The sequence below is a fragment of the Shewanella sp. SM95 genome (assembly GCF_025653595.1).
Lineage (GTDB): Bacteria > Pseudomonadota > Gammaproteobacteria > Enterobacterales > Shewanellaceae > Shewanella > Shewanella oncorhynchi.
Window position 1 is genome coordinate 1 of sequence record NZ_JAKKSE010000029.1, and the last position, 51,955, is coordinate 51,955.

Below are 51,955 nucleotides of genomic sequence, written 5' to 3' on the forward strand. Positions count from 1 at the left end.
TCGTGGATCTCAGACCAACCTTCGGCGCCAGCAATCACACCACACAGAGTGACGAACAATACATCATGTAACGGGTAAGTCACTTTGGCAGATTGTCGGCTGTCAGCAATCGAGTTGAAATGTGATGTGAAGGCTTCAAGGTACATGCTCTTATGCTCTCTATAAGAAAAAGAGAGCATAAGATCATAATCGATGCCGTCCGTCAAATTTAGCTCAAAACGGTTAAAATATATTCACGATCTTGCCCTGCCAAAAATATAGCCAACATCAAGAGGGCAATCGCCCTATGGCATTGCAATATCGCCTCGGTGCCAAGTCGATTTTGGATTTCCCAAATAAGTTTGTTGGTCCTGAAAAATGTGGTGAGTGCCACGGTCCACAATATGAAAAGTGGAAACGTTCACGCCATTCAAAAACCTTACGTTTCCCGGGTAGCCATCCTGAAGTCGATAACGATTTAAACAAAACTATGTATGGCACTAAGGATACTTCTATCCTGCCAGACGGCATTACCCCTGATGCAATTTATGCGACTGTGGGAACACCAAGAACCAAATACGGCTTTATCGATAGCTACTTAGTACGCGGTACTTTCCATGTAAAAGACGGTTTACTCAAAGATGGTACTGGCACTATGGTCGCCGGTGGTAACCAATTCTCCCGTGGTTGGGCTGAATGGTTAACCCCTGAAATGGCGAAGAAAATTCAGAAAGTTATTCCTGAATTTCCAACTAAAATGGAAGATTTTGGCGCGAGTGGTTCACACCAATGGGGTATGAGCTCCTATGGTGCTAAATACGAGAAGGAATTCTTATTCCAACCTGCGAGTTCCTATTGCGAAATGTGCCACACCTTTAAGTTTGATTTTAAAACTAAAGATGAGTTTTTTGCAGCCCTTGGTAATCCTAAAGAGCTCCAAAAACATACAGTGTCACTCGGTATTACCTGTGAAGAGTGTCATGGCGCAGGTGGTCATTTAGACGGCGGTATCGGTGGTGGTATGCCTTCTAACTGTGAGCGTTGTCACCAGCGTTTTAACTTCGTAGAAGAACTTGCGCAAACCCCACAGGGTAAAGAAAAACTGGAATATGCCTTTAACGTGAAGATGAAATCTTCGTGCCCATCTTGTGGTACAGAAGGTTCGCAAATGTTTGCCTCATCTCACTACGATAAGGGTATGCGTTGTTCTACCTGTCATGATCCACACGAAGTGACTGATGGTGATTGGAAATCCGGTATTACTAAACCAAAACTCATCAAAGAATGTACCGATTGCCATACGGCACAGGCTGAAATTGCGAGTAATACCAAGACCCACAGTAAACAAACTTGTCAAAGCTGTCACATGCCAAACATGGGTAGTTGTGAAAACTTCACCGCGATCCAGTTCCCTGATATGGCCGGTTTCGACAACGTTCGTAAGTCGCACATGTGGAAAATCGATGTCGATCCATTGCGTAAGACGCTTAACCCACCTGAAGGTAAGTCTCGCGACTCATCCACTAAGGGCTGGACTGTGGCGAAGGACGAAAATGGCCATAACTACCTCGATCTCATGTGGACCTGTGCTCGTACTTCCGCTTCTGATCACGATGTAGTGGATAACAAAGGTTGCCATAGCCAATTCCAATCTAAGTTGGGTGAGGGTCTGCACTTTAAAGATCAACAGCAAATCTACGGCAAAGTTCAGAAGTGGCAAAAACCAGTGAAAGAAACCTATGCCAAAGTAGAAAAAGCCCTTATTAGCATCGATAAGTCGCCCAATATGGCGAAGTTATCGGTAGAAGATAAGACGCAAGTGCTGTTGTTGACCGATAAAGCTCAAGATGTCCTCAAACTGATTAAAGCCGATGGTTCATGGGGTGTTCATGGTGCGCGTTACTCACAAAAACGCTTAGATGCCGCCTTGACCTATGTGACCCAAGCCCAAGCCATTATTGATGGTAATGCGCTGAGTGCGAAGAAAATATAATTTAACTTGAGTCCTAGTTATCCCCGACACCTTTGGGTGTCGGGGAATATGAGAGCCTAATTATGCATAACATGCTTCGTCAAAGTGTAAGCCGAATATTGATGGTGTTGGCCTTAGGCGTGACTGCTATGCCAGTCATCGCCGGTGGTGGCTCAGAAATGTCTGAAGTGCCCTATAACGAAATCCAATTAAATCCCATTTCGATGATGGAAGCGGAAACCTTAGTCGGCAAACAAGGCGTTTATTTTTTCGACGTAAATACACTGGAGATATGGGCAGAAGGTTTTATCCCCGGAGCAGTTTTTTTCAATGTTCAGAATTGGAGAGAGTTACTTCCAAAGAATAAAGATGCAGTCATGGTGTTTTACTGCGCTAACCGCCTTTGCACCAGCAGCAATATGGCGGCGAGAGAAACCATGAAGCTAGGTTACACAGGTGTGCGTCATATGGCCGATGGCATTTATGGCTGGCGTATGTCAGGTCGAGTAACAGAAAAACCTTAGTAACACACAGGACCGATGTTTTATCGGTTTGGTTTGCAGGGCCAAAAGGCGAAACCCACAGGGTTAACATTGTAGAGAACATAAAATGAAAACACGTATGCCAGCTTCTTTTATCCCCAAAAGCATCACAGTGGCGACTTGCGCCGCATTATTTGTTTCGGTAGCCAGTTTTGCTGGCACAAGTTTGAAAACCGATGCAGATAAAACCTCTTACAGCATTGGCGCTTCTATTGGTAATTACATTTCTGGTCAAGTCTACAACCAAGTTGAATTGGGTTCAGAGGTGAATGTCGACTTAGTCGTGCAAGGTTTTGTGGATGCGCTTAAAGATAAACAGCAATTAACCGACGAAGAAGTGCTGACCTACCTGAACCAAAGAGCAGAACAACTCAATGCCGCAAGAACTGTCGTTGCTGAAAAACAAATGGCAGAAACTAAAAAGGCAAGTGCGGCATATCTTGCTGAAAATCAAAAAAAGTCTGGCGTTAAAGTCACCGCCTCTGGTCTTCAATATGAAGTCTTAACCCAAGGTAAAGGTCATAAACCCAATCCAGAAGATGTGGTCACAGTGGAATATGTTGGCACTCTTATCGATGGGACTGAGTTTGAAAATACGGTTGGACGTAAAGAGCCCACTCGGTTTGCATTAATGTCGGTGATCCCCGCTTGGGAAGAGGGATTAAAGTTGATGCCTGTGGGGTCTAAATACCGTTTTGTGGTACCTGCAAGCCTTGCCTATGGCACTGAAGCCGTAGGTATTATCCCTCCAGAGTCAGCACTTATCTTTGAAATTGAACTGAAAAATATTGAGAAACCCAGCGAAATGAAAGAGATGAAAAATAAAAAGATGATGCCTGCACACGGTTAATCTGGCTCCTAAAACGAGTTGTTTGGAGAGTGAAATGGAGACTGGAATGGTGAGCTTAGGACTAGGCATTGGCATCAGTTTACTGTTGTTTGTTGCTTACATTTATTGGCAGCACATGCGTCTAAACCTAGTCATGGGAATCGCACAGTTGCCAAACATGTCGAGCAAAGTGCCCTTTGCGATGGGAATCGTTCTAGTGCTGCTGACCCTTGCTATCTACAGTCAAACAGGCCGTTTTAGGGATTGGGATCAAGGTCGGCTTGATGAAAATATTGATTATTTAGTGGCGGCCGAGATCACCAAAGCCAGTCGTTGGGCTCAGAGTGAGCCGCAAAACACCTTGGCACTTATGTCATTAGCTCAGGCTTACAATGCGGGAGGTTTGTACTCAGATGCGGTGCTGACCTTAGATAAATTACTCGAAATAGGGGGAGATGATGCCGAAGTGTTAGGGGCAAAAGCTAACGCGCTTTATTACCGCGAGCTTCGGCAAATGACACCTGAAACCCAAGGGGTGATTGCCAAAGCATTAGCACTTTCTCCCTTTGAGCCTCAAACCCATATGTTACTCGCGGCAGATGCTTACTTGCATGCTCGTAACCAAGAGGCCATTGACCATTGGCAGCTCCTGCTCAAACACCATGGGGACAGTATCAACCGTGAAGCAATCGATAATGCGATTGCAAAAGCACAAAGCAAAATGAATGAAAGATGAAACCCGTTTCTATCAACCCTCGCCGTAAAGATCTGTCCCTGCAAGGAATCTGGCGAGGCGTTGATATTTTAATAAAAGGATAAATAGGATGAAGAAATACTATGCATTGTTGCTGTTAGTGCCCTTGCTATTTGGCTGTAATAAAAGCGAGGCCACAGACCATGTTCATAAAGCCGAGATGATCCACGAGCATGACCGTTGCCATTTATGCGGCATGGTGATCACTAAATATCCCGGACCTAAAGGGCAAGTGCACCTCAAGGCTGAGAAAACGGTACCTAAGTTTTGTTCGGCTCGCGATATGTTTAACTTTGCATTACAGCCTGAAAATAAAAGACAAATTGATTACATGATGGTGCATGACGCGGGCACGACCGATTGGGATCAGCCAGACGATGGCGCCTTTATTGATGCTCAAAGTGCCTTCTATGTTTACGGTACGACCAAGAAAGCTGTGATGGGACCTGCCGTTGCCCCTTTTAGCACTAAAGCCGCCGCCGAAGCCTTTGCTAAGGAATACGGTGGCCGAGTGCTGAGATTTGATGACATCACCCTAGAACTGCTCGCGGGTGATAAATAAGGTTGTGATGATGAAGCTGCGTCTCGTCCTTATCTGGCTGCTGTGCTTTGCCTCTTTCGGTACTTGGGCTGCACTCATTCGGGTAACAGATACAGATTCACTCACCCTTGCCCTTAACAAAGCTCAAGCCCGTGACACCTTAGTGCTAGCCACTGGGGTGTATGAAGGCTCCTTTAAGGTGACGCAATCCATTTCGCTAAAGGGGGAAATAGGCGCGACATTAGATGCACTGCGCCAAGGCAGTGCGTTGGTCATTGAGGCACCTCAGGTGAGTATTGAGGGGCTAAATATCCGCCACTGGGGACGGGATCTGTATTACCGTGATGCCGCCATTTTACTCAAAAAAGGGGCGGATCATGTGCAGATTAAGGGAAACCGCTTGGTGGGTGATGGTTTTGGTATTTATGGCGAACAGCTAAACTCGCCCACCATCACGAACAATAGTATTAGTGGTAACGGCGCCATTCATGTGCTTGATCGGGGTGATGGCATTTATCTTAAGCATGTTAATTCGCCACAAATTGACCGAAATCAGCTGATTTTTGTCCGTGATGGTGTGTATTTAGAGTCCGTTACCCACAGCCGCATTTATGAAAATCAATTCACTGAGCTGCAATATGGCATTCACTACATGTATACCCAAGCCGACGAAGCGTGGCAAAACCAAGCGATTGCTGTCGATGGCGGTTATGCCCTAATGAATTCAACCAATATTTACCTGCACCACAACCGTGTGACTCAGGCGCGGGACTTTGGCATTTTACTCAACATTACTGAGGCATCCCATGTGCAAGCCAATGTTGCGAGTCAAATCCATAACCCTAAGGGCACTGTGGAGCTTGGCAATGAAGGGAAAGGTATTTTTATTTACGCCGCTCAACATAACCGTATTCAAGATAACGAGTTTAGCCACAGCGATACCGGGATCAGTATGGCCATGGGCGGAGAGGAAAATCGCCTTTGGCATAATCGTATTATGGCCAATCAAACCCAAGTTAAATATGTCGGAGAAACTCAACTTGAATGGAGTTATCAGGGGCAGGGGAATTACTGGTCGGAATATCAAGGTTGGGATCTGAATGGCGATGGATTCGGGGATATTGTCCATAGGCCGAATGACAGTTTAGATAAACTGTTTTGGCTTTATCCTGAAGCCAAACTGTTGATGGAAAGCCCCGTTGTGTTGTTACTGCGTTGGGTGGAACGCCAATTTAAGCCCCAAGTGACGAGCGGTATAAGTGATAGTTTTCCCCTAATGCAAAGTGGCGCGCATGTACTGATTGATGGAGGTTCGCGATGAATCATCAAACTTTGACCTGCTCAGCGAATAAGCCTGTAGTGAATGCTGATGTGGTTGTTAAAGCGACAAATATCAGTAAATGCTATGGCAAGTTTAAGGCACTGGATGATGTGAGTTTTGAGGTGTTAGCGGGTCAAGTGATCGCACTCCTTGGGCATAATGGTGCGGGTAAATCTACGTTACTCAAGCTTATTTTGGGATTACTTACCCCCACAAGTGGCCTGCTCCAAGTTCAAGGTCATAGTGTGAGCTCCCAACAAGTGCGGCAGAGTTTGTCTTTAGGCTATTTACCTGAAAATGTGAGTTTTTATGACAATATGACCGCCAATGAGCTGCTGCGATATTTCGCTAAGCTTAAGGGCGTTGCCTTGCCTAAAGTGCATGAATTACTTGCTGAATTTGGTTTAGAGGCCGCTAAAGATAAGCGTTTGAGTACTTTTTCTAAGGGGATGCGGCAACGTCTTGGGCTCGCGCAGGCGATATTGGCTGAGCCTAAGGTACTGTTACTCGATGAACCGACAGTTGGCTTAGATCCCTTGGCATCGGCTTTCCTGTATCAAAAAATCGCTCAGCTCAGGGCGCAGGGCTGCGCCATTATTATCAGTACCCATGAGTTGGGATTAGTACAAGATCAGATGGATCGTGCTTTGATCTTAGGTAGAGGACGAATGTTGGCTTCGGGAAGCTTAACCTCCCTGAGGGCGGCGACTCAGTTGCCAAATCATATCTTGTTGCATTTTCTATCTAATACTCAAAGGCAAGCATTGCTAGCGGATCCTATTTTAGCGGCATGTGTTAAGGCAAACGCGGGGCAGGGACTCACGCTCGCTGTGTCACAGGAGCAAAAGTCAGCCGTGTTAAATCACTTATTACAAAAAGTGCCCGTGGGGGATTTTTCTATTGAACCTCCTAGTTTGCAGAGTGTGTTTCATCATTACATGGAAAGTCTTTGCCCCCTTCAGTCGCCAATAATGCCCACAAAGACTATTAACATAACAGATATAAATCAGGCGATTAATTTGGAATCAGTCCTATGAACCGTTCCGAGGTTTTGCACCATCGTTTAAGTGCTCTGAGCATAGTGAGCACCATAGCCGCCAAAGAGTTTAAGGATAATTTACGTAATCGTTGGTTATGGATGATGGCGGGAATCTTGTTGCTGCTATCTCTGTGTGTGAGTTTTATGGGCAGCGCTGTGTCCGGCAACTTAGTGGTATTTGAGCCTGCCCAGATCCTTTCTGGGTTAGTCACTTTATCGGTATTTATGCTCCCTTTAGGTGCGATTTTATTGAGTTATGACAGCTTTGTTGGTGAAAAAGAATCCGGCACTCTGTTGTTACTGCTGACCTATCCATTAGCACGTTGGCATCTGGTGTGCGGCAAGTTTTTAGGCCATGCCTGCGTGATGACCATTGCCTGCATTTTGGGCTTTGGTTTAACAGGATTGATACTCATATCACTGGGCGATACTCAGGCCCAGTTATCCATAGTTATCGGGTTTATCCATTTGATTATGAGCAGTATTTTGCTGTCATTAGTGTTCGTGCTCTTGGGTTATTGGGTTAGCTTGTGTGTGCGAGAAAAAGCCAAGGCACTGGGGATATTACTCATTTTATGGTTTGTGTTTGTGCTGGTTTATGATCTTATTTTACTCAGTGCTGTGGTTGGAATGAGTGAGATGTTTAATCGTACAGTATTCAATCTACTGATTTTGTTGAATCCTACTGATCTGTTCCGTGCTTTAAATTTACTCGTGACTCCCTCGGATACACTCGCGGCTAAAAGTAGTCTCACTCTGCTTGCTCAAACTGGGCTTGGCTTACCCTTAATGTATGGTTTGCTGGGTGGCTGGATTGGTGCATTACTTTTGTGTTGTTCTTGGATCTTTAAATACCAAGAAATCTAGTTTAGCGACCTCTGTATTAGTCTAACTTTGTACTTATTAAACAATGACTAAACTGAGTATAGAGTCACACTCTTATATGTTGTTAAAAGGTAAAATAAACCATCTTGACTTGGTGATTGCATATCATCGTTTTCTTGGAAAGAAACAATGTCACATGATGATTGCATGTTGTTAGTGTAATCAAACTTTATCAGTATTGGCTGATCTTTCAGGCGTTTAACATGCATAAAATCACATCTTATTTAATGTTAGATGAACAGGCTAAGGAATTAGTCGATCATGTGAATGGGGCAACCATCAGCCTGACTTTTTCCGAAACGGCCTTATTAGTGCTGCTGTTATCATCCACGAATGCCATTTTTACTAAGGAAGAATTGCTGCAGGTCGGCTGGCCTGAAAGGGTGGTTGCTCCTACCTCTTTAACGCAATGCATCAGTACCTTACGTAAAAAGCTCGAACCCTATACCGAAGTGCAGCTTAAAACCGTGGCACGCCGCGGGTATCAATTGCATATCTCTGAACAATCCCATGTAAAGATGCTGGCGATCAATGATGCGAATGCAATTCGTGATGCCTTAGTGGGGGTGTCGGTTTGGACTAAAGTTGCTGGTATTGCCCTTTTGTGCGCTATCTTGGCAATCGTTTGGTATGTGAGCGACCACCATGCGGTGGTTAAACAGGTGGCTAAGTGGCATGCCGATAAATATATCAGCCTCAATATTGGTGGCACGCTGGGGACGGCGCGAACCTTCTATATTGGTGATGAGGATCGTTTACATCCTTCATGGTGGCAAAAACATTTAGCGCCAGAGGGAAATCACATCAATAACCTTAATTACTTCAGTGCATTTACCTCAACAGATGGCAAAAATTATTCGATGGCGATTTGCCCTGAGCTGGACGCCGATGCCTGCAGTGGTCACGGCATCATCAATATCACGGCGATAGATGCAAAACCCGCAGGATTAAATATGGCGGAGTTTATTCCGCTGAGCCAAATAATGGAGCAGCGCATTCGCTATAACCGTATTGTCCTCCCTGCGGATGATAAAGGAATGGGTGAGTTACTTGAGCATAATTACCATGCGGATATTTATTTTCCCGTCGCGGGCGAACTCTTAGTTCGTAACGATCTCAGTATGTCTCTGGTCTATGAAGGGCAAAATAAGGGTAAGTTTTATTCGACCTCCTGTATTACAGATCAAGATTGTTTAACGACGCCGATTAAATACACTATCCGCGGTGAGTTTGAGCAGTACCAGACCACAATTGATGACCTTAAAGTCGATGTTTTTCACGTTAAAGTGTTACAAAAAGAACTGACAAAACCGGATGAAGTCAGCCATTCTGCTATGCAGTTCTACCGTGAAATTCGTAAGCATGATATCCGTGATGAAGATTTATTTTATTATCGTGTTTATCAAAATGAGCACACGGCAGTATGGATCATTCCTCAGATGGGACAAGTACTTGCGTGGACTCAGTACACTCAGATCAAATTATAAAGTAGTCGTTAGCCAAACTTGATTAAGCCGACATAGCGTCGGCTTTTTTGTGCCTGCAGTTGAGCGCGGTCGTGATGATGCTAAGCTGCGTGTTTAAGCGTCTGGCTCAAATTGTTTGCATTAACTTTCTATCATAAAAATTGGCTTTGTTTTACTTCTTCATTCAGTGCCAGTTACACTGCCAAACTTAGCAATCACACTATAAATACAATAATAAAAAAGAGAGGAGTCATTCATGTCGGACCGTCTTATTCCCGTGCTGTTACTGTCAACTTCAGTACTGGCTGGGCTCACTGCTTGCAGTGATAACACCACAGAAAACACCGTAAAAACCAGCGAAAACGCACCAAAAAGTCAAGACATTGCGGCTCAAATGCCGATTGGCATTAATGTCGCGGCTATGACGCCAACGGTAAAACCAGGGGATGATTTTTATACCTACGCCAATGGCGAATGGATGAAAACGACGATGATCCCCGCCGATCGCTCCAGCACTGGCGCTTTCCTCGTTGCCTTTGAAGCAACCGAAAAGCATAAAACCAGTTTGATTGCCGATCTGGTGAAAGCGCAACATGCGGCGGGAAGCGACGAAGCGCGTATCGCCGATTTCTACAAGGCTTACACAGATACCGCTGCTATTGATGCCGCAGGAATGAAGCCTGCCGAGGCGGATATTGCCCGTTATGAGGCCATTGCGAGCAAGCAGGATTTATCTGCGGCGTTAGGCGGAAATCTGCGCGCCGATGTCGACCCTCTCAACGCGACTGACTTTTATAGCGAAAACCTATTTGGGATCTTCGTCACCCAAGGTTTAGCCACGCCGGGCGAAGTCTTACCTTACTTTTTACAGGGTGGTTTAGGCTTACCAGAGCGCGAATATTACCTGTCTGCCGATCCTAAAATGGTCGACATTCGCACCGCTTACCGCGCTTACATTGAAACCTTGCTTAAAGATGCGGGTGTGAGCGAGGCCGCTGTCCGTGCCGATCGTATTTTTGCCCTTGAAAACAAGATTGCCGTAGCCCACGCCAGCCGTGAAGCAAGCGAAGATTTTACTCAGTCTTCGGGTGTATGGAGCCGTGCTGACTTTGATGCCAAAGCTCCGGGCATCGATTGGACTGCCTTTCTAGCGGCGGCGCAACTGGGCAATCAGCCTAAATTTGCGGCCTACCATGCAACGGCGATTACGGGACTTTCTGCGCTTGTGGCCTCTGAGCCTTTAGAAGCATGGAAAGATTGGCTCGTGTTCCACCATATCAACAGCCATGCTGATGTGTTGCCATCGGCTATCGACAACGCTTCGTTTGCCTTTAATGGCACTAAGCTTTCTGGCACGCCAGAGCAGCGCAGCCGCGATAAACGTGCCTTAGCAGCACTCGACCAATATTTAGGTGATGCCGTAGGCCATGCCTATGCCGAGCAATATTTCCCCGCTTCGGCCAAAGCAGAAGTCAGCACTATGGTGGATAACATAGTGGCCGCCTTCGGTCAGCGAGTGGAAAAACTCGATTGGATGGACCCTTCAACCAAGAAAGAAGCCCTAGCAAAAGTGGCCACTATGGCAGTGGGCGTGGGTTATCCCGACAAATGGCGCAATTACGACAGCTATGCAGTGACTGCGACCAATGCCTACGCCAATGCCATCAATGGCGAAAAAGTGGAGTACAGCCACCAGTTAGCCAAGATTGGCAAACCAATGGATAAAGGCGAGTGGTGGATGACGCCGCAAGTGGTGAATGCGGTGAATTTGCCCGTGCAGAATGCGCTTAACTTCCCTGCGGGTATTTTGCAACCGCCATTCTTCGATGCTAAGGCCGATGCCGCTTACAACTATGGCGCGATTGGCGCTGTGATTGGTCATGAAATCAGCCATAGTTTTGATAACAATGGCGCGGCATTCGACTCGACTGGCGCTATGCGTAACTGGTGGACGCCCGCTGACTTTGCTCAATTTGATAAGCAAGGAGATGCGTTAGCGCAGCAGTTTGATGTTTATGCGCCTTTCCCTGATTTACACGTCAATGGCAAGTTGACCTTAGGTGAAAACATTGCCGACGTAGCAGGTTTAGCCGCCGCTTATGATGCTTACCATGCCTCGCTTAAAGACAAAGATGCCCCAGTGATTGGAGGCTTTACGGGTGATCAACGCTTCTTTATCGGCTTTGCGCAAACCTGGGCCACTAAGATGCGTGACGAAGCCCTGCGTGCTCGGGTGGTAACCGATGGACATGCCCCCGGCATGTACCGCGCGCTGACCGTGCGTAACTTAGATGCTTGGTATACTGCATTCGATGTTAAGCCTGGCGATAAGCTGTATTTAGCCCCTGAAGATCGCGTTAAGATCTGGTAAGTTTACTGCGTTGATTTGAAAGGAAGGGGAACACTAACGTTCCCCTTTTTATTAACGATTTTGCAGTCGGTTGTAATCCAGCCACCCACTTTCTATCGGGTGATTGTCGAAAAAGATCTGATTGAGTTTGTCACTAAAGGCCCAAAACTTCGGATCGGTACGGCGTACACCCACCATATCTAACAGTGCTTCATAGTCTTTTTCAGTTTGCATTTTCTCTACTGTCGCCACGACGTTAGGCAAGTCCTGTTCTTTCACTTGCCAAAATGCCTCAGGATAACTGCCCAATAAGCCATGCACTAAAGTGACGTCATCTTTAGCGGGTTCGCGGTTACTCGCCTCATTAAACAGGCTCGAAATATTCCGATGAGCGCTATTGCGAACTAAGGTAAATATCTCAGCTTTACCCGCTTTTTCAGGTTCCACCATGATCATGGTTAGTTCAGGTAACAGGGTCGCTTGTGTGCCTTTTAATCGATCTAATGTGTGTAAAAGTGCTTTGCTATGTATTTGCAAGCTACTGTTTTCTATGTGATATCGATTGGGTTGAACTTTAGCAACCTTCTGTCCGAGTTTTTGATACAGTTCGCCCTTTAGATCGTCACTAAAGTAGAGTACGCCCGTAGGCTGATGAAAGGTGTTGATATCCCCTGCGATAAAGGCCGTGAGCTGAGTACCTGCCCCTTGATACCAATCACTCAACTGCTTGCGTCTTTCCTCCTGCGGCAACAGGGTCAGGAAATTCGATTCCCCCTCCATACGTAAAAAATCCATGTATAAGCGAGTTAATAGCTGGTGGCCGTAGTTACCATAAACATCGAAACCCGCGACCAATAAATAGTGGATACGCTCCAGCAAGGCATAATCGATAATCCAAGCCGTTTTTGGGGGCTCGCCGACTAAGCCTTTGACCACTGTGGCATTGTCGAAGTGGCGTAGCACTGTCAGGCTGGCATTATCATTGGTGTCGTCGCCATCCCAGAGTCCGTCTATGGTAAGGTGCTGGCCGTTTTTGAATTTCTCGTTCAAGAATTGATTACGCGCCCGCATATATTTGCCTTGTTTGGCGGCATATTTCACCCAAGTTACTGCTAATGCAGTGCTTTCTTCCTCTGCAGGCATACGTAGGTTTTCAAGTTGGGAATGGTAAAAGGCGCTAAAGTCAGTGTCGTCCATATAATCTGGAGTCACAAAGTACACCCAGAATCTATCGTTAATGACATTGAGCGCCACCTGACCACGGCACACTGGGCCTTTGATAAAGCCCATAATGGTATCTTGGGCGCGGGTCAGCATAAATCGATAGCGCGCACTGGCAGGAATTTGAATAAAGGCTTCAAAGGGATTGGCCGCAACGCTCGGCTTGTAGCTCGGCAGTTGAGTGACTGAGTAATCCGCATCGATAAACCATTGTTGCCAGTTATCCAGCAAGCCAGTATTCAAAGCGTAGGGGATATGGGTTTTATCGACTATGGTTGCCCGATAAGGCCGAAAGCGGTAATAGACTCGCTCCACCTTAGGATCATCGAAGGGACGACGGGAGGCGATAATATCCAGCGCTTGCCCCGGCGGCGTCCGAGAACGCACTAACTCGAAGAATAAAGGCTGGGTGTTCGGCTGATTCAAAGACTCAAAATATAAATGGAAGGCAAACAAATGCTCGTAGATGTAGCGTGCACTTAATTGGCTTTTTAAACTGTCGCCGTTTAAAAACTTCTCCCAGAGGGTTATTTCTGCAATAAATTCAGGTGTAAGCGCTTGTGCAAACGGCAGTGGCGCACCTTGCTCGAGCCAGTGCATCAACACTTGATGTTCATTCGCATTCAGTGCTGGCAAGCCATAAGGCATACCTGCAAGGGGCTGGCTTTGCTCGTATTTGTCCATTTCCTCTAGGCTGGCGCATTGCTGTACCCTATCTAGGCTGAAATCAAAACGCTTATCTAAAATCTTGTCTTCGGGCAGGGGATGCATTTGCTTAAGCGTGAGCATTCTGGCTAATACCGAGGCTTGGGTATTGGCTTCTGGGGTTTGATCGCGCTCGTTTAGCATGGGGTAAAACCCGCGTTGACGCCAAGCTTCAGGGGTAAAGGCATCGACAAATAAGCGATTAGGTGTGGCAGCGACTAAGCGTGTGCCTTGGTAGACCTTTTCCTTACTCGCCCCGCGTTCTATACCTTCGCTCGAGGTCATTTTTAACTGACAGGGGGCATCGTAACAGGCATGACATACCACGCAGCGGCTATTAAGAATAGGCTCGACTTCTTTGTGCACAAACTCGGCCTGTTGAATAAATTGGTCGTTCAGCTGTGCATTTTCGACGCGTTTTTGCGGTGAGCTAGTGCCAAACAGGCTATTGAAATCGATTTGCGCTACGCTGGCACAACCCGTCGCCAACAGCACTGCGACCAACAACAACCTCTTCCATCCCCCTTTTATCGCGCCCATTCACCGCTCCTTCATTTGCCGCATGCTATTTAGCAGAGTTAGGCTTTTTAGCCTACTGATAAGTATCACTTTAGCAGAAGAGTGTGTTGGATTTGAAATTTGCAGCCAGATGTTGTTCAAGGAGTTTACTTAAGTTGCCCTACAGACTTTTGGTCGCTGCTCGAAACTTGGGTAAGATAGCGGCTATGAAAGCGTACCTGTGATGGCTGTATTAATTGCTCCAGTATTGTTGTGGCAATAACAAAAGGATGAAGTATGACTGCTGATAACCGCTATTTTTACGAACCGAGCAAAGGCCATGGCCTTGCACACGATCCTTTAAATGCGATTGTGGGGCCTCGACCGATCGGCTGGATTTCATCACGGAATGTCGAGGGGCAGCGCAATCTCGCCCCTTACAGCTTTTTCAATTGTTTCAACTACAAACCGCCCATCATCGGCTTTGCCAGCACAGGTTGGAAAGACAGTGTCGCCAATATTGTCGAAACAGGCGAATTTGTGTGGAACCTCACCACGCGCGGCTTAGCCGAGCAGATGAATCAAACCTCCGCCATGCTGCCACGCGGTCAAGATGAGTTTAGTTTTGCCGGACTCACGGCTAAAGCTGGCATCATTGTTAAGGCCGATTTAGTGGCTGAAAGCCCAGTAAACTTCGAATGCAAATTGTCCCAATGCATCCAGTTAACAGCCGCTAATGGCGACAAGATCGATACTTGGTTAGTGTTAGGTGAAGTGGTGGCCGTGCATATTGCTAAGCATTTACTCAATGCCGAGGGGATTTATCAAACTGCCCTCGCCGAACCCGTATTACGTGCCGGCGGCCCATCGGCTTATTATGGGATCTCAGAAGATCTGCGTTTCGATCTACATAGACCACAAGTGTAGGGGGCTGCTCATTCGCCGCAGGGCTGTGGGTTTTTAAACTTCGTTTGAGTTTTTGACTTATGAGTTTTGGTATCTCATGGCAGAGCAATCTAAAGCTTTTTTTAAAATCAAAGTCAAAGTCGTGGGGCTTCACCCCACACCCGACCAAGGAGGACTGCTCGTCCTATCCTCCTTGGATTCTCCATGACGCCCCTAGCGAAGTTACATGCATTGATTAGTGGCTTCGTGCTTATTCGAAAATCGCTAACGCTTCCGATGGGGCGTCCCTTCCCCCCGAAAGCTACGCAGACGTCCTGTCTGCGTCACGCGATTTTCTTCAACGCCCTTCAGCAACTTCGCAGGGGAAGGTGTATCACTGTTGTTTTAGTGTTGTCTGCTGGCCGTTGATAGCTGAAAGAGTTGTTCGTTCCGTATTTTTAGATTAAGTATTGATTATAATAATTTTATTAACTATGATTCATGCGCTTTACGTAGAGTCGTAAAGGTTTCTAATAGTATGTAAATACATTCAGCTTCGTTCATGAACAAAGCTAAATGTATCAACGTAACGGGTAGAGTATTCATATATTCTTCACCTCTTATCATATTATATAGTAAGTCTAATATAAGCGGTGCGAACCTTTGAATAGGTCAGATAATTGGTTAGGCCAGTTGGTTAAGCCGAAGAGGATGATACAGAAAGGCCGCTTTTCTATTTCTCTTCGGTTTTACTAGAGGTTTGTAATAATGTTTATCCCTACGGATTCAGACCTTCCTTCTTGGTTTAAAAAAAGAAGTTATTTACATTTCGACTCAAAAGTATCATTGGATAAAACAAAAGAAATAGTATTAAATCCAAAGGCTGTAAGCAGTCATGCGTTTTATCCTTTCATAAAATATTCTGTAATTTCAGAAAAAGTATCGAAAGATCAAAAGACAAATAAAATAAGTATAAAGAAAAAAATTAGAGATGTGGCATATTCTTCTCATATGGATAGTCATATATATTCATATTATTCAGAAATGTTAACTGATATTTATGAAAAAAGACTTCAAGAAAAAAACTTACATAAAGCAGTGTTGGCATTTAGAAAACTAGATGGGAAAAGTAATATCCACTTTGCGCACGATGCATTCATGTATATAAAAAGCAAAAGAGAGTGTTCTGCTATAGCATTAGATTTTTCTAAATTTTTTAACACGTTGGATCATAAAATATTACAGAGAGAGTGGTCAAACATATTAAAGTTGGAAAAATTACCTGATGACCATTATAAAGTTTTTCGCTCTCTGACAAAATACTCAGAAGTAAATCGGGATAAGTTGTTTGAAATATTTGATATTCGCCATATAATCCCAAATTAGATGGTAAAGGTAATTCTAAAATTAAACAAAGACATCGTATTTGTAGTTGTATTGATTTTAGAGAAAAAGTTAGAAAAGCAGGGTTAATTGAATCAAATAAAAGTAATAATGGTATACCACAAGGTTCACCAATCAGTGCGTTATTGTCAAATATATATATGCTTACTTTTGACGAAAAAATGAATGAATATGCTAATTCTATTAATGGTAGATATTTTCGCTATTGTGATGATATGCTTTTTATTGTGCCAGTAATAGAAAGGGATAAGGTTCAAGAATATGTTAAAAATGAGATTGGTTTATTAAAAGTTGAAATTAATGAAAGCAAAACTGAAATTAGAGATTTTAAGGTTATTTTAGATAAGGTTGTTAGTTTTGAAAATGATAAGTTAAAACCTTTACAGTATCTTGGTTTTTTATTTGATGGTACATCTGCTTACCTGCGTTCAGCATCTCTTTCAAGATATTCTGAAAAAATGAAAGGTGGAATTAAACTGGCAAAAATGACAATGGAAAAAGAAAATAAAATCAGATTGTCAAAAGGTGAACCTGCACAAACTAAGTTGTATAAAAGGAAGCTTCATTGTTTATATTCTCACCGTGGCCAACGAAATTTTTTATCTTATGGTTATCGAGCCGCTAATATAATATTATGAACTCTAAATCAATAAAAAGACAATTAAAACCTTTATGGAAAAGATTTCAAATGGTTATTGAAAAGTAGCTAAGATCTTTATGTTAATTCTAAATTGATAAATATAACTATTTTTTATGTTCAAGAAAGAGTTCAGAGGTTAAAGGTTACACCCTTCTCCTGCGAAGTTGCCGCGGGGCGTTGGAATAAATTGCGTGAGTCCGGTCATGGACGACCGGCTAGCTTTCGGGGTACAGGATGTACCATCGGAAGCTATAGCCATTTATCCATAAGACCAAGGCTAGTATCTAATGCATGTAACTTCGCTAGGGGCGGCAAGGACTCTTGTTAACGAAGAGGCAAGAGGGGATTGCTGTTGATCCCCTCTTGGTCGGGTGTGGGTTGAAGACCCACGACTTTAATCTTTTGCTTAAGCAACAAATAACCTTTGGATAAGCAAATTTACTTAGTGGATGTATCCACAAAAAGTGAAATACGGCGTAACGTAATAAACCTCAGTAAAAAACTGGGGTTTATTATTCGCCGCTCAACTGGCAAAGGTTAGCCAGCCAAGCTAACAAATTATCGCGTTATTTGATCAATGCGATCGCATCATTGTAGTGTGCCGTCCATTACACCAATCACTCTCGATAGATGGTGAAATCGTCTCAATCATTATGATTTATTGGTTACATATTTGTTGAGTTATTGACTAATGACATTCTCATTGATAATTTACCCTACTTAAAAAATCATTGGTAATAATAGGTTACCTAAGTAGTACTTTGTGATGAGCTTAACTCGCTTAATACAATGTGCAGTTATGGATAGACAATAATTTAATGGATTAAACGCAATGAAAAAAATTATCTTATGTACCCTTGTTTTAAGTCTTGCTGCTTGTAAGAGTACAGATGTAAGAAACATCGCCGATTCTGTGTCTGATATCGCAGGCATCGCTAGCACTGGTACTTCAGGCGGCACTTCCGGTAGTAGTTCCATCCCCACTTACGAACATCAGACTCAGCAATACTCGAATAATTCCGAATCATTCAATATTACTAAGAATACTAAGATGTCTCCGGAACGCGGTGCGATCCGCTCTATTACTCAGGAGAAAAATCCTAAGGGTATGACTATGGTCAGGGTTTTGGCATACCATCAAGACAGTGGCGCGGCGATGGAAAGTACTAATTACCTGTATGCGGTAGACAGTAATGGTTGGTTAAGTGATAAGCCAATGACGATGCACCGCCCAGAAACCATGATTATCAATAGCGGCGCCTATTACTTGAAGGCCGAGGATAATAGCAGCAGCAAATTTTATACCTCAGGCATGATAACCTTAGCTAGAGGCGTCACCAATGTGGTGTCGATTGAGCTTCAATAGGTAATTTTATCCTAAAAGGATAATGATTGACGTCATCATGACGATGTCGCAAGTGTCATTGTCCTATTGAAAGTAAAAACAAAACCCCAGTAAAAACTGGGGTTTATTATTTAAGCCTATGCTGGCAAAGGTTAGCTAGCCAAGCTAACAAATTATCGCGTTATTTGATAAACGCGAACGCATCACCGTAGAGATGTGCTTCTTCTACACCAATCTCACGGAAGATTTCCCGTGCTGCACCCACCATGTCGAAACGGCCGGCGATATAGATGTCGTAGCCATTTAAGCTGACAAAATCTTGTTTGATTTGCGCTAACAGATTGGCGGTTTTGCCTTGCCAATTTGCGGGAGCTTCTTCGATGACTGGCACGAAGTGTAACCAAGGGTGAGCGTTGTGCCACTCGCGGGCGATGGTTTCAAAATACATGGCATCTTGGGTGCGACAACCCCAATACAGCATAGTTTCAACCTGTTGGCCGAGGGCGATTTGGTGCTCGATGATACTTTTAATGTAAGAGAAACCTGTGCCGCCGGCGATTAACAGGCGAGGGCGAATGCTTTCGTGACGCAGGTGGGCTTCGCCGCCTGGGGCTTCGATGTCGATAGTGCTGCCATCAAGGGCGCAGGCTTTCAGGCGCTCGACCACTTGCATTGGGTAGCTTTCACTCACAGCGGCGCCAATGTGTAATTCAATCAGCTCGGCGTTTGGCGCTGATGCGATAGAGAAGGGGCGTTTATCTTTTTCACCCATGACAACACATAAGTATTGCCCCGCTTGGAAATCGAAGGCGGTTTCAGGCCTTAACAATACTTGATATACGGCATCGTTAAATGGGTTAACTTTCTCTATCTTACAACGTATGGTTTTCATCAAACTTCCTTTGCACCTTTCTTCAACAGTATGTGTCTAGGTGTCGCTTTAGAGGCCTGTTATTGGCCTATTCTCTTGGCTTAAGCCGATACTTGAGTAATGGCTTAAGCTGAATTATAGGGTTGGGCTGTCGTCTATGCCTAACTCATCCCAGATTGAGTCGATCTTTTGTTTTACTTTTGGATCCATCACGATTGGCGTGCCCCATTCGCGGTTAGTTTCACCTTCCCACTTATTGGTGGCATCGAGTCCCATTTTTGAGCCTAAGCCCGCAACGGGTGAAGCAAAATCGAGGTAGTCGATCGGGGTGTTTTCGATCATCACAGTATCGCGTTTAGGGTCCATGCGGGTGGTGATCGCCCAGATCACATCCTGCCAGTCACGGCAGTTCACATCTTCATCCACTATGACAATAAACTTAGTGTACATAAATTGGCGCAGGAAAGACCAAGCGCCCATCATCACTCGTTTGGCATGTCCCGGATATTGTTTGCGAATGGAGATCACTGCCATGCGGTACGAACAGCCCTCAGGTGGCAGATAAAAATCAACGATCTCAGGATATTGCTTACGCAAAATCGGCACAAACACTTCGTTTAATGCAACCCCCAGCATGGCGGGCTCATCCGGTGGACGGCCAGTGTAAGTGCTGTGGTAGATAGCATCTTTACGGTGAGTGATGTGGGTAACGGTAAATACTGGGAACTTATCGGTTTCGTTGTAGTAACCCGTGTGATCGCCGTAGGGGCCTTCTTCCGCCAGTTCCTCAGGATCGATATAGCCTTCGAGGATGATTTCACTGGTGGCGGGCACTTCTAAGTCACAGCTTAATGCCTTACAGACTTCGGTACGTTCACCGCGCAGTAAACCGGCAAAAGCGTATTCGCTCATGGAATCGGGGACTGGGGTGACGGCGCCTAAAATGGTCACAGGATCGGCGCCGAGTGCGACCACAACCGGATAGCGCTCACCGGGGAATTGTTGTTTAAAATCAGCAAAATCTAACGCGCCACCACGGTGGGATAACCAGCGCATGATCAGCTTGTTTTTACCCAGTAATTGTTGGCGATAAATGCCTAAATTCTGACGACTCTTGCGCGGGCCTTTGGTGATGGTTAAGCCCCATGTCACCAGTGGTGCGACATCGCCCGGCCAGCAATGCTGAATAGGTAATTGGGTCAAATCGACTTCATCGCCGGTTTTGATCACTTGTTGACAAGGGGGATTGCGCACTGTCTTTGGCGGCATATTCAAGGCTTGCTTGAACATAGGGATCTTAGCGATCGCGTCTTTAAAGCCCCGTGGTGGTTCGGGTTCTTTTAAAAAGGCTAACAGTTCGCCCACTTCGCGCAGGGCTAAGGGATCGTCTTTACCGAGCGCCATGGCCACACGTTTTGGCGTACCGAACAGGTTTACCAACACGGGCATGTGATGATCTTTGGGATTTTCAAATAATAGCGCAGGGCCTTGAGCGCGTAATACGCGATCGGCGATCTCTGTCATTTCTAAATGAGGATCAACTGGGTAGCTAATGCGTTTGAGTTCGCCATTGGCTTCCAGATGATCAATAAAGCTGCGTAAATCCTTAAAACTCATGTGGAAATAGCCTCTGCAATGAAAATCCGTGTGGCGCGCACTATAGCATTTTTCTGTTTTAGGGTTAACCAATTCAGTGATCTTCAAGCTTAGGAAGCGTAAAATGGTTACCAGTAAGTCGCGATAGATCTCGCTTACGCCCTTTATTTCGAGGTTTATATGAATATTCCTGTATGGTTTGCTCAAGAAAAGTGTGTTCAAACTCAATCACATGGCGCGCATAAGCGGTCGCTAAAGTGCTTGGTTTTATCGCTTGCCGTGGGGATCTCACTTTTGGGGGCGCTCAGTGTGCCGACTGTGGCGGTGGCCGGAAATAGAGGCTATTCGGATCAAGACGAACGTCACGGTCATCGTGATAGCCACAGTCGTGGCGATAGTCATTACAACAATCGTCATGACAATTATTACGACAACCGCCATGTGCGTAAAGATAATCGCCATTATCGTCCCTATTATCGACCTTATTACCCTTGGGGTTTAGGACTGGGTTTAGGGCTCGCTACGGGGTGGGGATCGGGTTGGAATGTCGGTTATGGTGTGAACACCCATTGGAACAATGATTGGGGTTGGAATACGTCGCGTGACGCCTACGCTCGAAATTACTGGAACTCGCCCTATTCGGGCATAGGTTTGTCGATTCCTATGGCCTACGACGATGAACCTGTGGCCATTTCTGCACCTGTACGGGTAACAACCAGTATGCAGTATTCTGCGAGTGAAGGCCGTATGGTGTCGAGTATGCCTGTAAATATGGCCGGACAATCGACTGGGCAACTGGTGTCGCAAACTAGTAACGGCACAGGCAAAACAGCTGCGACTCCGCGCCCACGCGCACCGCACAGTGTGTCTAGCTTGCCGAGCAATGCTAGGGTTGTGCAGCAGGATGGTCGTACACTTTACGAGTGGCAAGGCACGCTTTACGCCTACGACTGGAACAGTCAAACCTATCAAGAACAGTTAGTCAGATAGATTTACATTACGTAAATGACTGAGAAATTGGAGCCCCTTAGTGGGCTCCAATTTATTTATCATCTTTTATTATCTTTTTATTAGTTATTTATCAGCTAGTTGTCGTTTTATAGCATAGCGGAGAAGAGGTTTGAATACTGTTAGAAATCAGGCTGCCCAAAATCAGCATAAGGGCGCCAGTACATTATGGGTGTTACTTGCTTTAGCACTCGGAACATTCGCTTTAGGCACCACAGAATTTGCTTCCATGACCTTAGTGCCTTATATCGCGAGCGATTTAGGGGTAGAGGTTGCCCATGTGAGTTATGCCATTAGTGCCTATGCGTTGGGGGTTGTGGTCGGTTCGCCGATTATCATGGTGCTGGCCGTTAGGGTCAGACGGCGAACACTCTTGATTGCCTTAGCCGGGTTAATGGCGGTGGCCAATGGCTTAAGTGCGTTAGCGCCATCATTGAATTGGTTAATCTTTTTTCGTTTTCTCAGCGGCTTGCCCCACGGCGCTTATTTCGGCGTGGCTATGTTGCTCGCCGCCTCTTTAGTGCCGCCAGAAATGAAGGCCCGCGCCGTATCGCGGGTGATTATTGGTCTTACGCTGGCGACGATTATCGGTGTGCCGTTTGCGACTTGGATGGGGCAAACTGTGGGCTGGCGCTCGGGCATTGGCATAGTGGCGATTTTAGCGACCATTACCGCGATAATGGTGTATTTTTTAGCACCTAATCAAGCCGTGCCCGCTGATGCGAGTCCCAAAAAAGAGCTACAAACCCTTAAAAATCGTGAAGTCTGGCTGACGCTAGGCATCGCGGCCATTGGCTTTGGCGGTATCTTCTGCGTGTATACCTATCTGGCTGAAACCTTAATCCAAGTGACGCAAGTCGAGCCGTTTAAGATCCCAATCATGATGGCGGTATTTGGTATTGGCGCAACACTTGGGACCTTAGTGTGTGGTTGGGCGGCGGATAAGTCGGCCTTAGCGGCGGCGTTTTGGTCGTTAGTGTTAAGCACTGTGGTGTTGGCGATTTACCCGAGTTTGACCGGACATTACTGGGCGCTGATGCCCGTGGTATTTTTTGTCGGTTGTGGGTTAGGGCTTGCCACTATTGTGCAAGCCAGATTGATGGATGTGGCACCTGATGGACAGGCCATGACAGGCGCTTTAGTGCAATGCGCCTTTAATCTTGCCAATGCAATTGGGCCTTGGGTAGGCAGTTTAGTGATACTGTCTGGACAAGGCATTGCCGCGACAGGTTATGCGGCGTCTTTGTTGTCATTGGGAGGACTGCTGATGTGGTGGTTGACCCACAGAGAAAGCCGTCGCGTCGTTACTCTAAACACAGCGAACTGCGCCGACTAGCGAGTGCTAAGGAAGAGACGCAGTGGTCATATTCTGCGTCTCGAATCCGCACATTTAGCCCCTTTGTATGGTGATATCGGCGATATAACCATGCTCTGTGGCAACTAAGGCTTGTTTGAGCATGCCTGCCGCTTCATCGGCGGACATAAAGCTTGAGGTATCTAAAGCCTTACCGCTACTGGGCCAAAAGCCTGTGTCCATGCCGCCGGGATACACGGCAATCAACTTCATTGGGCTTTGTTTAAGCTCTAATCGCACCGACTCGATAAATCCCCGTACCGCCCATTTTGCCGCGCAGTAAGTGGATTCTCCCGCCTTGGCGGCCAGTGCTGCGGTGGACATGACCACAACCACAGTGACCGCTTGATCTTTATAGCGTTTCACTAATTCCCGCACTAACAAAATCGTCGAGGTGACATTGTTATTGAGCAGGCTTTGGATATCGCTGGCGGTTTGGGTTTCAATCGCTCCAAAGTAGCCGCTGCCCGCGCAGTGGATCACGGTTTTAGGGGCTTGCGTTAGGCCATCGAACAGGGCTTCGAGACTCGATTCACTGGCGAGATCGGCGGTAATAGCAGCGATAGTTTTGTTGGAGAAAGGCGTTAATGCATTGGCGACGGTTTGCAGGCGCTCGGCATGGCGACCTGTGAGTGTCAGTGCTTCATTCTCTTTGGCGTAGAGCGATGCGAGCGCCGCGCCTAAACCACTGCTGGCGCCGGTAATTAATATCATAGTGACCTCGGTTAATGCTGTCTTGGTTTGAAAACCGCATCTTAAATCTAAGTGCGCTTCAATTCATGGGAAGGCGAGCGGTTAGATTAAGGTAAATAGTGGCTGATCGAATGCCACTTCATCGCCGTCTTTGGCCCAAATAGTGCTGACCACGCCATCGCGCTCGGCTTGGATGGGATTCATCATTCTCATCGCTTCGATAATGCAGATCACTTCACCTTGGCTCACACGTTGACCGACTTTAACCAGCGGCACCTCATCGAGTTCTGCCGCCGCGTAAAAAGTGCCGACCATAGGTGAGACTTGTACAAAACCTTCTGTACTTGGCGAAATGTCTGTTTGCTTTGCCTGTTCATTCAAAGGCGCCACAGGTGCTCTGGGGATCGCTTGCTGTGATTGCACATTGGCTGGCATAGGGCTGTAGCGGGTGATGCGAATTGATTCTTCACCTTCGGTGATCGCCAGTTCTGCTATGTCAGATTCTTGTACTAACTCAATGAGTTTTTTAATTTTACGAAGATCCATTGCCATTTATCTGCCCTTGCAAAGCACGCTATTGAATGGGATTACTGTGGTTGGTTGAGCCGCTTAATGGCCGCCGCCAGCGCAAACTCATAACCTTGTGAACCGAAACCGCAAATCACGCCTATCGCCTTATCGGAAAAATAGGAATGGTGGCGAAAGGCTTCACGGGCGTGCACATTGGATAAATGCACTTCAAAAAAAGGAATTGCCACGCCAAGCAGGGCATCACGCAGGGCGACGCTGGTGTGTGTAAAGGCGGCGGGATTGATAATAATCATCTGGGCATCGGTTGCATGAATCGCATTGATTAGCTCAAATTCGGCGTTGGACTGAATATGTTCGAGCTCAACTCCCGCCTGTTGTGCTTGCAGGTTTAACTCCACCACTATGTCGGCTAAGGTCTGATGACCGTAAACGCTGGGCTCGCGGCGGCCTAAGAGGTTGAGATTGGGGCCATTGACGAGCAAAATTTTGTGACTCATTGCGCTTTCCTTTACGACATGCCTTGGGATTAATGCAGGGATTAAAGTTGGAATAAATTTAATTCAGTTTTCTACATAGGCCACTAACTTAACCTGTTCAAATCGATTTTGCATTATCGGTTAGTCAATTGTGTGCGAGCTGATCATGTGCGAGCCGATTATACCTTTGAAATCCTGTGCCATTGTTGGCTGGGTTCAATTGCGGTTATTTCTCTGGTACTGAGTTAGCAATTGCCTAAGTTGGCTATCAGTTAAGTTAATTGTCATCTAAGTTAACTGTCACCTAAGTTAATAGTCACTCTTCTGTTGACGCATGGCCTTAGTGGCACCTTTTTGTTTCTTGGTCTCTAATCGCCGCGTTTGGCTGCCTTTAGTGGCGCGGGTGGGGATGCGTTTTTTCTGCACTTCACCGACACTGGCAACCAAGGCGATAAATTGCTCCAACGCCGTTTGGCGGTTGGCATCTTGGCTGCGACTCGCTTGGCATTTGATAATGATTTTGCCGCTTTTAGTGATGCGGTGATCCGCCTTGTTGAGCAAGCGTTCTTGGTAAAACTCGGGTAATGATGAGCTTTTAATATCGAAAATCAGCTGCGCAGCGGTGGACACTTTATTTAAGTGCTGGCCGCCTGCACCACTCGAACGGATAAATTGCCACTCGATTTCATTTTCCTGAAGTTCCACACGGTTTGAGATTTTTATCATGGCAAACTTAGGCATTTTTCAGCATGGATTGAGAAGCCATCAATAATGACTTATGGCTTTCCAATAGATTTGTTATCATCGGGCGCATTCTTTGCCGCTGCATTGGCTAAAGCCATTGCCTGCAAAAGTGTTCTCGATTCGGAGTGCCTCTATGTTATGCCAAATCCCCGATATTGCTAAGGGTGTTATCAGTCTTTTTGCCAGTGGCCGACTATCCTCCACCGATTATCGGACCCGTTTACAGCCTGCGATTAAGAGTTATCGTAAGGATTGGGGCCAAGTTTGCCTGTATATTGAGGCGGATGTGTTACTCGAAGGCTGGGAATTTGAGTCGCTGACTGGTAGTGGTGAAGTCCAGTTACCGAATTTTGAAGCCTTAGTGTTTGTGGGCGGCCCTGATTGGGTAGGAAATGCGGTGCGCTTACTCGGACCTTTTATGCAGGGCGAAGTGGCTTGGTTTCCACTCGAACAGAAAGCCAAAGCGATTGCTTGGATCACTAAGCGTTCGAATATTTAATGGTCTAATTAAGGCCATATTTACAAGGAATTAAGTATGTCATTATTGAAATCGCGCTCTTTTTCTTCACTGACAGTTTCTAAGGTCAGTGCGATTGCGTTAGTGTTGGCATTTACCGCTGGACTGAGTGCCTGCGCGCCAGAAGTGGGCAGTGATGCTTGGTGTAAACAGATGAAAAATAAGCCGTCTGGCGATTGGACTGCTAACGAAGCCGCTGATTATGCTAAGCACTGTGTATTTAAATAAGTGCTGTGCATTTAAATAAGCACTGAGTGTTTAAGTCAGCGTTAGCCTTTAGAGATCACAGCTTGAAAGACTTTGCTTGCGAGCTGTGAACTTATGTTTATCATACGGGTCAGATGTTCCGTTATCCTTTATTTGCTATAGGTGATATTTGAATTCTACCGCTAAGCCATTTTTTACTCGAATGGTGACCCTACTGATAGCCATTATCGTGCTGCAATTTGCTGGCGCGAATATGGGTGCGCATCAGTTACATGCGGGCAATGGTGCGGAAGAAGCTGAGAATCATCCCCATCTGCAATTTAGTGCCCAAGTAACCACTTTGGCCCAATGTGTCGATTGCGTTTGCCCAAGTGAGCAAGCCCTAGGCTTTGCGGACTCCACGGGTGTCACCAGTAATCACGCGGGTGAAAACCAAAGCAGCGGATTTCATTCCCACTTAGTTAAAACCACTGAAATACAAGATTTTGACCTATGCCTCGACTGCCAATGCCATGGCGGTCATGTGGCACTGTTATCTCAGGCAGTGAGTCAGCCTGTACAGGCGTTAGAAAGTGTCTATCTGCCTACCGATGTATCCTATTTCCCGCCTGAAAATTTACCTAAATACCGCCCTCCTATCGCTTAATTCTCCAATATTCGGCTTATTTCTCGGCCTAGGACGATTGATTCATCTGATTGGATCTCATTCTATTTTGCCGCGTGATAAGCCCGTTATGTTCATCCCCCAAAAGATATGCTTGAACTGATGCTCGCAGCGTTAACTGTTGGAGCCGTCATTGGCTTTTTAGCCGCGCACTGTATTGCTTGGCGGGATGATTCGATCGGCGCTTATTTGCCATGCCCAGAACGATATGATTGCTTTGCATTGAGCTATTTAAATGAAGCTCACATCTAGCCGTTTCGCTTTGGGCGCAAAAGTCAGCCGATCCACATTCGATATTGTTAGGATTTGCGATGAAAAAAACGATTCTCGCCCGTACTTTAGTTTGTCTGTTTAGATCGGGCTTGTTTAGCTGCGGATTAGTATTGGCCGCCGGATTGCTAGCCTTTGCCCTCGCGGCAGAAAATGACTCTCTTGAAGTCAATGTCCTTGAAGTCAAGGTCCTTGAAACCAAAGCCTCTGAAGCTAATTCCCCTGAAATCAAAGCCGCTGAAGTTGAGGCATTTAAGGCGCAATCACTGGGCTTACCCGCCAAAGAAACCGACACGGCACATGTCAACTTTGGCCTATGGTTGCCTGAGTTACTCACACAGTTCAATCAGTTACCTGAAGTTCAGGCACAGCTTGTAAGGCAGCAACAGGCCAAACTGGCCATTCAGGCGGCAGATCGCGCTGTGTATAACCCAGAACTTGGGCTTAATTATCAAAATGCTGATACAGATGCTTATAGCTTAGGGCTGAGCCAAACCCTCGATTGGGGCGACAAGCGCGGCGTGGCGACGCAGCGTGCCGAGCTTGAAGCGCAAATCCTTTTAGCGGACATAGGGTTAGAGCGTAGCCAAATGTTAGCCGAACGCTTGCTGGCCTTGGCAGAACAGGCGCAAAGCCGTAAGGCGCTGACCTTTGCCGAGCAGCAATTAAGGTTCACCAAGGCGCAGCTCAATATTGCTGAGCAGCGATTGGCGGCGGGGGACTTATCCAACGTCGAGCTGCAATTGATACAACTCGAAGTCGCCTCTAATACTGCCGACTACGCCTTAGCCGAGCAGGTGGCCTTAGTGGCCGATGGCAAAGTAATTGAATTACTTGGGGATAATAATTTCGCTTTTAGTGAGTTTATCAAAGAGATCCATTTCTTTGTGACTCAGGCTAAGCAAGCGCCAGCGGCCGAGTTGGGCACCTCTAAATCAGCCTTGCCAGCCCTGGCGAGTGCTTATCAGCAAGTGCTGCTCGCCAGAGTTAATGTCATGCAAGTCAAAGCGGAAGCTTCAGCTGACCCGACTATTAGCCTAGGCGCTGAAAAGGAGGGCACGGACAATAAGCTCGGTGTCGGCGTGTCGATTCCTCTACAAGTTCGCAATAACTACAGTGAGTTACAAGCCGTAGCCGATAAGGGCATCGCTATCGCGGAGCAAGGCTATCTTGCCCGTGAGCGAGTGCTTACCGCTAAGCAGAAACAATTCCTCTATGCGTTACCGCGTTTACTTGAACGTTACCAAGACTGGCGTGAGTTAGTGCAAGTGTCAGGTGCTAAAGCCGCTAAATCCTTAAGCCAACAATGGCAGGCGGGGGATGTGAGTACGAGTGAGTACTTACAGAGCCGTCGTCAGTTAGCCGCCAGTTATTTGGTGGGCTTAAACCTAGAAACGGCTATCTATCAAAGTTGGTTAACTTGGATGGGCGAAAGCGGCCAGCTTATGCCTTTTATCGAAAAGCTCAACTCAGTCCCTTCGATAACATCTAATACCACCGCACGCACAGTAAACCCATGAGGTCACAATAATGAATTCAAATACTCACCACGAAAATATCCTTCAACTGGATGCTGTAACGACGCCTGAAAAGCGTCGGTTTAACCTATCAAAAATCGCGCTCGCATTATTCGTGCTGAGCACGCTGGCATTTCTCGCTCAGCCTGTATTGGCTGGCGGTGATCACGCACCCATCGCTAAGGCAAGCGGCGATTCGGTAACGCAAACGGCGCCGGCGGATGAACACGGCGAACAGGCGCTGAAATTGACCGAAGCGCAGCAAGCCTTGGCGGGGATTAGCTTGTTACCTTTGTCGAGCGATAGCTTGAACCTAGCCAATTTGAATCTCGATATTAGGGCGACGGCGACCTTAGTGGTGGATCGCGATCGAACCGCGACCCTTGCGCCGCAGCTCGATGTGCGTGTGTTGGCGCGCCATGTGGTGCCGGGACAAGAAGTGAAAAAAGGTGAGCCTTTACTTACCTTGGGTGGCGCAGCCGTTGCGCAGGCACAGGCGGACTACATTAATGCCGCTGCCGAATGGAGTCGAGTCAAACGCATGAGTGAAGGTGCAGTTAGCGTCAGTCGGCGGATGCAGGCGCAGGTGGATGCCGAACTTAAACGGGCGATTTTAGAGGCCATTAAGATGACGCCCGCGCAAATTCGTGCACTGGAATCGACGCCTGAAGCCATAGGCAGTTATCAACTCTTAGCGCCAATTGACGGCCGAGTGCAGCAGGATATCGCCATGCTAGGTCAAGTTTTTAGCGCGGGCACACCCTTAATGCAACTGACCGATGAATCCTATTTATGGGTTGAGGCGCAGTTAACCCCAACTCAAACTACGCATATCCAGGTTGGCAGTTCAGCTTTAGTGCAAGTAGGGGATAAGACGTTGGCAGGTAAGATAATCGGTCGCTCCCATGAACTCGACAGCGTAACGCGCACCGAGCAAGTGCTGGTGAGTATGCCCAATCCTGATCATGTGTTGCATTCGGGGCAATTTGCCGAACTTTACTTTGCTGGCTCTACTACCGATCCAAACGGCAGTGGCATAGTGCTGCCCGATGCAGCGTTGACCCGTGGCGGCGATGGCGATTGGCAGATTTTTATTCAAGATGAGGATGGCTTCGAGTCCATTGAGGTAGAAGTGGTGCAGCGTCAACGCGGCTTGAGTCTAGTGCGTGGACCTGAGCTTGAAAAAGCCCAACAGGCACAGCTCAAGGTTGTGGTGGCTGGCGCGTTCTTCTTGGCATCCGAGCAGGCGAAAGCGGGCTTTGATATTCACGCCCACTAATATGAGCGCCCTTATTTTGGAGATTTTCTATGTTGCAAAAGTTAATCGAAGCCGCGATTAAAAATCGGCTGTTAGTGGTATTGGCTCTGCTCGCCGTGATTGTGGGCTGTGTGGCCATGTTACCTAAGTTGAATCTCGATGCCTTTCCTGATGTGACTAACGTGCAAGTGACCATCAATACAGCGGCCGAAGGCTTAGCTGCAGAAGAGGTGGAAAAACTTATCAGTTATCCGGTGGAATCGGCCATGTACGCCTTGCCAGCCGTGACTGAGGTGCGCTCGTTATCGCGCACTGGCTTGTCGATTGTGACTGTGGTATTTGCCGAGGGGACGGATATTTACTTCGCCCGTCAGCAAGTGTTTGAACAGTTGCAGGCGGCGCGGGAGATGATCCCAAGCGGCGTCGGAGTGCCTGAAATCGGCCCGAATACCTCGGGATTAGGGCAGATTTATCAGTATATTCTGCGCGCAGAACCTAACTCTGGCATTAATGCCGCCGAGCTGCGTAGCTTAAATGATTATCTGGTGAAGTTGATATTGATGCCCGTGGGCGGCGTGACTGAAGTCTTGTCTTTTGGTGGCGATGTGCGCCAATACCAAGTGCAGGTCGAGCCGAATAAACTGCGTGCCTATGGCTTGTCTATGGCGCAGGTGACCGAAGCGCTAGAGAGCAATAACCGCAACGCTGGCGGTTGGTTTATGGACCAAGGCCAAGAGCAACTTGTGGTGCGCGGCTATGGCATGTTGCCCGCAGGAGACGCGGGATTGGCGGCGATCGCGCAGATCCCTCTGACCGAAGCCAGCGGTACGCCAGTGCGTATTGGCGATATCGCTCAGGTGGATTTCGGCAGCGAGATCCGTGTCGGGGCAGTGACTATGACGCGCCGCGATGAATCTGGCCAAGTGCAAAATCTCGGTGAAGTGGTGGCTGGTGTCGTGCTCAAACGCATGGGGGCAAACACTAAGGCGACGATTGACGATATTGGTGCGCGGGTGAGCCTTATTGAGCAGGCCTTGCCCGATGGCGTGTCCTTTGAGGTGTTTTACGACCAAGCGGATCTGGTCGATAAGGCTGTGACCACAGTGCGCGATGCGCTGCTAATGGCCTTTGTGTTTATCGTGGTGATCTTGGCGTTGTTCCTCGTCAATATCCGCGCGACCTTGCTGGTGCTGCTGTCGATTCCTGTGTCTATCGGGCTCGCACTTATGGTGATGTCCTATTATGGCTTGTCGGCAAACCTGATGTCGCTCGGCGGTTTAGCTGTGGCGATTGGTATGTTAGTCGATGGCTCTGTGGTGATGGTGGAGAATATTTTCAAACACTTAACCCAACCGGATCGCCGCCATTTACCCGAGGCGAGGGCGCGTGCCGATGGTGAGGATGATCCCTATCACAGCGAGGAGGATGGCGCTAAAGCCAGTGGTGATGTCAGCGAATCGAATATGGTTATTCGGATAATGCTCGCGGCAAAAGAGGTGTGTAGTCCAATCTTCTTCGCCACCGCCATTATTATCGTCGTATTTGCACCGTTATTTGCCCTCGAAGGCGTTGAAGGCAAGCTGTTCCAGCCGATGGCGGTCAGTATCATTTTGGCTATGATGTCGGCGCTGCTGGTGGCGCTGATTGCCGTGCCAGCCCTTGCCGTGTATCTGTTTAAGCGCGGTGTACTGCTTAAACAAAGTGTGATTTTAGCGCCGCTGGATGCCGCTTATCGCAAGTTACTGACGGCAACGCTTGCTAGGCCAAAGGTGGTGATGCTCAGCGCCTTGGTGATGTTCGGCTTGAGTCTATTATTGCTACCAAGGCTGGGTACCGAATTTGTGCCTGAACTGGAGGAAGGCACGATTAACTTGAGGGTGACGCTGGCACCAACGGCGAGTTTAGGCACTTCGCTCCAAGTCGCACCTAAGCTTGAGGCTATTTTGCTAGCATTTCCCGAGGTGGAATATGCCCTGAGCCGCATTGGTGCGCCTGAACTGGGCGGCGATCCCGAGCCAGTGAGTAATATTGAAGTCTATATTGGCTTGAAACCGATAGCAGAGTGGCAGTCGGCAAGCTCGCGCTTGGAACTGCAACGCTTGATGGAGGAAAAGCTCAGCGTATTCCCTGGACTCTTGTTGACCTTTTCGCAGCCGATTGCGACTCGGGTAGATGAATTACTTTCGGGGGTAAAAGCCCAGCTAGCGATTAAAATCTTCGGCCCTGATTTAGCGGTATTATCACAGAAAGGCCAAGCGCTTACCGATCTCGTCGCGAAAATCCCCGGCGCCGTGGATGTGTCGCTTGAGCAAGTGAGCGGCGAGGCGCAATTAGTCGTGCGCCCCAAACGCGAGCTATTGGCGCGTTACGGCATCAGTGTCGATCAAGTGATGAGCCTCGTCAGCCAAGGTATTGGCGGCGCGAGTGCAGGACAAGTGATCGATGGCAATGCCAGATACGACATCAATGTGCGACTCGCGGCCGAGTTTCGCCAAAGCCCGGATGCGATTAAAGACTTGTTACTCAGCGGTACAAATGGCGCCACAGTGCGCTTAGGGGAAGTCGCCAGCGTCGAAGTGGAAATGGCGCCGCCGAATATTCGCCGTGACGATGTGCAGCGCCGTGTTGTGGTGCAGGCCAACGTGGCGGGACGCGATATGGGCTCGGTTGTAAAAGATATTTATGCCCTAGTGCCAAAGGCGGATTTGCCAGCGGGATATACAGTGATCATTGGCGGCCAGTATGAAAATCAGCAGCGAGCGCAGCAAAGGTTGATGCTAGTGGTACCGATTTCTATCGCTTTGATTGCCTTGTTGTTGTACTTCTCCTTTGGTTCATTCAAGCAAGTGTTGCTCATCATGGCGAACGTGCCCTTAGCTTTGATTGGCGGCATAGTGGCCCTGTATGTCAGTGGTACTTATTTATCTGTGCCTAGCTCTATTGGCTTTATCACTCTATTTGGGGTAGCGGTGCTCAACGGTGTGGTGCTGGTGGATTCGATTAATCAGCGCAGGCAAAGCGGCGAAGCACTCTATGATTGTGTTTATGAGGGCACGGTTGGGCGTTTGCGCCCGGTATTGATGACGGCACTGACCTCGGCCTTAGGTTTGATCCCGATTTTATTGTCATCGGGTGTTGGCAGTGAGATCCAAAAGCCCTTGGCAGTGGTGATTATCGGTGGCTTGTTTAGCTCGACGGCGCTGACCTTACTCGTCTTGCCGACCTTGTATCGCTGGTTATATCGCGGCGATAAGCGCATTGATGAGCTCGGTTAATCACAAGTAAGCCGTCATCGTGGGCAATAACTTGTTATGTTTCGGGTTATTGCCTTCGTTGTAGACAGGGTTATCACATTGACTAAAACTCTAAAAATCAGTGAGCTAAAGAGTGATAGATGGGCTAGTCTTAGAGTCGACATTAAGGACATTCATTTCTGGAGAACATTATGATTGCGGTAATTTTTGAAGTCATCCCGACAAAGGAAGGAAAGGAAGAGTATCTGCACGTGGCGGCTGAAATGCGCCAATATTTAGAAGGTCGTACGGGGCTGATCTCGATCGAACGTTTTCAGAGCTTAACCGACGATGGCAAAGTACTGAGCCTGTCGTTCTGGGAGGACCAAGCCTCTATTACCCAATGGCGCAATCAGATGGCCCACAGCATTGCCGAGCAAACGGGTATAGTGCCCTGTTTGTTTAACTCTTATCGCATTCGGGTGGCAGAAGTAGTGCAAGATTACAGTGAAACTGTGCATGTTGAAGCTGAGTAATCACTTATCTCGCTGATGTAAAAACAAAACCCATCTCTAGAGATGGGTTTTTTATGCGTGACACTTAAGTTTGAGATTATTTTTCTTGTTGAGCTTTCAATAGATCGCGGATTTCAGACAGCAACTCTTCTTCTTTGGTCGGTGCTGGTGGCGCTTTAGGCGCATCTTCTTCCTTGCGTTTTAGGGTGTTAATGGCTTTTAAACCCATAAAAATGGCGAAGGCGATAATCGTAAAGTCGATAATAGTTTGAATGAATTTGCCATAGGCAATGACCACAGAAGGCGCATCGCCTTGAGCTGCCTGTAGCACTATGCTCAAATCACTAAAATTCACACCACCTAGGATGATGCCAATTGGTGGCATGATGACATCGGCCACGAAGGACGAGACGATTTTGCCGAATGCGGCACCTATGATGATACCAACGGCCATGTCGATCACATTGCCACGGGACGCAAAAGCCTTGAACTCTTTAATTAAGCTCATTAGGTTTCCTCCAAAATTGAGATTAAATGTTAAATTTTATTGTGCAAACTGTATCAGGAAAACCTAAGGTCTTTTGCAGCCTGTTACCTTGCCAAGCTTATAGGGGCTTATGGATTAAGGCAATTCTGACATAGAGGATTTATCCTCAAGGCAATGATTTTCACTTTACAAAGTAACAATTGTTACTTTTTTGGGCATTCGATTTATTCATCTAGATCGGCATGGCCGATAAAATCAGGGACTTCTAAGACTTGCGATCCCCAACGTTTAAATAGGGAGCTATAGATGAATTCGATAAAGACGCGGTATTTTCGCGGTAGATACGCCCGCTGTGGATAGCTAAGCACTACCTTAGTTTGCACCATTGGATAGTCATCTAGTAGCGGGATTAAATCGCCTTTTTCTAATGCGACTTGGGCTATGATGGACGGCACCGCAGTGATCCCAAGCCCCGCAATGGCGGCCTCGCGAGCGAGGGTGACATTGTTTACCGTCAGTTGAGTCTTGGGCTCGGCGACAATCCAAGTTTTACCATCGAATAATTTCCAAGCACCTTCAATATGCGCCGACTGCAAGCGAATCGCTTTATGTTTGGCTAAGTCCTGTGGCACCTTGGGTGTTCCATGGACAGCTAAATAAGCTGGGCTTGCCATAAGCGATTTATGGGCGTTGACTAAGGCATAGCTTTGCAAGCGAGTGTCACCCGAATCGGCAATTTGAAATAACAGATCGATACCTTCTTCTATGACATCGACCTTACGGTTGGTGAGTTCAGCCTCTATGGTGATTTCGGGATAAAGCGTTAAAAACTGCGCGAAAATCGGCCCTAAAAACAATTGGCCTAATTCAATTGGGCAGACAATTTTTAGATTGCCTTTAATCAATTGCTGTTGGGCGCTGAGCTGATTTTCGGCGCTCTGCAGATCGCTGAGGATCTTATTGATCCTGTTGTAATAACTCGATCCTGCTTCGGTGAGTTTTAGGGCTCTGGTGGTGCGAAAAAGCAGTTGTGTGCCGGTATCGGCTTCGAGCTCGGCTATCTTGCGACTGACGGTTGCCTTAGTGAGCCCAAGGGCTTTAGCTGCGCCAGTAAAGCTACCTTGCTCGACCACTTGAGCGAAAATTTGCACGCGATTGAGATCCATCATTGTTACACCTGTGAAACAGTGGGTTGATTTTTTACTGACTAATAAACTTAGTGAGACAGTAGTACACTAGATATCACTAATCAAGGAGTCATTCATGTCCAAAAGTAAACTCATTATCGCCGTTCCACTGTTACTCGCTGCAGTTGCGGGAGGCGGTTATTACTGGTGGACACAGGTACGTTTTATCGAAACCACGGATAACGCTTATGTTGAGGCCGATATTTCCCATATCAGCGTGAAAGTGCCTGGCTACGTTGTGTTAAGCGATGTAACTGATAACCAGCATGTGCAAAAGGGTGAGTTATTAGCTCAGCTAGAAGATAACCAGTTTAGTGCCAAAGTGAGTCAAGCCGAAGCCTCACAGGCGAGTGCGAAGGCGGACTTGCAAACCTTAGCCGCAAAGGTGGAGTTGCAACGGGCGTTAATCACTCAAGCCAGCGCAGGCGTGGTAGCGGCAAAGGCCGATAAAATACGGGCACAACAACAATTGAGCCGTTCAAAAAAGCTTAAAGTCAGTAATTACAGCTCCCAAGATGATGTCGATCAACTACAGGCCGGATTTGATTCTGCCGCCGCCCGTCTCGATGAAGCTCAAGCCGTGTTAGTGGCAAAGCAACGGGAGTTAGCGGTTTTTAATGCCCAATTAGATCAGGCGGGCTCAGTAGTAGAGCAGGCCGATGCGACTTTAGAACTGGCGAAAATTCAATTAAATGATACCCGTGTGACCGCACCTTTTTCTGGGGTGATTGGTAAACGTGGCGCTATGGTGGGGCAGTACGTGCAACCCGGCCAAGCACTCTACAGTTTGGTTCCGGATGGGGCAGTGTGGATCACGGCGAACTTTAAAGAGACCCAGATCCAACATATGCAACCAGGACAGTCGGTGCAGGTCAGTCTCGATGCGTTTCCCGACAAAACCTTTATAGGTGTTATCGATAGTCTGTCACCGGCGTCCGGAGCCAAATTTAGTCTATTGCCAGCGGAAAACGCTACAGGTAATTTCACTAAAATCGTCCAACGAATTCCCGTGCGTATTCGCTTAGATTTATCTGAGGAAGAAGCACACATGCTACCGGGCTTAAGTGCGGTCGTGAAAGTGGATACGGCGTCGGGTACTGCAATATCGGCAATCGCTGCAAATACAGGTCGTTAGTATGAGCGCAACTGGCTCTATCACTGCGTCTGCCGATATTGAGGCGCAGGGCATCAGTGTACCTAGAAAGCCTAGCGATTATGAACGTGGCAGTCGCCGTTCATGGATTGCGGTATTTGGTGGTTTGATCGGCGCCTTTATGGCGATCCTCGATATTCAAATCACCAATGCATCGATGAAGGAGATTCAAGGCAGCCTTGGGGCAACGCTCGAAGAAGGCAGCTGGATTTCAACCGCGTATCTGGTGGCTGAAATGATCGCGATCCCGCTCTCTGGCTGGCTCAGTACGGGATTGTCGGTCAGGCGTTATCTGTTATGGACCACGGCTGCTTTTATCTTTGCTTCTGTGCTTTGCTCAATCGCGTGGAACTTAGAGGCCATGATCGCCTTTCGGGCGCTACAGGGCTTCTTTGGTGGTGCACTGATTCCGTTAGCCTTTAGGCTTATTCTTGAGTTTTTACCCGATAACAAACGTGCTGTCGGCATGGCATTATTTGGCGTGACTGCCACATTTGCGCCTTCAATCGGCCCGACCTTAGGCGGTTGGCTGACCGAGCAATTTAGCTGGCATTATCTGTTTTATATCAATGTGCCACCGGGTTTGTTGGTGATGGCCATGTTGGCCTACGGTTTAGAGAAGCAGTCGGTCGTTTGGGATAAGCTGAAGAATGTCGATCTGGCGGGCATAGTCACTATGGCGCTGGGGATGGGTTGCCTTGAAGTGGTGCTCGAAGAAGGTAACCGCAAGGACTGGTTTGGTTCAGAACTCATTCGTAATCTGGCCATTATTGCCGTCGTGAATCTGGTGTTGTTTGTTTGGATCCAGCTAAGGCGTAAAGAGCCGTTAGTGAATTTGCGCCTGCTCGGTAAGCGTGATTTTGTGCTCTCTACCGTGGCGTATTTTTTACTGGGCATGGCATTATTCGGCGCTATTTATTTGATCCCACTTTATCTATCACAAGTCCATGATTACACACCGTTAGAGATTGGTGGCGTGATTATGTGGATGGGATTTCCGCAGCTATTGGTCTTGCCCTTAGTGCCGAAATTGATGGAGCGCTTCGATAGTCGTTATCTCGCTGCCTTTGGCTTTTTAATGTTCGCCATTAGCTATTACATGAATAGCCAGATGACCGCAGATTATGCTGGACCGCAGATGATCGCTTCGCAAGTAGTGCGGGCATTAGGTCAGCCTTTTATTCTGGTGCCAATTGGAATGCTTGCGACCATGCATTTAAAACCCCATGAAAATGCCTCGGCATCGACGGTATTAAACGTGATGCGTAACTTAGGTGGTGCTTTTGGTATCGCACTGGTGGCGACCCTGACTGACACTTTGTCGCGCGGGCATTTGGCTCATATTAAGGAATCTTTACCCGCAGTGAGCACACAAGCACAGGATTATTTAACCCAAAGCGCAAGCATGTTGCAGGCGGGAGGTTCTGATCCCTATACCGCTGCCGCGCAGGCGAAAGCTTTACTGGGCAAAACCATGAGTCAGCAAGCTTATATTCAGGCCTATAACGATGTGTTTTACATCATGGGCGCTCTGCTACTCATCGCCGTATTCGCTGTGCTGCTGATCCGTAAACCGACAGGGCCTGTGGCCCACGATGCCATGGTCGAGTAATAACGTTTTTCGTTATCCTGTTGTCGCCATAGATTTCCCCAGATCTATTGGTTTGCGCAACAGCTTTGCGCCTTAGTCCTCGCGGATTAAGGCGCTTTTTTATGGTCTTTATGCTGTGGTAGACTCAAAGTTCTTTTTCGATGATTTGCAGAGGGATATCGTTTGCAGTGGCAAAATCTTACATTTAATCAATTAAATGCCAATAGGCTATATGACATATTGAAGCTAAGAGTCGATGTGTTTGTGGTAGAGCAGGCCTGTGCGTATCCAGAGCTTGACGATAAGGATAGGCATCCAGAAACCCAGCATTTGATCGGTTTATCGCCAGACGGGGAACTGCTTGCCTACGCGCGTATTTTGCCGCCGGGGTTGAGTTATCTAGAGGCGAGTATCGGCCGTGTGGTGGTATCGCCAGCGGGTCGAGGCAAAGGGCTAGCCATGCCTTTAATGCAGCACGCCATTGAATCAGCACTGACGACTTGGCCCGATGCGGGGATCCAAATTGGCGCCCAAGATTACCTCAAAGCTTTCTATCAAAAACTCGGCTTTGTCGCCTGCTCTGAGATGTACTTAGAAGATGGTATTCCCCATTTGGATATGCGCTATCAATCAGCATAAGCGGCTATCAATATGAGTTATCTACATCAATTATCAACATAAGCGATCAACAAAAGCTTGGCATATAAACATTCAACATTAAGCCAATAAGGAACTGAGATGTCGACTTCAACGGACTATAGAATCAATCAACAGCAAATTGCCTGCGTGGCGAGTTTTCTGGCTAAAGAGGGCAAAACCGAAGCACTAATAGCTGCGCTCGCGAGCCTTATTCCTGATACGCGCCGCGAAGCGGGTTGTATTCGTTACGAACTCAATGTGTGCCGTGATGAACCACGCCGCGTGACGTTTGTAGAAAAGTTTGTCGATATTGCCGCCTTTGATGAGCACTGCGCTAAAGATGCAATTCAACACTATTTCCACCAAGTGATGCCCGAATTAGTCGAGTCATACCATGTGGAAACCTATCATCAAGTGATTGTTTAGCCATGAGATAAACGATTAGGAGCTTGCAGTGTTGATTAATGCTATCGAGCCAGTATTTAGATCTCTATCCGAATGGATCTCATTGATACTGCAAGTGACTAATGGCCGCAGCTGGAACCATTGCACTTTAACTCTTTAGTGCTAAAAGGCGTATTAGGTAAGGATAAGGCAAAGTTGCTGGCTTAAGTTGCATTTGTCATCAATGTACCGAGTAGTTATCTACGACAAGAATGACAACCTAGACTTTGATTGTATGACTTCACTGGGATTAATAAAGCTGCCTTGCTACTTTGCTTAATTGAACCCATTCGAATTTCATCGCAGAGTGAGTTTTATATCCATTCCAATCTAAAAAGCCGAGTGGTTTATCACTCGGCTTTTAATATATCTTAGATATCGCTTTATTTAGTGAAAAACACTAATGTCCAAGGGACTACGTATGCTTGGAGTACTGTGATCACGCCAATGAAAGTACAGAAAAATAGACTGTGCTTTAGCGTAAAGCGGAAAAGATCTGATTCTTTACCCGCCAATCCCGTTGCAGCGCAAGCAACGGCAATAGATTGTGGCGAAATCATTTTGCCCGTTACTCCTCCCGTAGTGTTTGCGGCGACTAATAACTCCGGTGTTACACCTATTTGGTTTGCTGTATTGGCTTGCAGCGCGCCAAATAGGGCATTTGATGAGGTGTCTGAACCTGTTAAAAACACACCTAACCAACCTAAGAATGGCGAAAAGAAGGGGAATGCTACGCCAGTGCCTGCGAGCACGAGTGCTAAGGTTGAAGATAGACCTGAATAGTTTGCGACAAAGGCAAATGCTAATACTAATCCAATTGACAATATCGGGAATTTTAATTCAATTAAAGTGTCTTTAAAGGATGTCAGTGCATTACTTACTGACATTTTAAGGACCACAATTGAGATCATTGCTGCGATTAAAATTGCTGTTCCAACAGCGCCTAATAAATTAAGTTTATATATTGCTGCATAAGGGGTTTCCTTAGCGACAATAGGTGCACTTTTGATAACGAGATTATGTAAGTAAGGTACTTCAATACTGATAGTGGCAAAACTTAATGCCAGTTGTACATCTTTAAGACTCCACAGGGTTACAATCGCTGTGAGAATAATAAAGGGAGACCATGCTTTAAATATCTGGCTATTAGAAAAAGTAGATTTAGGGGTAGTAACTCTTTGTTTCATGCCTGAGAAAGTGAATATTTCTTTTGGTTGCCAGACTTTTAAAAATAACGTTAAACAAATTAGACTGACTAACGCCGAAGTAATATCGGGTAATTCGGGGCCGATAAAGTTTGAGGTTAAAAATTGGGTGATCGCAAATGAAACGCCTGCTACTAATGTTGCGGGCCAAGTTTGACGTATTCCCCTGATGCCATCCATCATTGCGATGAGCCAGAAGGGGACAATAATCGATAAAATTGGCAACTGACGGCCAGCGAGTTGTCCAATATGGAATGGGTCTAGTGATGAAACCTGACCTGCTACGATAATTGGGATACCCATAGCTCCAAAGGCGACGGGTGCCGTGTTTGCGATTAAACAAAGTCCTGCTGCATACAATGGATTGAATCCAAGCCCGACAAGTAACGCAGCTGTAATAGCAACAGGTGCACCAAATCCAGCAGCACCTTCGAGGAAGGCTCCAAATGAAAAGCCAACCAATAGCATTTGTAATCGTTGATCTTCTGTGACTGAGATGACTGACGAGCGAATAACCTCAAATTGACCTGTTTTAACGGTGATTTTATATAAAAATACTGCGGTAATAATAATCCAAGCAATTGGCCATAACCCATAACTAAAACCATATATAGCAGAAGCAAGCGCGATACTAATAGGCATTTTGTAGGCGAGTATCGCGACTGCTAAGGCAATTAATAAGGTTAATGCCCCAGCGATATAGCCTTTAAGTTTTAACACAGTTAAGGCTAGGAAGAAAAACACAATAGGCAGTAAAGCAACCATTGCGGTTAGCCACAAGCTACCGAGTGGCGTGTATGTTTGGGTCCAGGTCATAGGGAGGTTTCCGTATTGTTATAATATGTTGATAAATCGTGTCGCAGCCGCAACATAGCAGATACTAGTGTTTAGTGATGTAGGATCAATCTTAAATGTTGCAATAAGTGATATGGGTCACGAGATGTGTGGATAAATGATGACGGGGAAATATCTAAATAATAATCAAGTAAAATATTGCCTGTTTTAGCTGTATTCACCAAGCATCTAATTTAGGCTATATTAATATTTGTTGTGTTATCAAGATTATTTTTTGTGAGTCGTGAACTTAACTAGAGTATTGTGATTTATGAAAAACTAGGCTGTACTGGTTTAGTTTTTTGTAGTGTTTATAACAGATGGTTTATAAATATTTTTTATCTTTAGATATAGAAATTAATAGCAATCAATGCAACTAATAATGCAGTTATCTTATTGTGGCCTGAATTGAGCTATAGATGTTGCCATACTCTTGTCTATGAGTTTGCATGGCTGGAAATTTACCTTGCTATATGTGGCTGCGAGTATGACAGTAGGTTGAATTTTTTAATTTTGCAGCACAGTTCGTTGAGGAAGTAACATGAAACAAGTCAAAGTATTAGGCAGTGGTTGCGCTAAATGTAGCAAAACCGCTGAGATGATTGCGGACATATCAGAAGAAATGGGTGTGGATGTGATTGTAAAAAAGGACACAGATCCTCAAAGCCTATTGAAATTTAAAGTGATGAAAACCCCAGCGGTAGTGATCGATGGTGAGCTCATACATAGCGGCTCAGTACCGACGCGCGATGAAGTTGAGGGGTGGTTAAGGGACTAAGCTGTTGTAAATACCAGCTCATATTAGTGAGCTCGCTGAATAGTTGCACGGATTATGCTCGTTAGAAAGCGCTTAAGCTAAAAATGCACACCATTGTCATCCTGAATCCTTGGCAATGGTGTTGTAATATCATCAGTATACGATTAATGATATTAAATATAATGTTTTTAAAAACAATGTATTGATGCTTTGTGTAGTAATTTTATTATGGGGTTTTATTGGCAACGGTTTAGTCGGCATTGCATTATCTGGGCGAGTTTATTGAGTCTATGTTGTATGAGGTTGTTTGCAGATTTCGACTTCTTTTATCAGTATCACTGCTATGATTTTGATTCAGTGACCTCGTCAAGTTGCGGGATGAGTGCCAATGCAAAAGTGGCTTAGGGTATTAACACGTTTCTACAGTTGGTTATTTTTTACTGCACGTCTGTTTCGTTTAGGGCTTTTTCTAACGCTAAGTTTATTCGCTTTGCCTTTGTTTGCTGCTCAAACATCTCCCGGATTAACCCAAGTATTAACGCCCGCTACGGATTGGAAAAACTCCGCTTATATCACCCAAGCATTTAGTGAAGTCGCCCTACAAAATGAGTATGACCTTGCTAAACATAGCGTGCGTAAGTGGCGCATACCGGTACGAGTGTTTATTGAGCATCAAGTGGGTGATAAGGCGCTGCACACTCAATTAGTGTTGATGCACTTAACACACTTAGGCCAGATCACCGGCCTCGATATTCAACGGGTAGATACGCTCTCTGAGGCGAATCTGCACTTAGTTTTTACCCGTCAATCCCTATGGGCAAGTGAGGTGATGCGCTTAATGGGACCGAGCTCGGCGAAAAATGTCCATGGCTCTGTGTGTATGGCAAAATTTGCTCTCAATTCACGGCAAGAGATTGAACGTGCTTGGATTATTATTCCTGTAGATCAAGCCAAAATGCACGGTAAGTTAGTGGCTTGCGTAGTGGAAGAGATAACCCAAGTGCTTGGTTTACCCAATGATTCAGAGAAAGTATTTCCCTCCATCTTTAACGACAAAACCCCGCAGGACTTACTCACTGGGCTCGATTTCATTTTGCTTAAATTACTCTATAGCCCAAGTATTAGCGCTGGAATGACGGCCGCAGAGGTCAAACAGCCTTTGCAGATTTTGCTCGAACAATGGCTGCGCGATGGCACTATTGCTAACGCTGGCAAAACGGTACGTCAAGGTCAGTTGTACCCATTGTTAGGTTATTGATGACTAAGCATTACAGCTAAAGTTGACATTGCTCGCACGTGACTAATTAATCCTTTTTGTTTTAGGAATAAGGGCATAGTCTATCTTTATATGAGATAAACACCTTGGAGGGACACCATGCGAATGACATTGCAGTTTTTAGGGGCGACAGAGGAAGTGACGGGTTCGTGTCATTTACTCTCGGTTGATCATGAACACTTATTGCTCGACTGTGGTTTGATCCAAGGCGGTAAGTCTGATGAGTTGCGTAATCATGATCCCTTCGCATTTGATCCTGAGTCTATTTCTGCTGTCGTGCTTAGCCATGCCCATATCGATCATTCTGGGCGTTTACCACTCTTAGTCAAAGCGGGTTTTGATGGGCCTATCTACACCCATAAAGCCACGGCAGAGCTGTGCGCCATCATGCTCAAAGATGCGGCTATGCTGCAGACCCGCGATACCGAAAGAGTCAATAAAAAGCGTGCTAAACATGATCTTGACCCCCTAGAACCGCTATTCACCGTTGAAGATGCTGAACTCGCGATAACCCAATTTGTACCATTGGAATACGGTCAAGTGACTCGGGTTATTCCCCATGTGGATATTTGCCTCTCAGATGCAGGGCATATTTTAGGTTCCGCCTTAGTCGAATTGTGGTTAGGTGAGGGAAAATCCCAGAAGAAAATCGTCTTCAGTGGCGATCTTGGCCGTGCAGGTATGCCGATTTTACGTAATCCTACCTTAGTGGATACGGCAGATTTAGTCTTAATGGAAAGCACCTATGGCAATCGTTTTCACCGCAGTTGGACGGATACCTTAGCCGAATTGAAAGCCATTTTTGCTAAGACAGTCAACGAGAGCCAAGGCAATATATTGCTGCCCGCTTTTTCGGTTGGACGAGCACAGGAGTTATTATATCTATTTCATTTATATGCTAAAGAATGGGATCTCGGCCGTTGGAAAATCTGCCTAGACAGTCCGATGGCAATTGAGGCGACCCGCGTCTACGTTAATAATTATCCGCTGATGGATGAGGACTTTAAACGCTTTACCCGCCAACATCCTGGGCAGCATCCGCTGTTGTCGAATGTCGAATTTATCCAAACGACCGAAGAGTCGATAGCGCTGAACGATGTGCATAAGGGATTGATCATTATCGCAGGGAGCGGCATGTGTAACGGTGGACGTATTCGTAGCCACTTAGAGCATAATTTATGGCGCCCAGAATGTGATGTGATTATTTGTGGTTATCAAGCGCTTGGAACACCGGGGCGTGCCCTCGTCGATGGCGCTGAGGAACTGTCTATTCATGGTAACAGCATTAAAGTCGCGGCTAAGTTACACACAGTGGGTGGACTTTCAGCCCATGCGGATCAAGCAGAGTTATTACGTTGGTATCACCATTTTGAAGGCCAGCCGCCGTTAATTTTAGTCCATGGAGAACCCGAGGCGCAGCATGGATTAGTCGATGTGATTAACCAAGATCCTCAGACTAAACCAAAGGCTATAGCAATCGCGACCCAGGGTGACCGATTGGATTTAAATGCACTGCCGCAGTTAGTGTGGAAGCCTTAAAAGATTTGAAAGTGCAAGGTTGGGTGGAAATGCCATTATCTTCTACACGTGTGGCAATGCGAGCTCGCGATGAGTTGTATTTTGAATGTAATGGTGAAGGTTTTTCTATCGAAGATTAGCGTTTAGTTTTATAAAAAAGCTCACATAGTTGTGAGCTTTTTTTATTTTAAAAAAATCAGATTACTGTATTAGTCCGAGTTGTTGTCAAATTCAGTATCATCGAGTAACTCAAAGGTCGGGACGACATTCGGTACGTCTTTAAATAAGCGTGTGAAATGGCGCTGTACACCTTTCAAATCGATTCCTGCTAAACCTGATGCAAAACCAAACCAAGCATAAAGGCCACTAAAGTTATCAAACATGGGCGGTAGATATTTAGGCGTAGTCAGAATGCCCTCTTGGCAAGCTTGGTATAACACGGGGATATCTTCGATCGCCAATTTACCGAGGAATAGCATAGGGATGAGTTCAGGAAGGCCTGAGGTGATGGCGCTGCGGATAAAGTTAATGTTTTCCACATAGCCACGCACATAGGAAATATCCTTAGTGAAGAAACTGCCGCCTTCCACCATACCCCCACGGAAAACCCTTTGAGTGACACGGTAACTGTCTGTCGCACTTAGATTCAATCCTCTGAAATAATTGAATACCTCTATAAAGTCAGCACCATTTTCAGCCATATCGACCGCGGCAACACGGTCACTAATTCGCCGAGCCCGTCCTGGATTTGAGCTTAGCGTCAGCATTTCCAGTAAAACGGCTAGACCTTCTTGGGTTGCTGCTACGCGCGGAGAACCGACACTGAGCCAAGTGGCGTGGGGTTGAGCTCGGCCGTTTAGCGTTGTGCCGACATGCACCCAACCTTCGTGAACTTCATATACATTAAGATCCGATTCGCTGAACATTGCTTTGCTATTGAGCTTAACAGTGTCGCCACCGACTGCAGCGTCAGAGACGATACCGTCACTAAGGCGTACACGCATATCATCGCTATGGAAGTACTTTTCTAAACGTTGGCTGAGCACGTTAACCGCTTCTGGCGCGCTAATAATTTTAGGGTGGTGTTTATTCATGTGCCTCGCCGCGGGCAGCGAGAAAATGTAGCTGAGTTTATCGCCTAACTGGCGCAAGGTATGGCGATCGCCATGCAGTTTATGGCTAGCACTGCCGTACAATTCTTGGCTGAGCTTACCAAAGGTTGGCGTACCTCTGTTCCCCAACATATCGATGACAAGGCGATACTGATCGACGTTTGCCACTAATATTTTGCCGAGTTTGTCTCGTTTACCCAAACGTCTATGGATGTCCTGCTTTAGGGAGGCTAGCTCAGCTTGGGTTTTAACAGGATCAAAAGGTAAAGCAATGTTTTGATAGAACTCTTGCTTAATAGCCGGAAGTACCGTGCCCTTATTGGAGAGAAAACGTTCCTCCATTTCCCGCGGCCATTTAATGGCATCTAAGATTTTTATTGGCGTTTGAATGCGAATTAATTCATCGGAAAAACGGCGTAGATCTTGTTGATATTGGGCTAACGACTCAGACATTCCCGTATATCCTGCAGGTAATTTCAGCGAGAGAGATGTGGCTAATCATAGCCTTAAACCTCATTTATTCATATTGATTCGCAGGCTAGCTGAGAAAATATACCGATTAAATAAATTAGCTGTTATCGATTTTGTGAATCATTTTGGTGCACTTGTTACAATTCTAGCGCTATGTCTATGGGACATAAAAAAGTAACCATCTGTTTAATAATATTTTATTGATATGACATTAAAGCTGCTTTGTTCTTGATATAGAAATAGATTGATTGGAGCAAAGCATGACAGCGATGAGTTATTTGAGTGTGTTCAGGCTGAATGCTTATTAATCAAAACTCAAGCCGACAAGAGTGGTAAAAATGACCGTGATGACGCGATATTAAATCTGGAGGTTAGTGAGCTAAAGCAGAGTCACACCCAGCATTATTGGCTGGGTGAGATATTCGATTTTAGTGGGCCAAAACTCAGTGAGTTCGAAACAAATGATCACCGACTGAGATCATCATCCCATCATTTTGACCACGAGATAGCGAGATAGAATTGGCTAGAAAAAATCGTCATCTCCTAATGCACGTTTTAACTCCGCCCGCTCGAGGTAGTCTTCTAAACGCTTTTTGACTTCGCGTCTATGCTGCATTGCCTCGGCGGCTTTGCTGTTTCTTGGTGTGGTCATTGCCTCAAGTTCAGTATCGTTGGGCACGACTTCAGTAATATGAGCCATAACGAATTCCTCTTGTTGTTCCTAACGACTTTCTAACTAAAAAGAGTATGGTAGAAAAGCAAATAATTTTGTGAGTCAGGGTGAAAAATTCTTCCCGTGTGCCGGATAATTGTGCCCGCTGCGGTTTAGCGTCAAGCCAAGACTGGGATTGCCTATTGGATTAATTTAGTTCTTGCTTATTTTGTGATTGAGAGCACAACAGTGTCATCGATATATTCGGGTTAATTCCGAGTTAAATAGTAGGATAAACTTGAATTTAGGCATAATTGCAACAACACTTGTAGCTGTGTTTATTGCTAATCTTTTGCTAGGGAATTGGCTCATATGGACAAGGATGAGTTTTCTAAATCGCATAGCCCATCAAATAGTATCTACTTTAGCGTGCTGAGTTCTAGCTGGCTGATGATTGTCGCTGCTTTACTTTTTATGGGCATCTCTTGGTATGTGCTGGAGCAATATCTTAGAGATCGTGGTGAAGAGCGTTTCGAGAACAGTGTTCAAGAGTTAACCGAAGCGGTGAATCGCAGAATGCTTGCCTACGAGCAGGTCTTACGCGGTGGTGTCGGCTTGTTATTGTCCTCCAATAGTGTAACCCGCAAGGAATGGCAAACCTATGTTGTCAATGCACATTTATCCGAGTATTACCCGGGTTTCCAAGGCTTTGGCTATGCTCAGTTACTTAAGCCTGACACATTAGATGCCCACGTCCAACAAGTTCAGGCCGAAGGCTTTAAAGACTATAAAGTGTACCCAGAAGGAGTTCGTGATCAGTATTGTGTGATCTTGTATTTAGAACCTTTTGATTGGCGCAATCAAAGAGCTTTTGGTTATGACATGTGCTCCGAGGCTAATCGGCGCAAAGCCATAGAGCACGCCATTAGCACTGGTCAGCCAACTATTTCTGGCAAGGTCGCCTTAGTGCAAGATACGCCCGAAGATGCTAAAGCGGGTTTTTTGATGTATTTGCCAATTTATCAAGGGATTGTGGCAACGGAGGCAGAGCGGAAACAGCAGGCGATTGGACTCGTGTATGCGGCGTTTAGGATGGACGACCTCATGCAAGGAATTATGGGGGATCGATTCTCAGGTTTGAAGCTCGCCATTTATGAAAGCCCGCAGGCAAATGCCGACAGTTTAATGTTTACTAGTAGTAAAGTTCTGCCAAATCAAAAAGATGTGTTTTATCAGTCACAGACCGACTTGATTGGCGGTAGGCCGTGGCGCTTGGACATTTCATCACAATCGCGTTTTATCTCAAGATCGGAAGAGACCCAAGGTATCTGGCTGCAATTTATCGGTTGTGCATTCATTTTGGCGCTGTTTTATTCTGTGCTAATCATGGCGCGTAATCGATATAAAGAGTCATTGCTTACCTCTGAGCTAATCGCGAATGAAAAACGCTTTAGACTCGTCATTGAAGCCTCTCCAAGCGCACTGTTTATGGTCGATAAGGCTGGGATTATTACGTTAGTGAACACCCATGCGGAACGTTTATTTGGTTATGCCAGAGACGAGTTACTCGGCCGCTCTATCAATATGTTATTGCCAGACGCGCTGAGGGATGTGCACCAGCAGCACATGAATAATTACTTAGTGCAGCCGATCGCGAAAAATATGTCGATGCGGGATGACTTATTTGGCTGTTGTAAAGATGGCAGTCGACTCGCGATAGAGGTGGGGCTGACGCCTATTCATTTCAGTAATGGCATTTTCATTCTCGCGACGATTAACAATGTGTCTGAACGTAAGCGCATTGAAGTTCAGCGTGCAGAACACATGCAAGAGCTTGAGCGGATTAATCAAGAACTCGACCGCTTTGCCTATATCGCCTCCCATGATTTGAAATCCCCACTACGGGGTATCGAGCAGTTAACTTCTTGGTTAGCAGAGGATTTATCCGATAACGCCAATGAAAACGTGCAGAAATATCTCGGGCTTATCCAAAGTCGTATTCATCGCATGGTGTTACTGCTCGATGGGCTATTGATGTTTTCCCGTATTGGCCGTGTCGATACTGAAACCACAGAGGTCAACAGTCGGCAACTGGCTGAAGACATGTTTGCGCTCGTCGCGCCGCCACAGGGATTTGAATTAGTACTAAAAGGTGAATTTCCGAATTTTTATACCGTAAGACCATTGTTGGAATTAGTTATACGAAATTTGATCAGTAACGCCATAAAACACCATGACTTAGGTACAGGTGTGATTACGGTTTTATGTGAGGCGGTTGATCATCAGTATCGATTCAGTGTGATAGATGATGGTCCGGGGATATCAAGCTCATATCATGAAAAAGTCTTCGATATGTTTCAAACACTTAAACCAAGGGATGAAGTTGAAGGCAGTGGTTTAGGCTTATCACTTGTGAGGAAAACGGTTGAAAGTTTAGGTGGAGAGATTCAGCTCAAATCGCAGGGCCGAGGTTGTTGTTTTTGCTTTAGTTGGCCTAAGCAAATAGTGAAAAAGGAGCTTCTATGAGCGCAGCAAATCACTATCAACAGGTCACCATTTTATTGGTTGATGACGATGACGTGGATTACATGGCCGTGCAGCGGGCGATGAGACAATTGAGGTTACTCAATCCCTTAGTGCGTGCTCGGGATGGGATCGAAGCATTAACTATTCTAACGAGTTTAGACACGATCAAAGGTCCGTATCTTATTTTGCTGGATCTTAATATGCCAAGAATGAATGGGTTTGAGTTCCTTGAGCGAATACGTTCAGATCCTTCTCTTTCTTCGTCTGTCGTTTTTATGCTCACCACGTCGAGTACCGATGAAGATAGGATGAAAGCCTATAGCCATCATGTGGCTGGTTATATGGTTAAAACTGATATGAAAGATGGTTTTAACAATATTTTTAATATGCTTGAAGGTTACTGGCGAATAGTGGAGCTCCCATCCGCATAAGGTGAGTATATGGATTTACTACTGATCGATGATGATGAAGTTGATAGAACTGCGATCATCCGAGCACTCAGACAGTCAAAGTTGACTTTTAATGTGGTCGAAGCAAATTGTGCATTTGATGGTTTAAATCTCGCATTAGAACGTCATTTTGACGGTATTCTATTGGATTATTTATTACCCGATGCTAATGGCTTAGAAGTGTTGATCAAGCTCAATGCCATGACGCAAGATCAGACCGTAGTCGTTATGCTGAGTCGCTATGAAGATGAGAAACTGGCTCAGCGCTGTATTGAACTAGGCGCGCAGGACTTCTTGCTTAAAGATGAGGTCAACTCGCGGATACTAACCCGTGCAATTCGTTATGCGAAACAAAGATCTTCAATGGCGTTGGCGTTACGTAATAGCCACCAAAAACTAAAAGAGCTAGCTGAACACGATTCGTTGACTAAGCTGGTTAATCGCTATGGTTTTGAACTTTGTCTTAATCGAGCGATAGCAAGGGCCAAACGTTGTCACGACTATTTAGCCGTTATCTTACTCGATTTAGATGATTTTAAAGCGATCAATGACACTCTAGGCCATCAGACGGGGGATATTCTTTTAGTTAAAGTAGCCGCTCGATTAAGTGAAGTACTACGAGATGGCGACATTATTGCCCGTTTAGGTGGGGACGAATTTGTCGTGCTAGTCACTGATAATGATTATAAATATTTCCCTATGATTGTGGCTAATCGATTGTTAAAAGTGTTTGAGGACGTGTTTTGTCTCGGTGAAAACGATGTGCTTATTGGTGCCAGTATCGGCGTGGCTTTTTATAATGAAGCGGCTTCGAACAGTTCTGAGCTGATGAAATGTGCCGATATCGCTATGTATCGCGCTAAAAAAATGGGCCGAAACCAGATTCAGTTTTACTCAGAAGCTTTAGATAAAGAGGTGCGTTACCGTAATCATATCGAGTCGAGTTTGCGTACTGCCTTAAAAAGAAATGAATTTAAGGTTCATTATCAAGCGCAAGTGAATGCGAAAACCCATCAGCTGGTGGGGATGGAAGCCCTTATCCGATGGCAGCATCCTGTGGATGGTATTATCGCCCCAGATCAGTTTTTACCCATAGCCGAAGAGATCGGATTAATGGAGGACATTGATGACTGGGTACTTGAGCAAGCCTGTACACAGGCATTGAGTTGGCTAACCCAATTACAGCCAACAGGGAAAGAATTCACCATTGCCGTTAACCTGTCTGCATCGCAAATTGGAAATGAGAACCTGTTTGATAAAATAGCGAGTACGCTGACTAAGACAGGACTTCCTGCTGTAGCATTAGAGCTTGAAATTACTGAAAATTGCCTTATTGAAGATCCCCATGAACATGCCAAAATGCTCGATAGAATCGCCGAGTTAGGGGTGCGTTTTGCCCTCGATGATTTTGGGACGGGTTTTTCGTCCTTAGAACATATCAAATTGTTTCCCATTAGCGTGCTGAAAATCGATAAAAGCTTTGTCGCTTCCTATGATAAGGATGATAAAGACACTCGTTTGCTCGCTGCATTACTTAACTTCGCCCATGGGTTTAATGTCATATCAGTAGCTGAGCAGGGCAACCGCATGAATGTTTAAAATTCGCCCAACTGCAATCCTGCTAATAAAACCGATTCTAGATATTCAGGTTTCATCCAAGCTCTTTTCTGTTTCGCCGGAATGCTTCCCTTAGAAGGTTCTGCCCTAAGCATATTGAGTGATATTTGCCTAAGCATGGCCCAATTTTCTGCCCCATGATGTTGGTAAATCTGGCAACTATCTTCTTTCATTGAGACATCTAGCACCCAGTGTAAGCTGTTTTCA

45 protein-coding genes and 2 pseudogenes are annotated in these 51,955 nt (G+C 46.1%); 33 read left to right on the forward strand and 14 right to left on the reverse strand.

The genetic code is table 11. The features are described 5' to 3' along the window. Positions 1 to 146 (reverse strand): transposase family protein (locus L5M29_RS21060; RefSeq protein WP_263167883.1); only part of this gene is annotated, 146 nt, incomplete at its 3' end. A gap of 128 nt (positions 147 to 274) precedes the next feature. Between L5M29_RS21060 and sirA the strand changes: the two are divergent. The 10 genes and pseudogenes from sirA to L5M29_RS21110 form a co-directional block, all read left to right on the forward strand. Continuing rightward, a pseudogene (gene sirA / locus L5M29_RS21065) lies at positions 275 to 1,972 on the forward strand (dissimilatory sulfite reductase SirA); the annotation flags it as partial. 62 nt (positions 1,973 to 2,034) lie between these two features. Next, positions 2,035 to 2,475 (forward strand): rhodanese-like domain-containing protein, encoded by a 441-nt coding sequence (locus L5M29_RS21070; protein ID WP_028761786.1) that lies wholly within the window; start codon positions 2,035 to 2,037, stop codon positions 2,473 to 2,475. Between the two features lie 85 nt (positions 2,476 to 2,560). Further along, positions 2,561 to 3,343: an FKBP-type peptidyl-prolyl cis-trans isomerase gene (locus L5M29_RS21075; protein ID WP_212599598.1), complete on the forward strand. Its 783-nt coding sequence runs from the start codon at positions 2,561 to 2,563 to the stop codon at positions 3,341 to 3,343. A gap of 34 nt (positions 3,344 to 3,377) precedes the next feature. Next, complete coding sequence (locus L5M29_RS21080) at positions 3,378 to 4,058, forward strand: tetratricopeptide repeat protein (protein ID WP_249195574.1); 681 nt, start codon at positions 3,378 to 3,380, stop codon at positions 4,056 to 4,058. 88 nt (positions 4,059 to 4,146) lie between these two features. Beyond that, the gene (locus L5M29_RS21085; protein ID WP_219251001.1) at positions 4,147 to 4,638 is read left to right on the forward strand and encodes a nitrous oxide reductase accessory protein NosL; all 492 of its coding nucleotides are present in this window, start codon (positions 4,147 to 4,149) and stop codon (positions 4,636 to 4,638) included. A 10-nt stretch (positions 4,639 to 4,648) separates the two neighbouring features. Next, positions 4,649 to 5,938, forward strand: coding sequence for a nitrous oxide reductase family maturation protein NosD (gene nosD / locus L5M29_RS21090; protein ID WP_263169894.1), 1,290 nt, complete (start codon positions 4,649 to 4,651; stop codon positions 5,936 to 5,938). Next, entirely contained in the window at positions 5,935 to 6,975 is a 1,041-nt protein-coding gene (locus L5M29_RS21095; RefSeq protein WP_263169896.1) for an ATP-binding cassette domain-containing protein, read from the forward strand. The genes nosD and L5M29_RS21095 overlap by 4 nt, the downstream gene beginning before the upstream one ends. Beyond that, positions 6,972 to 7,844, forward strand: a complete 873-nt coding sequence (locus tag L5M29_RS21100) for an ABC transporter permease (RefSeq protein ID WP_263169899.1) — start codon at positions 6,972 to 6,974, stop codon at positions 7,842 to 7,844. Before L5M29_RS21095 ends, L5M29_RS21100 begins: the two co-directional genes overlap by 4 nt. Positions 7,845 to 8,065: 221 nt before the next feature. Then, positions 8,066 to 9,349, forward strand: coding sequence for a transcriptional regulator (locus L5M29_RS21105; RefSeq protein ID WP_212599603.1), 1,284 nt, complete (start codon positions 8,066 to 8,068; stop codon positions 9,347 to 9,349). Positions 9,350 to 9,584: 235 nt separating this feature from the next. After that, on the forward strand, positions 9,585 to 11,699 hold the full coding sequence (locus L5M29_RS21110) for a M13 family metallopeptidase (protein ID WP_263169902.1): 2,115 nt from the start codon (positions 9,585 to 9,587) through the stop codon (positions 11,697 to 11,699). A 51-nt stretch (positions 11,700 to 11,750) separates the two neighbouring features. Here the strand turns inward: L5M29_RS21110 and L5M29_RS21115 are convergent, their stop codons facing one another. Continuing rightward, the gene (locus L5M29_RS21115) at positions 11,751 to 14,144 is read right to left on the reverse strand and encodes a fatty acid cis/trans isomerase (protein ID WP_263169905.1); all 2,394 of its coding nucleotides are present in this window, start codon (positions 14,142 to 14,144) and stop codon (positions 11,751 to 11,753) included. A gap of 255 nt (positions 14,145 to 14,399) precedes the next feature. On the opposite strand from L5M29_RS21115, the gene L5M29_RS21120 reads away from it, so the two are divergent. From L5M29_RS21120 to L5M29_RS21135, 4 genes are all read left to right on the forward strand, one after another. Next, a complete protein-coding gene (locus tag L5M29_RS21120) occupies positions 14,400 to 15,029 on the forward strand; it encodes a flavin reductase family protein (protein ID WP_263169908.1) in 630 nt (209 codons plus the stop codon). Positions 15,030 to 15,755: 726 nt separating this feature from the next. Then, a complete protein-coding gene (locus L5M29_RS21125) occupies positions 15,756 to 16,373 on the forward strand; it encodes a hypothetical protein (protein WP_263169911.1) in 618 nt (205 codons plus the stop codon). An 86-nt stretch (positions 16,374 to 16,459) separates the two neighbouring features. Next, complete coding sequence (locus tag L5M29_RS21130) at positions 16,460 to 17,029, forward strand: reverse transcriptase domain-containing protein (RefSeq protein WP_263169951.1); 570 nt, start codon at positions 16,460 to 16,462, stop codon at positions 17,027 to 17,029. Between the two features lie 834 nt (positions 17,030 to 17,863). Continuing rightward, positions 17,864 to 18,397: a hypothetical protein gene (locus L5M29_RS21135; protein WP_263169913.1), complete on the forward strand. Its 534-nt coding sequence runs from the start codon at positions 17,864 to 17,866 to the stop codon at positions 18,395 to 18,397. Positions 18,398 to 18,557: 160 nt separating this feature from the next. On the opposite strand, the gene fre is transcribed toward L5M29_RS21135, so the two are convergent. Continuing rightward, positions 18,558 to 19,268, reverse strand: coding sequence for an NAD(P)H-flavin reductase (fre, locus tag L5M29_RS21140; protein WP_263169915.1), 711 nt, complete (start codon positions 19,266 to 19,268; stop codon positions 18,558 to 18,560). A gap of 114 nt (positions 19,269 to 19,382) precedes the next feature. Continuing rightward, the gene (ubiD, locus tag L5M29_RS21145; RefSeq protein WP_263169917.1) at positions 19,383 to 20,864 is read right to left on the reverse strand and encodes a 4-hydroxy-3-polyprenylbenzoate decarboxylase; all 1,482 of its coding nucleotides are present in this window, start codon (positions 20,862 to 20,864) and stop codon (positions 19,383 to 19,385) included. A gap of 159 nt (positions 20,865 to 21,023) precedes the next feature. On the opposite strand from ubiD, the gene L5M29_RS21150 reads away from it, so the two are divergent. Continuing rightward, positions 21,024 to 21,833: a hypothetical protein gene (locus L5M29_RS21150; RefSeq protein WP_263169918.1), complete on the forward strand. Its 810-nt coding sequence runs from the start codon at positions 21,024 to 21,026 to the stop codon at positions 21,831 to 21,833. Between the two features lie 130 nt (positions 21,834 to 21,963). Further along, entirely contained in the window at positions 21,964 to 23,187 is a 1,224-nt protein-coding gene (locus L5M29_RS21155; RefSeq protein WP_105250336.1) for an MFS transporter, read from the forward strand. 54 nt (positions 23,188 to 23,241) lie between these two features. Here L5M29_RS21155 and L5M29_RS21160 read toward each other — a convergent pair whose 3' ends face one another. The 4 genes from L5M29_RS21160 to arfB all read right to left on the reverse strand — a co-directional run bounded on the left by L5M29_RS21160 (position 23,242) and on the right by arfB (position 25,646). Further along, on the reverse strand, positions 23,242 to 23,919 hold the full coding sequence (locus tag L5M29_RS21160) for an SDR family NAD(P)-dependent oxidoreductase (protein WP_113939203.1): 678 nt from the start codon (positions 23,917 to 23,919) through the stop codon (positions 23,242 to 23,244). Between the two features lie 81 nt (positions 23,920 to 24,000). Beyond that, positions 24,001 to 24,450: an acetyl-CoA carboxylase biotin carboxyl carrier protein gene (gene accB / locus L5M29_RS21165; protein WP_263169924.1), complete on the reverse strand. Its 450-nt coding sequence runs from the start codon at positions 24,448 to 24,450 to the stop codon at positions 24,001 to 24,003. Between the two features lie 35 nt (positions 24,451 to 24,485). Next, positions 24,486 to 24,926, reverse strand: a complete 441-nt coding sequence (gene aroQ, locus L5M29_RS21170; RefSeq protein ID WP_263169926.1) for a type II 3-dehydroquinate dehydratase — start codon at positions 24,924 to 24,926, stop codon at positions 24,486 to 24,488. Between the two features lie 288 nt (positions 24,927 to 25,214). Further along, positions 25,215 to 25,646, reverse strand: a complete 432-nt coding sequence (gene arfB, locus L5M29_RS21175; protein WP_011787977.1) for an alternative ribosome rescue aminoacyl-tRNA hydrolase ArfB — start codon at positions 25,644 to 25,646, stop codon at positions 25,215 to 25,217. A gap of 136 nt (positions 25,647 to 25,782) precedes the next feature. On the opposite strand from arfB, the gene L5M29_RS21180 reads away from it, so the two are divergent. From L5M29_RS21180 to L5M29_RS21210, 7 genes are all read left to right on the forward strand, one after another. After that, positions 25,783 to 26,148 (forward strand): STAS/SEC14 domain-containing protein, encoded by a 366-nt coding sequence (locus L5M29_RS21180; RefSeq protein ID WP_105250333.1) that lies wholly within the window; start codon positions 25,783 to 25,785, stop codon positions 26,146 to 26,148. 36 nt (positions 26,149 to 26,184) lie between these two features. After that, positions 26,185 to 26,394 (forward strand): DUF3012 domain-containing protein, encoded by a 210-nt coding sequence (locus L5M29_RS21185; RefSeq protein WP_113939200.1) that lies wholly within the window; start codon positions 26,185 to 26,187, stop codon positions 26,392 to 26,394. A 181-nt stretch (positions 26,395 to 26,575) separates the two neighbouring features. After that, positions 26,576 to 27,019, forward strand: coding sequence for a hypothetical protein (locus L5M29_RS21190; protein ID WP_263169954.1), 444 nt, complete (start codon positions 26,576 to 26,578; stop codon positions 27,017 to 27,019). A 329-nt stretch (positions 27,020 to 27,348) separates the two neighbouring features. Then, positions 27,349 to 28,827 carry a TolC family protein gene (locus L5M29_RS21195; RefSeq protein ID WP_263169928.1) on the forward strand — a complete coding sequence of 493 codons (1,479 nt, stop codon included), beginning with the start codon at positions 27,349 to 27,351 and terminating at the stop codon, positions 28,825 to 28,827. Positions 28,828 to 28,837: 10 nt separating this feature from the next. Further along, on the forward strand, positions 28,838 to 30,103 hold the full coding sequence (locus tag L5M29_RS21200; protein WP_263169930.1) for an efflux RND transporter periplasmic adaptor subunit: 1,266 nt from the start codon (positions 28,838 to 28,840) through the stop codon (positions 30,101 to 30,103). Between the two features lie 29 nt (positions 30,104 to 30,132). Beyond that, on the forward strand, positions 30,133 to 33,357 hold the full coding sequence (locus L5M29_RS21205) for an efflux RND transporter permease subunit (RefSeq protein WP_263169933.1): 3,225 nt from the start codon (positions 30,133 to 30,135) through the stop codon (positions 33,355 to 33,357). Positions 33,358 to 33,527: 170 nt separating this feature from the next. Then, positions 33,528 to 33,851, forward strand: coding sequence for an antibiotic biosynthesis monooxygenase family protein (locus L5M29_RS21210; protein WP_113939195.1), 324 nt, complete (start codon positions 33,528 to 33,530; stop codon positions 33,849 to 33,851). Positions 33,852 to 33,927: 76 nt separating this feature from the next. On the opposite strand, the gene mscL is transcribed toward L5M29_RS21210, so the two are convergent. Together mscL and L5M29_RS21220 are read right to left on the reverse strand one after the other, a co-directional pair. Continuing rightward, entirely contained in the window at positions 33,928 to 34,338 is a 411-nt protein-coding gene (gene mscL, locus L5M29_RS21215; RefSeq protein ID WP_105250328.1) for a large-conductance mechanosensitive channel protein MscL, read from the reverse strand. Between the two features lie 203 nt (positions 34,339 to 34,541). After that, complete coding sequence (locus L5M29_RS21220) at positions 34,542 to 35,486, reverse strand: LysR family transcriptional regulator (RefSeq protein WP_263169935.1); 945 nt, start codon at positions 35,484 to 35,486, stop codon at positions 34,542 to 34,544. A 94-nt stretch (positions 35,487 to 35,580) separates the two neighbouring features. On the opposite strand from L5M29_RS21220, the gene L5M29_RS21225 reads away from it, so the two are divergent. From L5M29_RS21225 to L5M29_RS21240, 4 genes are all read left to right on the forward strand, one after another. Beyond that, on the forward strand, positions 35,581 to 36,639 hold the full coding sequence (locus L5M29_RS21225) for an HlyD family secretion protein (RefSeq protein ID WP_173247738.1): 1,059 nt from the start codon (positions 35,581 to 35,583) through the stop codon (positions 36,637 to 36,639). Between the two features lies 1 nt (position 36,640). Next, positions 36,641 to 38,269, forward strand: coding sequence for a DHA2 family efflux MFS transporter permease subunit (locus L5M29_RS21230; RefSeq protein WP_263169939.1), 1,629 nt, complete (start codon positions 36,641 to 36,643; stop codon positions 38,267 to 38,269). Between the two features lie 162 nt (positions 38,270 to 38,431). Next, entirely contained in the window at positions 38,432 to 38,887 is a 456-nt protein-coding gene (locus L5M29_RS21235) for a GNAT family N-acetyltransferase (RefSeq protein WP_263163685.1), read from the forward strand. Between the two features lie 99 nt (positions 38,888 to 38,986). Continuing rightward, positions 38,987 to 39,313 carry a putative quinol monooxygenase gene (locus L5M29_RS21240; protein WP_263169942.1) on the forward strand — a complete coding sequence of 109 codons (327 nt, stop codon included), beginning with the start codon at positions 38,987 to 38,989 and terminating at the stop codon, positions 39,311 to 39,313. Positions 39,314 to 39,714: 401 nt separating this feature from the next. Here L5M29_RS21240 and L5M29_RS21250 read toward each other — a convergent pair whose 3' ends face one another. Next, positions 39,715 to 41,352: a lactate permease LctP family transporter gene (locus L5M29_RS21250; protein ID WP_113939189.1), complete on the reverse strand. Its 1,638-nt coding sequence runs from the start codon at positions 41,350 to 41,352 to the stop codon at positions 39,715 to 39,717. Positions 41,353 to 41,911: 559 nt separating this feature from the next. On the opposite strand from L5M29_RS21250, the gene L5M29_RS21255 reads away from it, so the two are divergent. The 3 genes from L5M29_RS21255 (at position 41,912) to L5M29_RS21265 (ending at position 44,942) form a co-directional block, all read left to right on the forward strand. Then, positions 41,912 to 42,148, forward strand: a complete 237-nt coding sequence (locus L5M29_RS21255; protein ID WP_028761824.1) for a thioredoxin family protein — start codon at positions 41,912 to 41,914, stop codon at positions 42,146 to 42,148. Between the two features lie 367 nt (positions 42,149 to 42,515). Further along, entirely contained in the window at positions 42,516 to 43,385 is an 870-nt protein-coding gene (locus L5M29_RS21260) for a DUF2927 domain-containing protein (protein WP_028761823.1), read from the forward strand. 117 nt (positions 43,386 to 43,502) lie between these two features. After that, positions 43,503 to 44,942, forward strand: coding sequence for an MBL fold metallo-hydrolase RNA specificity domain-containing protein (locus L5M29_RS21265; RefSeq protein WP_212599622.1), 1,440 nt, complete (start codon positions 43,503 to 43,505; stop codon positions 44,940 to 44,942). A 188-nt stretch (positions 44,943 to 45,130) separates the two neighbouring features. Here the strand turns inward: L5M29_RS21265 and L5M29_RS21270 are convergent, their stop codons facing one another. Together L5M29_RS21270 and L5M29_RS21275 are read right to left on the reverse strand one after the other, a co-directional pair. Continuing rightward, a complete protein-coding gene (locus L5M29_RS21270; protein ID WP_105250320.1) occupies positions 45,131 to 46,486 on the reverse strand; it encodes a flavohemoglobin expression-modulating QEGLA motif protein in 1,356 nt (451 codons plus the stop codon). 541 nt (positions 46,487 to 47,027) lie between these two features. Further along, complete coding sequence (locus L5M29_RS21275; RefSeq protein ID WP_006079984.1) at positions 47,028 to 47,204, reverse strand: PA3496 family putative envelope integrity protein; 177 nt, start codon at positions 47,202 to 47,204, stop codon at positions 47,028 to 47,030. Between the two features lie 324 nt (positions 47,205 to 47,528). Between L5M29_RS21275 and L5M29_RS21280 the strand changes: the two genes are divergently transcribed. The 3 genes and pseudogenes from L5M29_RS21280 to L5M29_RS21290 form a co-directional block, all read left to right on the forward strand. Beyond that, positions 47,529 to 49,682 carry a CHASE domain-containing protein gene (locus L5M29_RS21280; protein WP_263169948.1) on the forward strand — a complete coding sequence of 718 codons (2,154 nt, stop codon included), beginning with the start codon at positions 47,529 to 47,531 and terminating at the stop codon, positions 49,680 to 49,682. Then, complete coding sequence (locus tag L5M29_RS21285; protein ID WP_105250317.1) at positions 49,679 to 50,113, forward strand: response regulator; 435 nt, start codon at positions 49,679 to 49,681, stop codon at positions 50,111 to 50,113. The genes L5M29_RS21280 and L5M29_RS21285 overlap by 4 nt, the downstream gene beginning before the upstream one ends. 9 nt (positions 50,114 to 50,122) lie before the next feature. After that, a pseudogene (locus L5M29_RS21290) lies at positions 50,123 to 51,706 on the forward strand (putative bifunctional diguanylate cyclase/phosphodiesterase); the annotation flags it as partial. A gap of 20 nt (positions 51,707 to 51,726) precedes the next feature. On the opposite strand, the gene L5M29_RS21295 reads toward L5M29_RS21290, so the two are convergent. After that, positions 51,727 to 51,955: transposase (locus L5M29_RS21295; protein ID WP_411569023.1), on the reverse strand; the 229-nt coding region annotated here is incomplete at its 5' end.

What these genes read in the sequence shown, in the direction of transcription:
- L5M29_RS21285 (WP_105250317.1), top strand. Translation starts at nt 49,679, where the DNA reads ATGAGCGCAGCAAATCACTATCAACAGGTCACCATTTTATTGGTTGAT.
- L5M29_RS21085 (WP_219251001.1), top strand. Translation starts at nt 4,147, where the DNA reads ATGAAGAAATACTATGCATTGTTGCTGTTAGTGCCCTTGCTATTTGGC.
- L5M29_RS21205 (WP_263169933.1), top strand. Translation starts at nt 30,133, where the DNA reads ATGTTGCAAAAGTTAATCGAAGCCGCGATTAAAAATCGGCTGTTAGTG.
- L5M29_RS21220 (WP_263169935.1), bottom strand. Translation starts at nt 35,486, where the DNA reads ATGATGGATCTCAATCGCGTGCAAATTTTCGCTCAAGTGGTCGAGCAA.
- L5M29_RS21075 (WP_212599598.1), top strand. Translation starts at nt 2,561, where the DNA reads ATGAAAACACGTATGCCAGCTTCTTTTATCCCCAAAAGCATCACAGTG.
- L5M29_RS21070 (WP_028761786.1), top strand. Translation starts at nt 2,035, where the DNA reads ATGCATAACATGCTTCGTCAAAGTGTAAGCCGAATATTGATGGTGTTG.
- L5M29_RS21095 (WP_263169896.1), top strand. Translation starts at nt 5,935, where the DNA reads ATGAATCATCAAACTTTGACCTGCTCAGCGAATAAGCCTGTAGTGAAT.
- L5M29_RS21185 (WP_113939200.1), top strand. Translation starts at nt 26,185, where the DNA reads ATGTCATTATTGAAATCGCGCTCTTTTTCTTCACTGACAGTTTCTAAG.
- L5M29_RS21260 (WP_028761823.1), top strand. Translation starts at nt 42,516, where the DNA reads ATGCAAAAGTGGCTTAGGGTATTAACACGTTTCTACAGTTGGTTATTT.
- L5M29_RS21125 (WP_263169911.1), top strand. Translation starts at nt 15,756, where the DNA reads ATGTTTATCCCTACGGATTCAGACCTTCCTTCTTGGTTTAAAAAAAGA.
- L5M29_RS21275 (WP_006079984.1), bottom strand. Translation starts at nt 47,204, where the DNA reads ATGGCTCATATTACTGAAGTCGTGCCCAACGATACTGAACTTGAGGCA.
- ubiD (WP_263169917.1), bottom strand. Translation starts at nt 20,864, where the DNA reads ATGAGTTTTAAGGATTTACGCAGCTTTATTGATCATCTGGAAGCCAAT.
- L5M29_RS21100 (WP_263169899.1), top strand. Translation starts at nt 6,972, where the DNA reads ATGAACCGTTCCGAGGTTTTGCACCATCGTTTAAGTGCTCTGAGCATA.
- L5M29_RS21240 (WP_263169942.1), top strand. Translation starts at nt 38,987, where the DNA reads ATGTCGACTTCAACGGACTATAGAATCAATCAACAGCAAATTGCCTGC.
- L5M29_RS21250 (WP_113939189.1), bottom strand. Translation starts at nt 41,352, where the DNA reads ATGACCTGGACCCAAACATACACGCCACTCGGTAGCTTGTGGCTAACC.
- L5M29_RS21190 (WP_263169954.1), top strand. Translation starts at nt 26,576, where the DNA reads ATGGTGACCCTACTGATAGCCATTATCGTGCTGCAATTTGCTGGCGCG.
- L5M29_RS21280 (WP_263169948.1), top strand. Translation starts at nt 47,529, where the DNA reads ATGGACAAGGATGAGTTTTCTAAATCGCATAGCCCATCAAATAGTATC.
- mscL (WP_105250328.1), bottom strand. Translation starts at nt 34,338, where the DNA reads ATGAGCTTAATTAAAGAGTTCAAGGCTTTTGCGTCCCGTGGCAATGTG.
- L5M29_RS21255 (WP_028761824.1), top strand. Translation starts at nt 41,912, where the DNA reads ATGAAACAAGTCAAAGTATTAGGCAGTGGTTGCGCTAAATGTAGCAAA.
- L5M29_RS21210 (WP_113939195.1), top strand. Translation starts at nt 33,528, where the DNA reads ATGATTGCGGTAATTTTTGAAGTCATCCCGACAAAGGAAGGAAAGGAA.
- L5M29_RS21225 (WP_173247738.1), top strand. Translation starts at nt 35,581, where the DNA reads ATGTCCAAAAGTAAACTCATTATCGCCGTTCCACTGTTACTCGCTGCA.
- L5M29_RS21150 (WP_263169918.1), top strand. Translation starts at nt 21,024, where the DNA reads ATGAATATTCCTGTATGGTTTGCTCAAGAAAAGTGTGTTCAAACTCAA.
- nosD (WP_263169894.1), top strand. Translation starts at nt 4,649, where the DNA reads ATGAAGCTGCGTCTCGTCCTTATCTGGCTGCTGTGCTTTGCCTCTTTC.
- L5M29_RS21080 (WP_249195574.1), top strand. Translation starts at nt 3,378, where the DNA reads ATGGAGACTGGAATGGTGAGCTTAGGACTAGGCATTGGCATCAGTTTA.
- L5M29_RS21230 (WP_263169939.1), top strand. Translation starts at nt 36,641, where the DNA reads ATGAGCGCAACTGGCTCTATCACTGCGTCTGCCGATATTGAGGCGCAG.
- aroQ (WP_263169926.1), bottom strand. Translation starts at nt 24,926, where the DNA reads ATGAGTCACAAAATTTTGCTCGTCAATGGCCCCAATCTCAACCTCTTA.
- L5M29_RS21265 (WP_212599622.1), top strand. Translation starts at nt 43,503, where the DNA reads ATGCGAATGACATTGCAGTTTTTAGGGGCGACAGAGGAAGTGACGGGT.
- L5M29_RS21270 (WP_105250320.1), bottom strand. Translation starts at nt 46,486, where the DNA reads ATGTCTGAGTCGTTAGCCCAATATCAACAAGATCTACGCCGTTTTTCC.
- L5M29_RS21135 (WP_263169913.1), top strand. Translation starts at nt 17,864, where the DNA reads ATGAAAAAAATTATCTTATGTACCCTTGTTTTAAGTCTTGCTGCTTGT.
- L5M29_RS21115 (WP_263169905.1), bottom strand. Translation starts at nt 14,144, where the DNA reads ATGGGCGCGATAAAAGGGGGATGGAAGAGGTTGTTGTTGGTCGCAGTG.
- L5M29_RS21105 (WP_212599603.1), top strand. Translation starts at nt 8,066, where the DNA reads ATGCATAAAATCACATCTTATTTAATGTTAGATGAACAGGCTAAGGAA.
- L5M29_RS21110 (WP_263169902.1), top strand. Translation starts at nt 9,585, where the DNA reads ATGTCGGACCGTCTTATTCCCGTGCTGTTACTGTCAACTTCAGTACTG.
- L5M29_RS21120 (WP_263169908.1), top strand. Translation starts at nt 14,400, where the DNA reads ATGACTGCTGATAACCGCTATTTTTACGAACCGAGCAAAGGCCATGGC.
- L5M29_RS21160 (WP_113939203.1), bottom strand. Translation starts at nt 23,919, where the DNA reads ATGATATTAATTACCGGCGCCAGCAGTGGTTTAGGCGCGGCGCTCGCA.
- L5M29_RS21180 (WP_105250333.1), top strand. Translation starts at nt 25,783, where the DNA reads ATGTTATGCCAAATCCCCGATATTGCTAAGGGTGTTATCAGTCTTTTT.
- arfB (WP_011787977.1), bottom strand. Translation starts at nt 25,646, where the DNA reads ATGCCTAAGTTTGCCATGATAAAAATCTCAAACCGTGTGGAACTTCAG.
- accB (WP_263169924.1), bottom strand. Translation starts at nt 24,450, where the DNA reads ATGGCAATGGATCTTCGTAAAATTAAAAAACTCATTGAGTTAGTACAA.
- L5M29_RS21195 (WP_263169928.1), top strand. Translation starts at nt 27,349, where the DNA reads ATGAAAAAAACGATTCTCGCCCGTACTTTAGTTTGTCTGTTTAGATCG.
- L5M29_RS21200 (WP_263169930.1), top strand. Translation starts at nt 28,838, where the DNA reads ATGAATTCAAATACTCACCACGAAAATATCCTTCAACTGGATGCTGTA.
- fre (WP_263169915.1), bottom strand. Translation starts at nt 19,268, where the DNA reads ATGAAAACCATACGTTGTAAGATAGAGAAAGTTAACCCATTTAACGAT.